Below are 49,476 nucleotides of genomic sequence, written 5' to 3'. Positions count from 1 at the left end.
ACCTTTGGGTGCGTAATAAACTCATGTACAATTGTAATATCATCATCAGGATGAAACGCACAAAAACAGTACACGTTATCATGTTCATTGAGAACTTTTAGATTCCATTCATTCAGTTGCTTTGCAACACCAGCTTTATGAGCATAATTTGAATATACAATTTTTTCAACATCATGCTCTTTAAGATATTCAATACATTCATTATAGTATAAGCGATAAATAACATCCCATCCATAATCTTTTACAAACGATTTCCATAGCGCTTCAAACATTTTATCAGGAAATAAGTGCACATGGAAATCAATGATTTTGTAACTGATCATTTTTTAGGTGTTCCTTACGGTATTGTTTTGGCGACATGCCAACCATCTTGGAAAACACTGTACAAAACGTAGTGTAGGAATTAAACCCTAATGCAACACCATTAGACAATGCATGTCATTAAATCGTTTTACAATTATACTGTAAGCAACGCTATTACAGAAAAATATAGCATGAAACATTATAATAAATGTCAATATATGAAAATATTTTTAAGAATATCCAAATAAGAAAAATCACTTTACTCTAATGCTGTATCCTAAAATAATGAGAAACCCCACTTGACATTTATGATTTAACATATTATATTTAAGTATATTCTTAATATCTTAAAAAGGAGTAACATTATGTACAATGTAAAAACAATTTTAACATTAAGTTTTATTTTTGTATCTACTTTAGTATTTGCTCAGCATCATCATGGCAAAGGAATGATGTATCATATGTATAATGCAAAAACCGAGGCAACTGTTTCTGGTGTTGTCGATGACATTATAAATGAATCACACCCCTGCTGCGGTTCAACTATGAACCATTTTTATATAAAAGTAAAAAGTAATAACGAAACAGTAAAAGTTTTTTTAGGACCCACTGATTATGTTAATCAAAATATCAAAGTTAAAAAAGGAGATAGTGTTACAATTTTTGGATCTAAGACAACAATGAATAATGAAACTGTTATTATAGCAAAAACTATTAAAACTAAGGAAAAAGAATTTGCATTACGCAATGACGATGGAACTCCTAAATGGGCCGGTCAGATGAAATATAAAAAACAGCAGTAAATAATATCATTTTGTTTTAAGCCTGTAAACTCCATCCCATTTCTTTGGGGGTGGAGTTTTGGCAAATTCTTTACAACGCTCTATATAAGTTTTGCAAGGACCATCATCAGGTACAATTTTAACTCCTGCCTTAAAAGCTGACAGAGCTTCATCCCATTGGCGTTCCCTGAATAGAGCTAAACCTTCATTATATTTTTTTAGCATTTCATACATATAATCCGGTAAAGTGCCCTTCTTGCCTAGTAGTTCATACACTTTAATGGGCTGTTCTTTGCCCACCACTCGTATCAGATCAAGTTCTCTTGCCTCAATTATATCTTTTACTCGTTCGTATGTTGTTTCGCTTATCATAGTATACGTACCATAATATTTATTAGCACCTTCCAACCGTGAAGCAAGATTCACTGCATCGCCCATCATCGTATAATCCATCCGTTGTCTTGAGCCCATATTACCAACAACCGCATCTCCGGTATTTATACCCATTCGTACCTTTAGCTCAAAAGTGCCTTTTTTCCGCCATTCTTCTCTTAATTCTGCCAGCCTGCGTTTCATATCAATAGCAGCTAGACACACCCTTTCTGGATGATCCTCAAATGCAAGGGGGGCACCAAAAAATGCTATAATTGCATCACCCTCATATTTATCCACAGTTCCTTCATAACGTAAAATTATATCGGTCATTTCGGATAAATATTCGTTTAATAATGCAACAAGCTGTGGTGGTGTTAATTTTTCTGAAATAGATGAAAACCCCGCAACATCTGAGAAAAATATACTTATATTTCGCAATTCTCCGCCTAATTGTAATTTTCCTGGATCCTTTATTAATTCTTCTACTACTCTAGGTGCCATATATTTTGAAAAGACTTCTTTAATGTAACGCTTTTGGCTTTCCTCACTCATAAATTTCACACTACTGATAATTGCAGAAGGTAAAAGAATTGCCAGCGATACCCCTAATTGGTCCATATAAAGATTTTTAAATGAAAATAGAACTATATTAACAATATTATACACAACCAGAGTTCCAACTATTGCAATGATTGTTCCAGTTGCACTTAACCTTTGTACCGCTAGTACCAGTACAATTGCAAAAAATAAAATTAGGGAATAATCTATCCATTGAGGAATCTGATGAATATAGGCCTGCTGTAAAACTGTATTAATAAAATTATGATATGTCCCAACCATCAAATATTCTGACGAAAGTGGCGTTACACCAATATCATGGGATGCAGTTGCAGTTAATCCAATTATACATGAATGATCTTTTAGCCGATCAACTTCTAGTACTAATCGTGCAGCATTAATAAAATTAATTAAATTTGTTTTTGCCTCCTGTAACTTGGTATCATTACTTTCTTTTGATTGTTTTTGTATCTCCATTAATTGATTTTCCAGGTTCTTAATATACCCTCTTTCTATTTCATATAATCGTTGGCGGGTATTGGTAATTTTTTTCCATAGTTCCTGTTTTGCCTTAAGGTCTTTTGTTTTTTCTAATATTTCATTCATTGTTGCCAGCTCACCATATAGTCTGCTGCGCTCAGTGTTTTTTGATTGAACTTCCTGTTCATCAAAAAACTCATGGACAGTATCTTTTAGCTGACTATATTCTAGCAATGCGTAAAAGGACACATGATTGAAAGTCTCTGTAAATTCTCCACTCCAGTGAACATACGCCATGCCAGCATCATCAATGGGGATTACATAATCCCTTTTATTCAATGTTATGGGATCGGTTGCATTATGCAGTATAATATGCTTACCATGAACTATCTCCACATCCGACTTCTTCACTTTCATCAAATCCATGAGCATGACCATTGCCATGTGGAAATAAATTCTATCTTTAAATACACGTATAAGTCTGATACGCCGGGCAATACCATCCATATCAAAGTCGCTATCGACATACCCAAAATCCTTTGCACTCATGGCAATCTCAGGTATTGGATACTGGATAATTACTCTGGTAGGGTCAATGTAACGTGCAAATTCGTTCTGCTTATCCTTGGGAACAGGGATTGAAGCTATTTTTTCAAATCGCTGAATGGACTCATTACGTTTTTTTTGTTCTTCTGGAGATAATTTTGCTTCTGTTAAAGTACGATTTAAAAATGAATAAGCCAAAATAACATTATTTTTGCTGATAGCTTCTGAAAAGAGTTTGTCACTATCTAGTATTGCCTGATTTAACTCTTCATATGTAATTCTTTTGCCGGCTTTTACCTTTTCTTCAACTATTTTTAATATTTCAGGCTGCGCATAACGTGGTGATTTATCCATAAACTGGATATCAAATGCAATCTGCTTTGGTCCAATATCCTTTATCACCTCCAGACCTTGTGCGTAGATATATCGTGGCCAAGGGAATTGTCCTACATTAGTAATGCTGTTGTCATCAATATCAAGAAAGGTAAGATATTCCCATTGTGGAAGCTGTGGTTTTATTTTAAAACGGACATCAAACAGTTTATATTCAAAAAGTCTGTAGACATCAGTGAATACAAAAGCAATAATAAGCAAACCAAGTACACATCCAATAACAATACCATATAACGGATTTGATTCAATATTTTTTCGTAAATTTTCAAATTTATTTATTGGCATAAACCACCTGAATATATTTATTTTTTCTGCATTATATCAGATGGTTACAAAATATTACAAGTATAATAATATGTTGTTCTTTAATTTTTAAGCAATTTTATTATAATTTGAATCATTCACTGTTAAACTTATTTTCAACACCACATACTCCATCGCTTTAACAAAAGCCTCATTTATTGGGTATCTATCACTTCTTACTGTGTCTATCATTATTGACTGCAATGAAAAAGAGCTCATCATGGGTAAAGAATCTTTGGCAATTGCAATAAAATTACTCTTATCTTTATATTGTTTTTGTAGAATAGAGCATGCCACAGGAACTATCGCCCCATATTTATTTTTTGTAAAACTAAAGCCAAATAAACGGCATACTAGTGGTCTGTAAGTATATACCATACAGCATCCTGAACTTTTTTTGAGAGGGCTTGTATCATAAAAAATGCATTGCTTTTCATTTGCTTTATCCAGCCACAACTGGTAATTGTGTTGTTCATAGATATGTATGCAAAGCGGCAACATTTCTACTATTGAAGCTTCAATATTTTCAATGGATGTATCACAACAGGTACCACAGCCATGTGGACAGAAAATTGAAAATGAAGATTTAATGTTATTGATTATTGCTTCTACTTCCTGATACAAAATGACAATATCATTCAACTGTGGAAAAAGCTCATAATAATTTTCTTTAATATCCATACTAACACCATTGTAATAACGCTGTGTAGAAAATTATTATTGTTATGCAATACTGTCTTTATAGAATTTCTAATCAATAATATAAATTATAATCTACTGCCCTACTATAAACTATTTAATTGAGTGCATTTTTAGCGCCAACTTATTTATATGAATGATGCATTGATTCTTTAAATTTTTTGACTTTAATAGACCACAATGATGACTTTTTTCTTTCAAGCTTTGAATAAATACATCCACAATACTTTTGTCTGTACATTCCATATTTTTTAGATAATTCAATGGACTGCTGGTATCCGCCATCAGACTTAAAATCTTTTGATATAAACTTTATTTCGTACAATTTTGACAGGTTGATGCCTATTTCATTAATTCTCTCTGCATCCTTATAAGGGCTTACTGTTAATGTGGTGCATACAGCATCAAATTTATTTTCCTTTGCTACTTTAAAAGTTTCCCTCAATCGAAAATCATAGCAAGCAAAACATCTCTGCGACATCTCACCATACATGCGGTATGGTTTTACCGTATTAAACCAATCTTTTTGATTATAGTTACCGATAGTTACTGGTATTGAATTGTAGCTGGAAAATTGTTCAACTTCACGCAATCGTAGTTGGTATTCTGACCGTGGTGCTATATTTGGATTGTAATAGAAAACATGAACATTAAATTGTTGTGATAATACTTCATATACATGCGTGAGACACGGTCCACAGCATGTATGGAGTAACAATTTTGGGAACCGTTTGCTGTTCACTTAAGATACTTATCTATGAAATTATTCAGCTTTTTTAACTTTGCAGGATTTACCTTGCCATCAAGCCATAACAGAAGATCTGCATTCACACCACGGGTGCAATTGTATTCGTGGTGGATAACAAAGTTTGCAATTTCAAATTTTAGCTTTTCAAAAATTTCTTCTGCAATACAAAGATTTGAAGGTTCTGGACCAATACATTCAGCAATTTTCACAATAATTTCGTGCTTGTTAATCTCTTTAATTTCTTCACGGTAAGGTTCATCAAAAATACATTTAGCCAAACAAATATTGTCAGAAGGGGATAAATACCAACCATTTACTCCAAAAGAAGCCTTGTTTTTCTTCTTCATTGTTATTCCTCTTGTACCATGGCAAGATGTAATAATTATAATTAAAATTTAATAAAGTTATAATATTTCTATTAAATATATAAAAATATTATTAAAATGTCAATTATTAAAGAACAAAATATATGCATTCAATTTAAATTTTTTTATTTTTATACGATTATTAAAAATGATACAATAATTTAATTATTAAAAAAACTATAATTTTTTTCTTGACATGATTAACATTATTTAATTATTGATTTATAACAATTAAAGCATGAATTTGTTTGATATGAAAACATCACTCAATAACATCATCAGCAAAAGCTATTTTTGGTTTTATTATTTTTATAGCAAGGCTCGTCTGTAGCTTTTGCTGATGTTGTTATTTGCAAGGGCCGCAGGCGGGTAGCCGGCGGCCTTTGATTTTCTAAGGATACTTGGATAAGGCCGCCACCCTCCGGGCTCAAAAGGTACTTTAACATTTAACGGAGGAATATATGGCCACATGTAATGCAGATCCATCTCAAATATCGTGCAACAGTTCTCACATTGCAACTCCTTCCCTTCCGCTTTACAGTAAGTCTCATTGTGATGAAACTGTAATTAACCTACCTTATAATGTTCAAATTGCAAGCTCAACATGTACAATCATTGCAGGTCCTTGCTCAATTGAATCCGAAGATCAGATAATGGCAACTGCTGAATTTGTTAAACGTGCTGGAGCAACAATACTTAGAGGAGGAGCATTCAAACCACGAACATCACCATATGCCTTCCAGGGTATGGGTGTAGAAGGACTAAAGTTGCTTCGTAAAGCTGGTGATACATATTCTATGCCAATTATTACCGAGGTACTTGACAGTGAAGACATTTACATAGTAAGCGAATATGCCGATATCCTGCAAGTTGGTGCACGTAATTGCCAAAATTTTTCATTACTACGCAAACTAGGAAGGATTCAAAAACCTGTTCTTTTAAAACGCGGCATGATGGTTACTATAAAAGAATTTTTAATGGCAGCTGAATATATCCTTGCTGAAGGGAATAAAAATGTTATTCTATGCGAAAGGGGAATTCGTACATTTGAAACCGAAACACGCAACACACTAGATATATCAGCTGTACCAGTATTAAAACAAAAAACACATTTACCAGTTATTGTAGACCCTTCACATGCTGCCGGAAATTGGAAACTTATTCACCCGCTAGCACTGGCTGCACTTGCTGCAGGTGCTGATGGTTTGATGATTGAATGTCACATAAATCCAGAAATTGCACTGTGTGACGGCGAACAATCATTGCGTCCTGATAAGTTTGCGTTGCTCATGGAGGATGTTAAAAAAATTATTTCTATCCTAAAATCTAAAACTGAAAGTAGCTAAACAACTACAAATTGGATAGGAATGCCAGTTGAAACCTTTAATGCACCTTCTGAATTATAAAGATCACCATCCATGGTGTACATGAAAGGTTTTTTTGATTGTATATCTATGGTTTTAACAATTTTTTCAATATAATCCTTATGTTTAATAGGAGTACCATTTTTTAGTTTAATAACATTCTTTGCAAGATCCCTTGGCTTCATTGCACATACTATAATATGAAATGCATCCTTTGATTCATTAGCCCTGTATAAAGGATAAAACCCCATTCCAATTGTTTCAATAGTTCCCCCAAGTACACCCAATACATTTGTATATGGTAATACTTCAGAATCACACGTGATATTGCCATCAAACCCTTTGAACAGATTTGAATTCTGGTTAGTGAATGCCTCATAAATACTGCTACATATTAATCCTATCAATTTAGTATAACTTTTGCCAATTGAATAATATGTATCAAGGAAATCTGATACTAGCCCATTCCCAAACAAAAAACAATGATTATCCTCAATCTTCATTGTTTTACGTTGTACTATTTTTATGTCTTTTTCATTGTTTATAGCTACAACAGCTCTTTGTAATATGGATTCTGCATCACCTTTTAGATTGATGCTATTAGCTACATTATTCATTGTACCTCCCTTTAATATTATAAATGGAGGTAAATTTGCTCCATAAATTTTTGCAAATTGCGTTACAACATGATGTAATGTTCCATCCCCGCCTGAAGGTGCTACATAATCAATTCCCATTTTTTTGAAATCCACAGCAACGTCATACAGTTCATCAATTGACTTTGTATATTTGACAACAATGCTATCGCCCCCAATATTTTCAAAAATTCCTTCGGGATGTTTATTTGATAGTTTATATTTTCTTGAATTAAGATTAACAATAACACCAATTTTCTTCATAATGATAACCTTTGTTTTATTTTAATAAACTCAGAGCAAATATCACATCTTCTAAATTTTTATTGTATTAGTGTCAAATTGTTTTTTATATCTGTAAAAATATATTGACCACCATTATATATTAATGTATTTGTTTCTCACCACATCATGTGATATTAAAAAGTTGGAAACTAATTATGGCTATTATATGTGTACGTGGAGGTTCAATATCTGCCGGGTATAGGGTTAAAACTTCGTATATAGATATGCTTTCAAATGATGAAGTAATCAAACAGCATAAAATTATCAACATATCAAAAATTGGCGATAGCTCCTTTGAGGGAGTATGGCAGTTTGATAATGTAATATTGCATAAACCAGATATTCTTATATTGCACTTTGGAATGGACGATATTTATAGGCCAGTGTACCGTTCAGAATTTAAAGAAAACCTTGTACGCATGGTACAGAAAGCACGCGCTGTTAGTATACCACATATCATCCTGCCAACATTGCATCTGGTAAAAAACCAGTATGATATGGACGCAGTTGATGTATTTACACGTACAGCGCGTGAAGTTGCTCTGGATATGAATTGCTTGCTTGCAACCGTACACATAGAATGGATTAACTATCTCTATGAAACCGGTAACAGTATTGATTCATTATTAACTATTGATGATCGCTACCCTAATGAACAGGGCCATTTTTTAATAGCTGAAGCCATCAAGAAAAAGCTGTTACCTTTACTAACATAGAAAGGTTGTCATAAAAATAGTTGTTATCAATGATTATACAATATTGCCTGCAAGTTTTTTAATTTGGTCTTCAGCCTCTCTATTCATTCTTTCAAGTAACTCAGCACAACTGGGGATATCATCAATAAGGCCTATGGATTGACCAACCATCAGAGGCGCAGCATCCACATCACCCTGCTCCCATGCTTTGCTCATTCGCTCGCCTGATATCAGTGGAAATAGTTCCTCAAAACCACCACCACGTTGTTCAATTTCTAAAATTTTATTGACCACCTCATTTTTTAATGCTCTACCCTGAAGATGAAGGCTTTTCATAATTAACGTTGTTTCATACTCTTGCCGCTTTACAAGTTCCTGCTTTATATTATCATGCACTTCACACTCTTTTGTTGCAATAAAACGACTTGCCATCATTACACCTTCGGCACCTAACATCAACGCCGCTGCCATAGTTTTACCATTTGCTATGCCTCCAACAGCTATAACCGGAATTTTAACGGTTTGTGCAATTTTTGTTGTAAGCACCATAGTAGTAACATCATCGCTTAATGGATGCCCACCTTCTTCAATCCCGGCAGCATAAATTCCATCATAGCCAACATGCTCTGCATGGATAGCATGACGCACAGCACCAACTTTATGAAATAGCTTCACACCAGCCTTTTTAAGCATATCGATATATTCCATACCACATGCTTTGTCAATTGGTGCACCTGACACTTCTATTCCTGCAACTTTTTCTTCTGCACATACTTTAAGATACATTTTATGATGTTCACCAGTAATTCGCACAGATGGCAGAATGGTAACATTGACAAAAAAAGGCTTGTCGGTTAGCTTGCGCGTTTCACGAATTGCATTTCTGAATTCTTCTTCACTGTTGTAATTACCAGCTGTTAAGTTTCCAATCCCACCAGCGTTGGATATTGCCGCACACAGTTTAGGTTTACATAACCACATCATTGCGCCACATATAATGGGATATTTTACACCAAACATCTCAGTAATTTTTGTTTTGATCATATAACCACTCCCTCTATAGTTAAATTTTATAAATGTTATTCACAACTTTATTCAAAATCTATTCCTAATAATAATTGAATTTTATAGATATCTTTGGTGCTATTACATAAATAGATTGCATCGCTGCTAGTATCCTGGCAATGGCATTTTAATAACGTTATTAGGCATTCTAAATTATTATCTCACAATCACTGATAGGGAATGCTGCACAGGAATGAATATATCCAAACCGTCTGTCGGCCTGCCTTAGTTTAACACCTTCGGGCTGATATACTTTACCGCTGACTAATTTTATCCGGCACAGGCTGCATTCGCCGCTTCGGCACAACGATGGTACTATAACACCATTTTTTTCAAGTGACTGTAATAAAGTTTCCCCTGCCAAAACAGTAAAAGTGATTCTGCCTCTTACTGTAATAGTAAATGAAGCATCTTTTTTAATTTCTTTTGGCCATCCAGGCTGCGAAAAAACATCAGTTGGAACTCCATACATTTCCATCCGTATCTGCTTTGGTTTTAAGTTCATCGGCTGTAATTCATTCAGTATATGTGCATACATTGCCTGAGGGCCACAAACAAAGAATGTTTTATCGGAGCTATCGCCCACAACTTCCGTAATGATTTTTGAGGTTATTAAACCTTTGTAAACGCTTTTACCTTCTTCCAGCACTGGGATATAGTGAAAAAATGAATACTTTGAAGCAACTTTTGAAAAATAATCATTAAAAATGAGCTCATCGTTGTTTTTGCTTCCATATATAAGCCATATTTCCCTTTCAGTACCAGTATTTATGACATGTTGTATCATGGACTTAAACGGTGTTACACCACTGCCACCAGCAATATATACCACCTTGTTGCTGTGAATAATTGGATTATGATAAAAATTGCCGGCAGGGGCTGATATTTGCAAACTATCGCCAATTTTTATTGTGTCAAGCAAGTACGACGATACTAAACCCCCATCCACTCGGCGCACTGTGATATCGTAATATGCAATCTCATCGGGTGACGATGATATACTGTATGGCCGCGTTGTTCTAATTCCTCCAACTTCAACTATCACCGAAATATATTGACCTGCCTGAAATGGTGGTAAATACTTTTGTTTTGACGCAAGACGCAGAGTTTTTGTTGATTTAGTTTCATCTATAACATCAATCACTTTAACATCTATTATCTGAGGATGCAATCGGTCTACAAATTTTTTAACAAGGCCTCTGTCTAATCTATAATCATAGCCATAACGCTTAAGAACTTCTATATCAGTTATAACTTTTTCATATCCTTCAAGCTGCTGTAATATCTGTTTATCCATCTGCTTCCTCCTATTTGTTTCGCATTTCTTTGATGATAGCACGAGCTGCTGAATGCCCAGAAGTCAGCGTTGGCTGATACCCTGCTGAACCATACCAGCTGCCCGCACAATACAGTCCTTCAATTGGTGGTTTTGGTGAAACAAACAAAGTTGAATCTTTCACATACTGGTCAAATCCGTATGCTCCACCACCTGGATGACCTAAATAACGCATATGCGTGATGGGGGTGGCAATTTCCATTTCTTCAATGTGATGTATAAGTCCCGGAAACACTTTTTGGGCATTCTTCAGCATTGCTTCAGCACATCTGTATTTTTCATCATTATACTGATGGGGAGAAACTTTAAGCCATGGGTCTGCATATTTCATTGTAACCAGGACAATTTGAGATGTCCCTTTGGGGACCATTTCATTATCAAAAACATTATAACAAGTTAAAATGAATGAACTCCTATCAGTATCAATTGTTTTCGATAGCTCATAATCCAATTCTAAATCTATAGTATTGCAGATAAAATTTGTTTCTTCGTTAATACCAACTTCGTGATATTCACAATCCAATCCACAATAAATAGTAAAAAACGATGTTCCCACACTGCTTCCCTTGTACTGTTCAATCACCTGTTGATTTGCTGTGTCATCCATCATGTCAACAAACGTTGTGATAGCAGAAGCATTTGAGAGCACATATTTTGATTCAAATTCCTTTCCTGAGGATGTGCGAACACCATATACCTTGTTATTTTTTACTAATATTTTTTCAACTTCAGTGTTAAATAACACCTCGCCACCATTTTCATATACTACCTCAAGCATTGCATTTGATAGCATCTGCGAGCCACCCTTAATATGGTATGGCTTAAATTCCACATACGAAAACAGCAAAGCGGCCATATCACTGAATGATAACTTTGAAGGAGGCAAGCCCATGTATGTCCAATATGGGCTTATAACTGCTTTAAGTACTGGATCAGTAAAATATTCATCAAGCACTGACTGTGTATCTTTTAATGCATATTTATAATATAGTGGGTATTTGTTTGGATTTACATCAGGATCATTTAAATAAAATGCACCAATTACTTCTGTAAAAAATTGCCATACAAAATCAAAAAACTTATGTATAGATTCTTTTTCCTTAGGGAATTTTGATTGTAAAACCTTTATAAGTTCTTCCTTATTGGTTGGGAGTGTAACATCAATAACGCCTGGCAATACCACCCTGTAGAGTTTTTCCATTTCAACAAAGTCTAATTTTTGCAGTACACCAATGCTATCAAGCACACTCCTGAGTGGTCCGGGGCGATCAGGTGTTCCCATCCCACTTAACTGGTGAAGTGATACCTCAAATTCAAACCTGCCACGGCAAAAGCTTGTGGCACACCCGCCAGGAATATTATGTTTTTCAATTAAAAGGATTTTTACTCCTTTTCTGGCTAGTGTTGCTGCAGCCGATAAACCTGCATTTCCTGCACCAATAATAATTACATCATACATTACAAAACCTCCTTATAACATAACAATGTTATGTTATACGGTATATTGTTTTCGTCAACAACTTTATACAAAAAAAAGAGGAGCTGTTTGCTCCTCTTTTAATTCAACTAATATAAATTATTAACGTTGATTAAGTGGCACATATTCTTTATATTCATCAAGTGATGAGGCATATGCAGGGCGTATAATCTTATTATGTATTATCTGCTCTATCCTGTGAGCAGACCAACCGGTGAACCGTGCCATTGCAAAAATAGGTGTAAATAGCTCCATGGGAATGCCCATCATTTTATATATGAGCCCTGAGTAAAAGTCAACGTTTGGTGAAACCACTGTGCCTTTATACTGCTGAACCAGCTTGGTACCAATATCTGCTACTTTTGCAAATAACTTAAATTCATCTAGATTCTTTTTCATCTTTGCAAACTCTTCAGCCTTTTGTCTTAATATTACTGCCCGTGGGTCAGATTTTGTATAAACTGCATGTCCAATTCCATAAATTTTACCACTCCGGTCATATGCTTTCTTTTCCAGAATAAGCTTAAGGTAATGCTCTATTTCTTCATCATCTTCCCAATCTTTAACATTTTGTTTAATATCCTTCATCATTTTCATTACTGCTTCATTTGCTCCTCCATGTAAATGACCACTCAAGGAAGCAATACCGGCACACAATGCCATGTAGGTGTTAGCCCCACTAGATGTAACAGTCCTAACTGCAAATGTAGAGTTATTTCCGCCTCCATGTTCAGCGTGAAGTATAAGTGCTAAATCAAAAAGCTTTGCTTCATATTCATCAGGTCTTTGGCCTCGCAACATATATAAAAAGTTTTCTGCTGTACTCCATTCTGGATTGGGTTTGGTTATAAACAGGTCACCACCTTTTCTAAATTTCATGACATTGTAGTTATATGCAATAATTACAGGGGCTTTGGCAATAATATTTATGCATTGCCTGCTTACATCCTTAATGTCGTTAGAATCAGGGTCGGGATCACACCGGCTGAGATGTGATATAACAGAATGAAGCGCATACATCTGGTTATTATTAACATCTTCCTGCATAATAATGCTACGCTCTAACTTTGTTAATGGACGTCTATCAGCTATCACTTCTTCAAATCGTTCCAAATCCTTTTTATTTGGTAATTCTCCTGTAAGGAGCAAATAGGTTACTTCATCAAATCCATACCTGCCTTCTTCTTGAATGCGTTGCGCTAATTCACAAGCATCATAACCACAATAGTACAATTTACCTTCAACTGGCTTTACAGTAAAGGTTCCATCAGGGTTTGGAATTTTTTCATATCCAATTACTGTCCCTTTTGAAGTGATACCGGCAACAACTCCAGTGCCATCAGGATTCCTAAGACCTAATTTGATATCTTTTTTCTTGATTAGTTCCGGAGATATTGCATCATGCTCTAGCATCAGCTTTTCAATCTTTTTTAAGATGTTTTCCATCCATGCCTCCGTATGGTTCAGAATAATTGTTTCTGCAGTTTTTGCCAGTATCATAGTCATTTTTATTACCTCTTATCTAACTTTTTTGACTATGATACTCAGTATAGTTTATTGTACAAGAACATCTACATATAATAATTACATTTTCTATTTATTTAACATTATTGCAACAAAAGAATATAAATTTTGTGGGATTTTAACGCAGCTATATAGTAGAATTTTGGTAAAATCATTAACCACTAAAAATTTAATAGTACAAAATCTTTAGTAGTAGTTTTGTCAAGTATTAATAAATTACTTAACTATTTTACATAAAACTGATTCATGCTCATTTAACTCACCTAAATCTATATGATCACTATATACGTAAATATCCCTCTTTCCCCAAACGTCTATCAATTTAATATTTGGTGTAATAACTTTTTTTAATAATCCATTAAGCTGAACTATACTTTTTCTTGATTTATTTGAAAAATTAAAAAATGCAATATATCCAGCTGAATTATATATAATTTCTGGTAGTTCATGTTCCATTATATCAACCGGATATGGTTTTCCAGTATAACATACCTGAACCAATTCATCAATGATATCAATGAGCTTCCAATCCTCACTTCGTAGTAATGCTAAATTATCCGAAATAAAATACATGCCTCCAGTAATAATAACAGCATTGATCAGTGTCATCCGTTCTTCTTTGGTGAGTTTAGTTTCGGTTTGGCGTAACATTACACAATCAGGATCATTTACCCACAAATTTCTATGCATCTGCGAACGGTTTAGAATACTTCTAATTGCAAACTTAGTACATAACGCATGCGGATCTCGTGTCAGGTAATAACGATATTTTGCCATCCAGTATGGTGCAACATCCGGTCCAATACGCATACCATCAACATACCCGATAGAAGCTGATAAAGGTGCACCACACCCTAATATAAATACCTTATCACCAGCAATATCACGTATGAGTGAATACCCCAATTTTAATCGTTGAGCTGAACTTATACTCATATCAAACGCTTTACCACATAACGATGCGGCATAGACAAAATCCAATTTTAAATACCCAAACCCCCACTCATTGACAAACGTGTTTATTACTCCTTTAATATACTCCTGAAATTCAGGATGAGTAGTGTCTAAGGCATAAAAATAACCAAATAAATCCCAATTAGGATTCCATCCTGCTACTACCGGTTTACCATCTTCATTATGAAGAAACCACTCTGGATGGTGTTGATACAGCTTTGATTTCCTGGAAGCTACAAAGGGAGCAAGCCATATACCAGGAACCATCCCCATTGTTCGTATTTTCTGAGCTATAGGAGCCAATCCACCGGGAAATGAATTATTTATTGATAACCAGTCACCAACTGCAGTTTGATAGCCATCATCAATTTGAAAAACATCAAAGCGCTTACCTTTGCTCATCAATGAATCAAGATTTTGGTAAATACTTTTCTCGTCTATTTTAGTGTAATAGTAATACCAGGAACACCATCCCCTTGGTATTTTTTTTCGCATAGTAATTTGAGGTTTTATTAGCATGAAAAACCGTTCAAATGCGTCATGAATGCTTTTATGAGTAATAATATATAGTAAATCGGCCCTCAGTTTTGAGGCAGGGCTTACCATCATATTGCAAAAATCATGTATTATATCAATCTTTATTATTTTATCCTTAGAATATGTATTAATATATACATACTGATTAAATGATTTCCCCTGACCAATTACACAAAATGATGTGGTATCAGAACCAATTGCTGTAAACATTGTACTATGAAAAGAACCCGTTTTCCCTTGAGGGAGATTTCTTGTATTATCTTGTAATATGTTCATGCAGGTTAACCAGCTTGATATTTCTTTTTCTTTGAGTGAATATGATCGGGTCAGGCTCCATGATTGGTACCCATTTTTAAATAACCTATAGTTTTCAGTTTTAGGAATTGTAAATTTTCCAATTGTGGTAATTATTTTATCTAAAACTATATCCCTTTCAGATAGATTATCTATCGTATATTTTATTGATATATAATCTCCTTCATCTGAAAACACAACTGTTAATCGTAGATTATCATCGCTGCTGATACACGTGATTTTTTTCTTTCCTAAAGCAGTAACTGGTAATGATTGAATTGTGTGAATAGTGTCATCGTTCACACTATATATGTACTGAATTTTCCAACTTTCAAAAAGTACGTCCGGTTTTTTTAGTTGAATTTTTAATTCTTTTTTTCCTTTCGATACAATCCATTCCATAATTATCTCCTATTTAGATGTACAATCAAGAATGTGAGTATCAAATACTGAGCCAATTAATAGTGATGAATTGTATCGTACTGCAACTGTTGAAGATTGTATCAAATTACCATCATCCAATAATTCCGTTACTTTTTTGTATTTATTACCATCAAAGCTAATTTTAATTATTTCTGAAGGAGCCATAGCATGTTCATTTTTTGAATGTTTAACAAAAGTCAATAACTTTGGATGGCAACCACCCCATAATGCACCCTCACTATCAAAAGTTATATTATCAACTCCTGTATTACAATCTATGTCATATAAAAATGTTAAATTATAAGCTTTTTCAATCGTATATACTTTAATGCATTTACCAACAGGTGATGCAACAAATAGCTTTGATTTGTCAGGGCTAAATGTTATACCGTTAGCATATTTAATATTTCTGGCTTTTATGTCAAAATTTTTTCCATCATAAAAAAGTACATACGAATTGGCTAGCTGGAGATACTCTTCAATAGTTTTTCCCAGGGATGATCTATTCCCATGATCATTAGTGACATAGAAAATATCTTCATTAATGAGGGCAAGATCATTAGGTGAAAACATTAGGTCCTGATTCTCAATTGAACGGACGTATGTAAGATTATTTTCACGGATATAAAACTTTTCTATAAAATGACCAGATGTTCTATGATTAACAACATAAAGTAGTTTTTTGTTTTTTGCGATAGTTATCAGATCTATTCCATGAGGATGGAATTCGTATGGGAAATCAGAATTTAACTTAGTTAATTTTTTGGATTTTAAATTATAAGAAAATATGGAACCATTTATATTTTGTCCCTTTGCAAAAGCTCTTCTATCATCAGAAGATATATATGCAATTCCTAATTCATAATCGATTACTATATCTTCAGGTCCAGGTATTGAAGTTACCGTTGTACAATAATAATTAGAATATGGAACTATTTTTTTAAATTCACCTGCATCATATAAGGTCTTAATAATAAATGCAATAACCAAAATAGCACATACAACTATGACTATAATCTTTTTTTTCATAGAATGAACCTCCCCTCACAAAATAGAAAGATTGTTTATTTTTTTAGTCAGTACTATTGATTCACTTAATATTATAAACAAAAAAATATGTTATAAAAATTTGGCTCATACTACATGGATTATATTAATGCAGTCAAGTATTATTACAATAAAATTTTTATGAATATGTTTAAATTTTATTTATATCCTCACTCATAGAATACCATATCCATTTAAGCGCTTTTTTCCACTTGTTATTTTCCAATACCTTGCTACGCCACTGTCTTCCATTTATTACATTACGTTCTAGGATTTTCCATCCATTTGCGTAATCAAACCATTTCCACTGAGCTCCTGCTTTGTATATAAACTCACAACTTTCTGTTTTTATAAGCACGTCGGAGGCTTTTTCATAATCAAAATAAACCCAGTGCATTCCTGAATAAAAGATGTATTCAGGATCAGCTATATGTAACAAAGCATTAAATCCTTTTTTGTGGTCAAAACTCTTCCAGTCAAGTCCTGCATGATAGATATACTTTGAGGAACGCAATTCTATTAGCCTATTTAATCCTTGCTCAAAATCAAACTGCTTCCAAAACCTCCCTGCTCTAAAAATATATTCGTCATTATTCCAACTCAAAATTTGATTGATACCACGTTGATAATCAAAATTTTTCCAGTAAATACCGGCATGATATAGTCCATCAATATCGTTTTTGCTGATAAAATAATCCATTGCCTTTGAAACATCAAATTCTATCCAGTCTTTACCGGCTTTGATTATATATTCTGATACATTGCAGGTTAAAAGTTCTTCTAAAAGAACTTTTGAATGTTCATTATTCTCTAAACCCGCACGGTATATTTCCTGTGCCTTTTTTACACTATTAGTATTCATAGGATGCTTATTGCCTTACCAAATGGAGCTACAAAATATTCATTTCTGCTCTTTGTTATGAGCCATAATGTATTGGGGTATGGCTTTAATTTATCTATATCATATATATATCCATCGGTAATAACAATTACCATTTCTTTATGCCCTCTTAAATATTCATTAAAAAAAGAAGAAAAAAATGTTGCACCTCCATACCCTGATTTTATTAACTTCCAATCGCCTCTTTTGTATTCATAAGGTTTTGCTGACATATTTGACCGTATAAAAACATCCCCCTCCTTGACCGGGATAAAATATTCTTCATCTACACACACCAGATATATTTTATATTTATCAGTTAAGTCCTCTATGATTCCAAATGCAATCTCAAGATCTTCTCTCTGAGCCATCATTGATGCTGAAATATCAATAGCTACTGTTATGATTTCACTCTGCTTGTATGCTCTTCCCGCTATATATATACCGTTTGCAACATATCTTCTATTAAAACGAGAATGTGTGTAATACCACTCATTTGAATGTGACATATAATCAACAATACTTTTAATGTGTTGGGCATAATATGAGCTATCGCATAGATTAATTTTTTCAAGTAGTGCAACTATATCCATGTATGAGCGTTCTACAGTACACCATTCATCTTTTTTTGCATGGGAAATAATTTTATTTTTGATTGAACGCCGTGCTGCTTCGTCCTGGGTAAAGTAATGAACACCTGTTGGTAAATATGAATTTTCATCCTGTACTATTAACTTTTCATCATCTACGGAAGAATGTGAAAGATAATTTTTGTAATTGAATTCATTTTCAGACTGCTCGTTATTATTATGAGCTATCGCATACATATCATCATGAAACAATGACTTTTGTTTTTCTATTTGGCCATGATAGTTAATAACTGTTATTTCACTCTGCTTTTTCATAAGCCATCTGTATACATCTTCCCATACTGGATCCTGTATGCCAGTGGCATTATAAAATTCAAGTGGAATGACAGGTAATCCCTGCGGAAGAGTGAGTACAGGCACATCCCATTGATATTGGCCCTTACGGGAAAAAAATATTTTTTTATGATTGTGGATAAATGTATTCACCACCATATCCTGCGCTATATTTTGCAAAACCACATCTCCCGATTTTGCCCTATGGTCATGTTCAAGAATTACATGCAACATTTCATGCACAAGAAGGCCCAGGAATTCATCTTCAGTAACTGTATGTAAAAAGACAGGATTATAGTATAACACCATTCTATGTGAGGCTACCAATGATAAGGTAGGTATTGAATTTGTTGTTACAAACTCAACTGCATGATAAAAGTATGATGTGAATCTGCTTTGTTTCCATAGTTTAAGGAGTATAGTATTTATATATGCATTGTCCATCGCTGTTATACATCAAGAAAAACCTGGACTTTTTCCAAAATATCATGTTTATCGTGAGGATCATCAATAAATTTCAGAGCATCTGGAATTTGACTCAACAACCCACACTCTCTTACCAGCGCATACATGAATGACACACGAGCATCTGCACGGGTGCAAGATACAAATTTAAGAAAATTGGCAAGTTTTTTAAGAAGATGACTATCAGGATTACCATTTGTGTTTAAGTGATCATTGTACATTATTTGAATGGCACCATTGACGGCCCACATGATATCCTCTACAGGGATTTTTCCATCTTTGAGTTCCTGCAATTTTTGTTCTTCACCATTAAGGATATCGTTGCTTGTAATGGCTCGTGGTGATACATACTGCAAAATAAAATCAGTTCCCGCAACTTCACCAATTAACGATACTATAATTTTTTGTAAAACCTTATAGTCATTATGTGCCAGATAGCTCCTGAATTGTTCCTCAGAATGCAAATTATATGCTTTGTAAAGTGTATCAGATACCTGGTGCCATCCGCGTGGATTTGGATTGACTGCTGAACTATCCCATAGCCTATCAGGATATATGGATATGTATTGTATTACTGCAGGATGAATACCTTCTTCAATTGCCCATTGCAACCAGTTGGTAGCATCAGGAATAAGATGGAATACCGCCAATCTGCCATCAAGTGCTGAATCATCAAAATCAGTGATTACTGTGTTATCCAAATCACCAAGATTTCCGGCAAGTACTATAGCTGTTTTACGTGGCAAAGCATGTTCCCCACACATACGCTCAGTTATAATCTGGAATAACGTCTGTATAACGGTTGGGTGTGCCCTATTAGCTTCATCCAGAAACCACAAAATCCCATTATAGCCTTCTGGTACAGTTTCAGGTGGGATAAATCGTGGTCTGAAATAAATCATTCTTTTTAAATTTGAATCTGGTACTGGATAGCCACCCAAATCTACATTTTCTTTAAAAGCTAAACGTGTATCAATGAAAAAATAATTATGCTTTTTGGCAACTTGCTCAACAATGGCAGATTTACCCACACCAGGATATCCAACTATCTTAATTGCATAGTGAATATCTCCTTCAGTTTGAAGGTATCTATCCAGAATCTCAACTAATTCAACTGTTGATACTTCTACAGGACGTTTCATACTATTCATTTTATCTTGAGCAATCTGCTTATTCAATAATTTATTTATATTGCTTCGCCAATTGTCACATATACACCGTAAAAGTTTTTACTAAATCCTACATCAAGACGTATATTGAGACTCTGTTCCTTCTTAATTTTGAACCGTAAACCACCACCCCATGTATACACTATATGCTTTTTATTAAAATCCCGTAATGTTGGAGCAACCTGACCTGCACCACCAAAACCGCAACCACTAAACCTCCAGAACAGGGGAACACGGTATTCCGCTTGAACAACTACGACATTACGATCCCTGAACCTCCCTTCATATAGTCCTCGCATCAGTTTAGCCCCACCCATTTGAGACAGCAAATAAAATGGAGCTTGCCCATGAATATAACCTGAAAAGAATTGCACAGCAAGAACATGTGAAAACCAAAAAGGCTCAAAGAATCGATAGTCAAAGGTCACATCAATGTAATCAAAGTCGCTTTTAATATATTTAGAATATTGAGTAATTGTGAGATTGGCATAGCTTCCATCACGAGTGAACAATATATCATCCCTATTGTCAAAATTAACTGTGATCCCAAGCCCAGATACACGACCTTTATCTGATCCTGGTACCTGATTTGTATCAATTACCCCCCCTTCCTCAGCTTGAGTTGTTTTACGGACATCAATATGATACAGTAATCCGATATAAAATCCGGGAATAAGTGCGCGCTCAATAATATTCTTAAATGAAAATATCCTTGAGGTATACGACTCTTTATTGTCATCCGTGGTTTCCTGACCTATCCCATAAAATTTATCAGGATAATTCATATACTGGAACTCATTTTTTATATGATATCTATCTCTTAAAAAATAGAACTCAGGAAAAACCTGAAATATAAACTGGTCATTTTGTGTATGGGTAAATGTTACCGCTAATGTTGTTGGCCGTAATTTTATTGGTGGAATACTCATTATTATATCCTGAAAATATGTCAAAAACACCACTCCATAAGCAAATTGTGTTTCAGGTTTATAGTAAAGATGTGGTATTATAAGCCAGTCATTTTGACTGATTACAACTATATCCTGTAATGGCTCACCACCCACACTGTCTTTATGTTCTGTATTTGCATACAGTAATGTTAAATGTAATAGCGATAGTAAAACAATAAGAAAGAAAACTTTACGCACAATACATCTCCTGATTAGAAAATCTGTTAAAAATAGTATATTGCTAATATATTCACTAGTTATGGTATATTAAACAATATTGCTGTATAAGCTATTCATTTAATCTTTAACCAATAATAGAGTAATCCAGTTGATGTCAATAGTATACCCAATAAAGAAGGAATAAATGCGGTAATAAGTGTGACAATTAAATATATAATATAAAAAACTACCACAATAAGTACAGTAAATGGATAACCCCATGTTTTAAAAGGCCTTGTAGCGTCAGGATATTTTTTACGCAGGATAATAACACTGGCTAATGTTAAAATATTGAAAATAGTTCCAGTTGCAGAAAAATAATCAATTACTGCCTCATAGGAATTTTTATACATGGAAGCAAATAGAACCAATACACACGCCCATAGTCCTTGTATGATCATTGCATTATTAGGAGTTTTATATTTTTTATGAACTATCGAACACCACGAAAAAAATAAATTATCCTGTGCCATTGCATGCCAAGTCCGCGCTTTAACCATAACCTGAGTACCCACATTACCAAAGGTATTTATCATTACTGCATATGCCACAAGCAAGGCACCTGCAGTTCCTAAAGCTTGCTTAAGAGCATCAACTGCTATCCATTTTGAAAGAGCAAATTCCTTCACCGGAACCTGATAAAGATAAGCAGCATTGGCACTCATATAAAGAATAAGGACACACAGTATTCCAATTAACAGAGATAATGGCAGATTTTTTCTGGGATTTTTTACTTCTTCAGCCACATACGTTGCACCCTCCCACCCACTGAATGCAAAGAAGGCATACCGTAGTGCTGCACCAATTCCTAGAATATGCGTAACAGTAAATTGTTCAGGAAAAAGAGGAGTATAAAAATTACTAAAATTACCATTTTTTGTAAAACTAGCTATTATAATAAATCCCAGCGCTATTATTTTGGTTGAAGTTAAAATAATCTGTACAACCCCACTGAGTTTAACACCAAAACAATTGATGAAAGTATGAAAAGCAATCACCAGTAATGCGATAATGACCACAACTGTATGAGTAAGATTAATACCTAACGCTATACTAATTGATGCCTGCGAATATTCAGCAAAAACTAATGCAACTGCGGCGATAGCTCCTGTTTCAGAAACAAAGAACATGGCCCACCCACGTAAAAAAGCAATCAATGGTCCATACGCTTCTTTTAGATATATATAGGGGCCTCCTGATCGAGGCATCATTGCCACTAGCTCTGCATAGCATACTGCAGCAAAAATTGTGATAACTGCTCCTATAATCCACACGCTGCCAAATAGAAATGTAGATCCAACAAGCGCCATGATAGGGCCTGGAGTCCTAAAAATTCCTGAACCAATTATACGGCTTATTACAATAGAAATTGCTGCGGGTAATCCCAAACCTCTTTCAAGGTAAGTGTCTTCAGTAAAGTTCTTATTTTGAATATTATGCATGGATATTAATGGACAGAATGGTAAGTATATTTATGCTTAATATATATATCTTCAACTTTGAAATTATTATTGCGCAGTAACTCAAATAATTCTTTTGCCTGTGTTAGCGTTGGCAATCCCATAACTACGCCACAATGGCTTGTTATATCATTTGGAACAGGCAATAAAACATAGTCCCAATCAGGATGGGTACTCTGAAGCCAATAATGTGCACGCATCCCTTCAGCAACAGACACAAATGTTATCAAACATCTTGTAGTATCTTTTTTAAACAATGATACAAACAATTTACGTATATGTAATTGCACACCTAAAAGAAAAAAAGTAATAAAATCATATAATGATTGAGGTTTATACCCTTTGCCCTTAATGACTTCAATGCGAATAGTTTCATTGTTAATTATTACAGAATTCATTATATTACCAGTTTCAAAACACCATTGTTCCAATTCCTTTTTCATTAATACATCATCTGAAATAATTTCAACCGATGATCCATCAGCTACAGAATTCATTGTTTTGGCTATCATAGCAACAGAAATTGGGCAACTATAGCCACGAGTATCAACAACCGCTTTTCCCTCTTGTTTTTTAGTCATTACACTATATCCTACAGATAATTTTAATTATGGTATGCGTACTGTACCATGGCTTTATATTTATTATATGTATAATACCTGAATTTTAGAATGTAATAACGGTTAGTAATGAGTTTTGAATTTTTAAAATTATAAGGTGAAAACAGAATTGGATTGGCTAAGATTGCAAGCATTCGTGATTTTTCATCAGTATTTAAGTGATAAATATCTTTCCCAAAATAATAATACGATGCATTTTTAAAACCAAAAACACCTTTGCCCATCTCACAATAATTGCAATATAACTCCAGTATTCTATCCTTATCAAGGATCATTTCCATTTCCAATGCAATGATAAGCTCAATATATTTTCTTATTATTGATTTATATGGAAGCAGAAAAAGTGTGCGTGCAAGTTGCTGTGTAATAGTACTTGCACCATACATCCTATAACCAACCTTGTGATTAATAACTATCGCCCGCTTAACTGCTTCTAAATCAACACCATTGTGCGTATAAAATTTGTAATCTTCTATTGAAACAACCATCTTCTTAATGTCATCTGGTATATGCTTAAAAGGAATTACTGTAACAGGTTTCACGTCATACCTATCAATATATTTTCTATATACCATCAATGGCGTAATGGCAGGATTATGATCAGCATAATAATATATCAAAGAACCAATCCCAAGCACAACGACAATATGAAGAGCTATCGCCACCTTAATAATTTTTTTTATAAAAACCCACCTGGTATTATATGAATTTAAATAAAAATCAGTTGTATCACTCCAGTGTTTTAAATGCCCATACATCGTTTTTAAATCCTGTACCATCAAAACCACCTATAATAATAATTTTATCTTTAAATACCGTACAGCTATGACTAACCCGCTCGCCCATTGGGGTAAAGCTATTGAAAAGTTCCCAGTCTTTTCCATTGTCCGAGCGATAAACAGTGCCACCTTTTCTAAACCCCCCAATAACCCATAATGATTTTTTATAGACTACAGCTCCGTGCCCACCACCTGCAAAAAACGGCATATTGCTTGCCACCTTTTTCCAGTGCACACCATCTGAAGAATTCCATACGTCACTAAAACTGGTAAAATTGTTGTTCCCATCCACCCGGATGCCACCAATAACCCACAACTTGTTGTTAAATGAAGTTAATATATGTCCACCACGTGAGCCAAATGGGAGATTGTTTGCTACTTTCTCCCAAGTTATTCCATCACTGGATCTATACGCTTCGGCACCGCATGCAATGCCTCCAACCAGCATTATGGTATTTTTAAATACTGTACATGCATGTCCACCCCTAGGCATAAATTCTGCTGTTTCCTTTATACATTGCCAATTAATCCCATCCTCAGTTGCCCAAACATCATTCAAATCTATTATATTTCGCTTTTCATCAAATGATAGTCCACCAACCACATACAATTTTTGGTTATATACAAATGCAGTATGTCCTGCTCTTGGTTTAAATGGCATCGGCCCTGCATTGTACCAGTGTAATCCTTCTTTTGAATACCACACATCATTATAAGGGTTATTACCATCCCATCCACCAATGAGCCACAATTTGCCTTTGAAAGCAGTGCACGTGTGCCCTGCTCTGCCAGAAAAAGGAGCATGTAAAAGATAGCGGGTAAAGCTAGATTCTTTTTCATTGAAACCAATCAACGATGAAGCAAAGACAAGAACACCCGCAATTAAAGCTATTAAAACAAAATACTTATAATAATATTTACAACTCATTGAAATCTCTTATTCTATTACTATCACTTACTCTTCTGTATTTAATTCTCTGTTACAGTCTTTTTTATCGCTATATTGTATTTTTTCAATTTATTATGCATTGTTTTGCGCGACACATTGATTGCCTTTGCTGTTACTGAAATGTTATAATCAAAATGTTTCAGCATTTTTTCAATGTATTCCTTTTCAACTTCATCAAGTGTCTTAATGTGATTGTTACCTGCATCTATACTTTCTTCAGTTTTAATTTTTTTTATACCTCCATCATCAATTGTTGTGGTTGTATTCTCAACAGCAATTTTATTTGTAGGCATCTTTGGCTTATTATATTCTTCAAATTCAAGAACACTTTTGACAATATCAAGTTTAACTACACTTTCAGTTGATAGCAACACCAGGCGTTTGATAACATTTTCCAGTTGTCGCACATTCCCAGGCCAGTGATAATCTGTAAGGTATAATCGTGACTGCAAATCCAATGAAATATTCCGGCCATATTCTGTTGTAAATTTCTGCAAGAAATAATCAATAAAAAGTGGAATATCTTCCCTTCTTTCTTTCAACGGCGGCAAATAAATTGGTACAACATTGAGACGGTAATATAAATCTTCCCTGAATGTTCCCTGTTTAACCATTTCACGAATATCCCTATTACTTGCTGCGACAATCCGTGTATCAACTTTTATGATTTCATTACCACCAATGCGTTCAAATTCCTTTTCCTGCAATACCCGCAATAGCTTAGCCTGCATATCAAAGGAAAGGTTGCTAATCTCATCCAGAAAAAGAGTCCCTTTACTTGCAACTTCAAACTTACCAATTTTTCTGGCGATAGCTCCTGTAAATGCTCCTTTCTCATGGCCAAACAGTTCGCTACCTATAAGGTCCTGAGGAATTGTGCTACAATCTATGGATTTAAATGGATACTGTTTGCGATTACTATTATAATGAATAGCCTTTGCAATGATTTCCTTGCCGGTACCACTTTCGCCTATAATTAATATAGTACTGTCGGTATCAATAACTCTTTCCAACGTTGCAAAGATACGCTGCATTTTTGGTGATTTGCCAATGATATTTTTGAACCTGAAACTTTCACCTACTTTTTCGCGAAGCTCATTGACTTCATTTTCAAGATCTAATTTTTCAACTATATTCTTTAAGATTACTAAAAGCTTATCTGTATCAAACGGCTTTACCAGATAATCATAAGCACCTAATTTCATTGATGTTATTGCTAGCTGTACATCATTAGAAGCCGTAATTACTACTACCACAACATCTATCTTTAAATCACGTATTGCCTGCAACACTTCAATGCCATTTTTTCCTGGCATCTGCAAATCGAGGATTAATATATCATATTTATTTTTTGTTAATTCTTCAATTATTGTATCACCACGATCAATTGTATTAACATAAAAAGAACCTTCAAGTAAATCCTTCAAAAGGTCACGAATTCCTTTTTCATCATCAGCAATTAGCACCCTGTAATATTTTTCAAGTAATGTGCTCATACTTTCAATGTTAAAAAAACTTTTTATTGTATAGGAATAATAAAAGTAAATTCACTACTATCTTTTGAAAATGTGAATTTCCATCCGCATCGCTGGGCAATACAATACACCTTATACAGCTCTGTCCCCCTTGCAAAAAACTGCTTACACTGGAATGGATAGAAGAACATTTCTTCAGGGATACTTTCAAATACAACACCCCAAAAACGAATGTTAACATAACAATTCATTTCTTTTTTTGCACTAAGATGTACAGTCATACTATCAAAATATTTCCAGTTAAAACCATTTATAAGAGTTGTTATGCAACTCTGAAATCTATGCCTATATAATGATATTGTGAACTGGTCTGTGCTATCAATTACAATATATTTATTATACGGTGATTCTTCAACCACTACCTGAAAAAGTTCAGGGAAAGAACACTTTGATATCTCATCGTCCGGTACAGTAAATGCATCATAGAGCTCAGTGAAAATTGAATCTATACGCTCGGTTTGTTCAATGATCATACGCTGTGATTTATTAATCAAGGAAGGATCGCTTTTGTGCGATAGTAACTGTGCATACCCTTTTATAGTAGTCAAAGGATTGCGGACTTCATGAGCAATATTGCGTATTACTCTTTCTATAATATCAACTTCACGCATACTATATTTTAATCTATATCAATCTGACGTGCATCAGCCCACAAACGTTCTAATTGGTAAAACTCACGAGTTTCTTTGGTAAAAATGTGAATTATTATATCGTTATAATCCAGAACTATCCATGGTGAATTAGTGGTAGTCCGCGAACGTTCTTTTCTGCCCATATCAACAAAATAGTTGTGAACTTCTCGAGCCAACGCTTTACAATGCAATATTGAATTACCGGTACAAATTACAAAATAATCAAGATATGAATTAACCTCTCTTAAATCCAGGAAAATAATATCGCTGGCCTTTTTATCATCCAGTATTTTTTTACACCCTTTCATTAAGGTTAAAATTTCAGGCTCAATGCTTAATTTTGTTTTAGTTCGTTTGTTTCTATTTGTCACTGTGAATAATCCTTCCCTACAATTACTAAGACATCAGCTAATTGTGATGAATCAACAACATGATACAATACATCAATTCCCAATATTGATGAAACTTTAAGCGCAGCATTTAAATTGCCTTTTTGATTAATAATAACTGTTGTATCAGTTATTTCATATGGTGATGTGCCAAATTCAACAACAGTGAGCCCTTCTCGAGTCAATACATTTCGCATTTTTCGGGCAAGCCCTGGTATATCAGACCCATTTAATATTCGTACTTTAATTGATTCGGAATCTTTTATATCAAGGACTAGTGGACGTAAAAACTTTTGTTCATACAATTTTCTTGTAATATCATCCACTGTATAATTATTTTCTTTATCCATTTTACCTGGCATAACAGTTGTATACACAGTTTTTGCATCATAGACAAGATCAACCAGTGATATCATTTCCTGTATTAATAAATTTGTATTGATGGAACTCACCATTTCCCCAATATACTTTTTATTTGCATATTTTTTATATAAATCTTTATTTGTAAATAATGTAAGCACAACATCCATTATTCTATCATATTTTAAATAAATTGAATTTTGCTCAACTTTATTAATATACCACAGTGCTTTATGTCCATCGCAGTAATTGATCCCTGTTGTAAACCCCAAATCTGCTTTAACCTGATCTAATACATACAAATTCACTCCTTCAATTAAATCAATAATTTTTACCACATCGGAAGCATATAATTCAATGTAAAAAGGGATCGTTATATGAAGGTCATATTCAAGTGAGTCTACAATATCATTATGATCTGAAAATGAAAGTGTTGCAAGCCTTCTTGCTTTGCCAGTCCTTTTATTAAGAGTCACCAGATAATTTGGCGGAATAAACGTAACACCTATACTTTTCTTCTCAGGATTGAAGTGTAAAATTGCATAGAATGAGTGCCTACGTTCATTATATTCGTTACTTGCCGCAACCAGTATATTAATTAATTCTTTGTTTGAAGCTAATGTGTCTATTGCATTACGTGTCAACCTACGGTAAACATAAAATATACCAAGCACTACAATACAAAGCAATGTTATAGAGACAATTAATCGTATTTTATCTTTCACTTCTATATAACCCATTCTTATAAATATATTTTTCAACTTTAACAGGTAATAAATATCGTATAGATTTGCCGTTCTTCACTCTCTCTCGTATTAACGAGGAACTTATATCAATAACAGGATTATTTGCACAATGTATCCGCGACATATACTTGTGAAAACGCTTATGTAAAATATCACCAGGTCGTTTCATTATAATAAAATCAATAGTCATTAACAATCGCTTCCAATCTTTCCAAGTATTAATTTCATTAAATGCATCATACCCAATGATAAAAAATAATTTCCAATCGGGATGCTTTTGTAAAATTTCTTCAACAGTATATATCGTATACGAAGGCTTTTCCCTATCAATCTCAATACGAGACACTTTAAAATAATCTACATCTTCAATTGCCAATTTTATCATTTTATAACGATGTTCTGCATTTACATTATCTTCCAACTCTTTATGCACCGGATATTTTGCTGGAATAAAGATAATAAAATCTAAGTTAAATTCTTCCCTTATGAACTGAGCATTTATCAAATGCCCGGTATGAATGGGATTAAATGTACCACCAAATAAACCAACCTTCAAATGCCCCTCACATGTATATTACCAATTGTAATCATCGTCATGGAATCAGCATAACAGTCAAGAAGTTTTCCTAATCACTATGGATCCATTGCACATCCACATTATGCTTTTGTGCAAATTCATCTAATTTATCATGGAAATGTTTTTTCACAATTTTTACTATTTGCATCTTCAAATCTTTATCCGATAGCTCATATACTTCATCCAAAAAGTGGTAAAGTTGCTTCTGCGGTTTTAATGATAAAATATTCAAAACCATTCGCTTATTTGGTACAGTATCTTCCTGCTTATATCTCTCATACAAAAAAGTATTATCTACTATATTTAAATCATATAAGGTACAGTATCCAGTTAATCTCTCTATGGGATTGTTACTATATAATCTGTTATTAATTACAGAATATGAATATAAAGGACGTGCTATAAAGAAGGATATAGCAGTGCTTCCAGATATAGTTTTTGCTAAAAGCAATTTTCCTAATACAAATCCTGTCACTATGCTAATAAAAAATAGAAATAGAATTGTAATACTTACAAACTTCCGCATTTCAACCATTACATAAAAGCCTTATAGTATTGAGCAATATTATTACTTCAAGTGAAGTATACAGTAAAAATATTTGAAACGGATTGATTTGTCAATATTTTATCCTTCTTAGAAAATATAGTGCATAAAACCTTAACTGTAATACTTCTTTATTTTTTGTAGTTAAAAGTTATTTATGCATTATATCTACAACGATGTTCAAATGACACATTCAATTCAAAATAAAATCATTATTTATAATGATAAACTACTGCACTTATCATTAACCTTGTTATATATGCACTTCTCTCAATTTAATTTTTTAATTTCAATTGATGTAATTTCCATAGATAATATATAGCAGGGTATACCAGCAATTCCATAATAAAAGATGTAGTTAATCCTCCAACCATAGGAGCTGCTATCCGTTTCATCATATCAGCACCAGTACCCGTTGACCACATAATTGGAAAAAGCCCAACCATAGTGGTAATTACTGTCATCATTTTGGGGCGTATTCTCTGAACTGCACCATGTAGAATCGCATTCTTTAAATCATTAATGGTTTGTAATCTGTTATTTTTTTTGGCTTCTTCATACGATAGATCTAAAAATAACAACATGAAAACACCTGTTTCTGCATCCAGACCCATCAGTGCAATCATACCAACCCATGTAGCAATCGATACATTATAATCAAGAATATACAATAACCACACAGCACCAATCAATGAAAAAGGAACAGCCAACAATATCACAAAAGTCTTAAAAATACTTTTTGTATTAATATATAAAATTAATAGTATTAATATCAATGTAACAGGTAATATAATTAATAATCGTTGCTTTACTCGTAACATGTTTTCATATTGTCCACTAAATGTTATCGTATAACCTGCAGGAATGCTGATTGATGAATAGACTATTTGTTTTGCTCTTTCAACATATTTTCCTACATCTGTATCATTAATATCAACAAATACATACCCTGCTATCATGCCATTTTCATTTCTTATCATAGAAGGGCCATATGACAGTTTTATGTCAGCAACTTCCTGCAACAGTACATTATATCCATTAGGTGTTGGTATTACTACTCTCTTCAATACATCAATATTATCCCTGAAATCTCTGTGATATCGTATATTAATTGTATACCGTTCACGTGAATTAACTATCGTTTCAGTTATTGTTTGTCCACCTATGGCTGTTGCCACTATCATTTGCACATCTTCAAGCTTTAAGCCATATCGCGCCATTTTTTCTCTATCAGGTTCAATGGTAACATAATATCCTCCCGAAGCTCGTTCAGCATACACACTTCGTGTTCCTTCAAGTTTTTGCAAAATCTCTTCAATCTTTTTGCCAATTTGTTCTATAGTATTAACATCAGAACCAAGTATTTTTATTCCAATAGGCGTTCTTATACCAGTTGTCAACATATCAATACGCCCCTTTATTGGCATTGTCCAGGCATTGGTCACTCCGGGAATTTTCAAGGCAGCATCCATTTCCTTAATCAATTGTTCATAACTGATCCTATCATCCCAAAGTATCCGTAAAAGATTCTTTAACCATTCTGGAGCCCAACTTGAATACCATCTATTTACTTGCCTCCATTGCTCCTTTGGTTTTAATACAATAGTTGTTTCTATCATTGAGAGGGGTGCAGGATCTGTAGAGGTTTCAGCCCTTCCCGCTTTTCCAAAAACTGCATCAACCTCAGGAAATGATAGGAGTATTTTATCCTGATATGTTAACAGTTTTTTTGCCTGAGTAAGTGATATCCCAGGTAACGTAGTTGGCATATAAAGAATAGTACCTTCATTTAGAGGCGGCATAAATTCAGAACCTAATAAAACAAATACCGGGACCGACAATATAAACAGAAGCACCGAGCCTACAATTACCTGTTTTGGGTATTGCAGTACAAACCTGCAGGCGGGAGTATAGAATTTGAAAAGGAACTTGCTTATTGGATGTTTTTCTTCAGAGTAATATGTGCCAACAAATAATGTAGTAAAAATGTACGACAAAATTGTAGATTTAAGTTTGAATGGTTCCAAACGTGTAAAAAGCATCCTGATTACCGGGTCTAATGTTATTGCCAGTATCGCTGCAAGTGCCATTGTCAACGTTTTTGTCCATGCTAACGGTGTAAAAAGACGACCTTCCTGATCTACTAATGTAAAAATGGGTAAAAATGCCACTGTAATTACTAATAAAGAAAAAAACACTGAAGGTCCAACTTCTAGCAGAGCTTCTTTTCGAACATCATGGTAATTGCCCTGTTTACCGTTGGCAATCCAGTGCTCAATTTTTTTATATGCATTTTCTACCTCTATAATTGCACCATCAACCAGAACACCAATTGAAATCGCAATTCCTGTTAAACTCATTATATTGGAGGTTATTTTCATAAAGTACATGGGGATAAATGCAAGTACAACCGAAATAGGAATGGTGATGATTGGCACAAAAGCTGAGGGAATATGCCATAGAAAAATGAGTATCACTAAGCTGACAACGATTACTTCTTTAATCAATGCGTCGGTTAATGTTGCAATGGATTGCTTAATTAAGCCAGACCTGTCATATACAGGAACTATCGCCACCCCTTCTGGAAGACCGTGTTCTACTTCTTTTAACTTTTCTTTGACTGCATTGATGACATTCAAAGCATTTTCTTTATGCCGCATGACAATAATGCCACCAACTACCTCACCCTGCCCATTATAATCAGCAATTCCTCTCCGCAACATTGGTCCAATTGAAACATCAGCTACATTTTCAAGAAATACAGGTGTGGAACCAGTAGTTTTAACTACAACCTTTTTCAGAGCACTAATGTTTTGAATATACCCTTCGGCACGCACCATATATTCTTTGCCCGATAATTCCAAAAACCTGCCACTGATTTCATTGGTGCTTCTTCTTATTGCTTCAATCACATCAAATAAAGTAACATTGTAGAGGTACAATTTATTTGGATCAATGGAAATCTGAAATTGTTTTTCAAACCCACCAATGGTGGCAACTTCGGCAACGCCATTAACCGACTGTAATGAATATTTAATATACCAATCTTGAAGAGTTCTTAGTTGTGAAAGGTCATAGGCACCACTTTTGTCAATTAACACATACTGAAATATCCATCCAACACCCGTAGCATCAGGTCCAATTTCCATTTTTATATCCTTGGGCAATGTCCCCTGTAATTTGGAAAGGTATTCCACAACCCTGCTGCGTGCCCAATATATATCAGTGCCATCTTCAAAAATGACATATATATATGAAAATCCATAATCGCTGAAGCCACGAATTGTCTTAACCTTTGGTGCACCTAACAGCGCTGAAATTATTGGATACGTTACTTGAGCTTCAACTATCTGTGGGCTCTGATCCCACTTTGTATAAATTATCACCTGGGTATCTGACAAATCTGGAATAGCATCAAGTGGGATGTTATTGATTGCGTATATTGCATATACTATTAATAATAAAAAGAAAATCAACACCAGTAATTTGTTGTGGATAGAAAATGTAATAATTTTGTTTATCATATGCGATAGTTACCGTTGACGTGCCTCAATGTGTATGACCATCCTTAACCTTATTGAATACAGCCTTTAACTGGGATTCAGAATCAATAAGAAACATTGCCGAGGATACAATTACATCACCTTTTTTAAGGCCCTTTTCCACAACATAATAGCCGTTGTTGCCTAATATGCCTGTTATAATTTCATGTGGCATTAATGTTCCATCTTTCATCTTTACAAACACATAGCTTTGAGTACCTGTTCTGAACACTGACTGTTGGGGTATAGCAATATGTTTACCTACAGAAAATCGCAAAGCAAGCTCTCCATATAAGCCTGGCTTTAATTCTAGTCTGTTATTATGAATTACTACTCTAACCTTTAGTGTGCGGCTTTTTTCGTTCACAAAAGGATATATAAATTCTACATGCCCTTTGTATTCTTTATTGTTCCATGATTGAATTCTGTACACTGCAGGCATACCAATTGTAATATAAGGAACGTCAGGCTGATAGATATCACCAATAGCCCAGACAGTTGTAAGATCTGTTATTGTAAAAAGGTTTTCATCAGATGAAACTTTCTGACCTTCATATACATTTTTTTCAGTAACGTATCCTGAATATGGTGATACCAATTGAATAACACGTGGTGCTTTTTTTGATTTTGCAATTTCATCTATTTGACGCTGTGTTAAACCAAATATTTTTAACTTTTCTTGGGACGCATGTTTCAAATTAAGAATAACTTCCTTAATGCTGTTATCAAGGCTTGCATCAATAGTGTTCAATATTGCAACATATTCATCCATCGCAGCATACAATTCGGGACTGTATAGTGAAAACAAGGGGGTACCCTTTGCAACATATTGCCCGGTCTGATTTATATACAGCTTTTCAACCCATCCCGATACTCGCACTGTAATTTTATATACATTCTCTTCATTTGGCTCAATAGTTGCTGAAGTAATGATATCTTTTACAATTTCTTTTACCCCAACAGTTTCATATGTAATCCCAAGGATTTCTTCTTGATTTTGAGTGAGATGAATTGGTGCTTTTTCTTGTATCATTCCATGATCTGCATGATCACTTTTTTCTTGGATTGCATTTACCGGCACAAGGTCCATTCCACATATAGGACAACTCCCCGGAGAATTCATAATTATTTGTGGATGCATTGGGCAGGTATACATAACTTCAGTGATTTTTTTTTCAGGAGCATTGTGGAGATAGTTATAAACAATAAAACTTATTGCAGCAACTACAATTGCAACAAAAAGTATTACCAATACTCGTTTCATTGCATACCTTCCCAATCCATTACAGAGATATCACCTTGCATAAAATGCAAAAAAGAAATCGCCTTACAATATTCTTTGATAGTATTCAGCAATTGAAGTTTGTAGTTCAAACGCATACGTATTGTATCTACAAGCTTCATGAATTCAATATTCCCTGCTCTATAATAGGCAATATCAGCTTGGAGCATGGCATTCAGCTGTGGAATGATTTGATTGGAATATAGTTGGTGTAGTTGCCCCCACTTTTTTATATTCTGTGATAATGTGTTAAGTGCAAACGTTAATTCATTTTGTTTATCCTTATGTAACGCTTCTGATTCTCCTTTTTTTATTTTCATCTCTTGAATAGAAGGTATGTTTTTACTGGTAAACCAGGCAGGTATGTTAAACGTTGCCATAACAGTGAACATATCATCACGGCTTGTTCCTTGTGGAGTTTTATCTCGCTGCATATAGGCAATTCCTACTTCCACATCTGGGTACAGGTCTTTCTGTTTTAGTTTTACTCCTTCTTCATCAATTAGAATCTGGAGCGATAGTAACTGTAATTCAGGATTATTGGCTAAAACTTGATCACTTTCAATTTGGTTCTGGATTTTTACCAGATAAAAATTAATATTTTTTATATTGTATTCAATATTACGGTTACTATCTGTTCCTAAAAGATATGCGATATTGTTTTGCATTTCAGCAATAGAAGCATTGACAGTTATTATCTCTTCATCCAATTTTGATGATTCGACACTTATTTTAAGAATATCCGATAATGAGGAAATCCCTGTTGTACTTCTTGATTTCTGAATATCTATCAGCAGAGCAAGATACTGCTTTGTTTCTTCTATAATTTTGAGGTATTCTTTAAAATATACAATTTCAAAAAAATATGAGCGCATTAAATGTAGATAATATGCCTGATATAGCCTGTAAGTCTCCAGAGCTTTTTTATATTCAAGGTATGCAATTCGTTCTTTTGTGGATAACTTCCCAAATAAAGGAATCATTTGATATACACCAATTTCTTTGCTTGTCATATCTGATTCATTGAAAGATGGTGTATCAACTGGAACATTGTTTATACCCAGCTTTATTGCGGGATCAGGCAATGATGATTCTATAGATATCTTTTTTTTACTTTGTTCAACCTGAAGCTGCATTGCCTTTAATTTCATATTATGCACCAAAAGTATATTTTGAGCTTTGATGAAATCTATAGTTTCAGATCCAGCCTGGGTGGGTAGAATACCAAATATTATTAAAACCAAAAAATTGAAAACAATTGAATTTACTGTCTTTATGTTATATATACATTTCATGATTTAAATGTGCTATTGTTATATACTACTATTATGGTAGTATATAACAATTAATGAATAAAATCAATAAATATTTTCTTAAAGTAAGAATTTAACATGCCTAAAATGCACGTACACCTTGAATAAAAACTTCCAATGACAAAAAAAGAAAGGTTCCACATTAAAATATTGCCAAAAACTATATTTTTATACAATAATCAGTTAATAGTTTTTATACATGTTCATTACTAATAAAACTTCAATGGCGATACTATCCGTTAAATAAACTGTTAACTTGAATTTTATTAAAATTTTTAATCATTTAAAAGTAGAGCCACCGTTTTTTGTTGACAAATATGCAATACCCTGGCTAATCAAAGCTATACTTTACAATATATCATTGATGGTGTCTTTATGGAATTTGATGCAGTAATTGGCTTAGAAGTACATGTTCAGCTAAATACTAAATCAAAAATATTCTGTTCATGTTCAACTCAATTTGGTTCACCAGCAAATACACAAGTGTGCCCGGTATGCCTTGGCCTGCCAGGTGTATTGCCTGTTTTAAATAAGGAAGTGTTAAAAAAAGCTATACAAGCCGGGTTGGCATTGCATTGTAAGATAGCTACATACAGTAAATTTGACCGCAAAAATTATTTTTATCCTGACCTTCCTAAAGCTTACCAAATTTCACAGTATGACAAGCCAATATGTTATGATGGATATATTGAGATAGCAACTAAGGAAGGCATCAAAAAGATTGGTATCACACGCCTGCACATGGAAGAAGATGCTGGAAAAAATATACATAGTGAAGATTCTGATAATAAAATTTCGTACGTCGATTTCAACCGAACTGGTGTCCCATTGGTTGAAATTGTTTCTGAACCGGATATTTCTTCGCCTGATGAAGCATATCAATATCTTCAAAATTTACGTTCCATACTTAAATATATAGAAGTTTCCGACTGTAATATGGAAGAAGGAAGTTTGCGGTGTGATGTAAACGTTTCCTTGAAACCTAAAGGTTCTACAACATTTGGGCAGAAAGTTGAGATAAAGAATCTAAATAGTTTCCGTTCAGTAAAATTGGCTCTTGAGTATGAAATTGAACGCCAGAAAAAGATGTTGCTTCAGAATGAAAGGATAGTTCAAGAAACGCGATTATGGGATGCCGATCGCAATATAACATTTTCAATGCGCTCAAAAGAAGAAGCACATGATTACCGATATTTCCCCGAACCGGATTTGCCACCAATTGAAATTTCAAAAGAATACATTGAACAACTAAAACATGAATTACCCGAATTGCCGCATGAAAAACGTGCTAGGTTTATGCAGCAATATGGATTGCCCGAATACGATGCTCAAGTATTAACATCTACAAGACAACTTGCAGAATATTATGAAGCTGTAGTTGCAAATGGTGCACAACCAAAAAAAGCATCTAACTGGATAATGAGTGAGGTTCTTGCAAAGATTGATGATCCTGAATTCATCGACTCTTTTATTGTCTCACCCCAGAGCTTAGCTACATTGTTGAAGCGAATTGATGATGCAACTATTAGTGGCAAAATTGCTAAAGCCGTTTTTGAAGAAATGCTTGAAACTGGTAAAAATCCTGATACAATTATTAATGAAAAGGGATTGCGTCAGGTAACTGATACCAAAGCTATAGAATCTATTATAGATGAAGTCATTAAAAATAATCCAAAATCGGTTGAAGATTATAGAAATGGAAAGGATAAGGCACTGAAATTTCTCATTGGCCAGGTTATGAAGGAATCAAAGGGCAAAGCAAATCCGCAGATTGTTAACGATATACTTATCAAAAAATTATCAAGCTGATAGTCATTATAATGAGCTATCGCCAAATATAAATTTAGAAAGGAAAAATTATGGAAGCTGTAACCACAACAAAAGTTCCAGGAGCAAAAAAACTATTTTCAGGTAAAGTACGAGATGTATATAAAGTTGATGATGAACATCTCATTATTGTTTCAACAGATAGAATTTCTGCATTTGATTGGGTATTCCCTAATGGTATCCCCGGTAAAGGCATTATTTTAAATACAATATCAAATCTATGGTTTAAAAATATACGCCTTATTAATAATCATATCGTTGAAACAGATTATAAAAATTTCCCAAAGCCGTTTTGCGATTACCCTGAATTTTTTAAAGACAGGGCTGTGCTGGTCAAAAAAGCAAAGCGAATTGATTTTGAATGTGTTGCACGTGGGTACATTATTGGAAGTGGTTGGAAAGATTACCAGAAGACAGGAAAAGTGTGTGGTATAGAATTGCCTAAAGGATTGCAACTAGCTGATGAATTACCCTACCCTATATTTACTCCTGCTACAAAGGCCGATTCCGGTCATGACGAAAATATCACTATCGAAGAAATGAAAAAGTCACTGAGTACTGATATCGCTGAAAAGCTAGCTCAGGTCACTTTAGATTTATATGATTTTGCACGTGAAAAATTAAAAAAAGTTGGAATAATATTAGCTGATACAAAATTTGAATTTGGATTTTCGGATAAAGAGATAATTCTTATAGATGAGGTATTAACACCTGACAGTTCCAGGTTCTGGGATGCTGCGTTATATAAACCAGGTATTTCTCCTGTAAGCCTAGACAAACAATTTATACGTGATTATCTGGAAACAACCACATGGGATAAAAATTCACCTCCCCCCCCTCTCCCCGACGAAATTATCCAGAAAACCAAGGAAAAATACGAGGAGATTTTACATAGAATTAAGCAGATTTTAAGTTAAATTTTTAGGTTTATATTGCATTATTCAATAAAGATTTGTATATTTTTATCCGATAATTTTAATGCCAATGCGTTTATAATCGAGGGGGGATTACATGGCTTTACCAAATAGAAATCCTTACGACCAATATAAACACACAGAGATAAATACCGCCAACCAGGGTAAATTAATAGTAATGTTATATGATGGTGCCATTAAATTTTGCAATATTGCAATAGAAAACATGCACCCTAAAACATATGACATTGCCAATAATAACATCATTAAAGCCCAGGATATTATCAATGAATTGATTTTAGCATTGAATATGAATGAAGGTGGCGATGTAGCACGAAACCTTTTCAATTTATATATTTTCTTCAAAAAGCAGCTGTTAGAAGCAAATATACAGAAAAACCCTGAAATATTAAAAAATACTGTAAAACTATTAAAAGAGTTAAGGGATGCATGGGATAAAATATCTACTAAAGAAACTCCTTCGGATAGAGTTGCAACAGCATCCAAAGGTTCATTTTCAATTGAGGGATGATATAGTAACACTTCTTCATACGTTGTATAATTTACTTTCAACCAAGCAAATGCTTTTAAAAAAGTTTGAGGTAAACCTTCAAACTATACAGCTAAATTTAATAAACGGAAATGAAGAAGCGATAGTTACTATCATATCAGTCAATAATGCAATTATTGAAGACATCTCTTTATGTAATTACTCTATTGCCAGTTGTATTACTGAAATCACGTCAAAAATTGGTATTGAATACACACAATTTGAAGACATGATTCTAAAAATCAATAATCCCGCCTGCACATTGATCTCTGACCTTTTAAGGGAAATACATTCATCTATATCACGTATTTACAATCTTAATCAAACACTTATTATTTTGCTGACAAATCATGAAGAATCACTTATAAAAAATATAAATGAAATTAATAAAATAATTGAACTGCAAACACACAGGGCATACTAATAAGTTAATTTCTTTACTAACAAAATTAATCTAAAAGACACTTCATTATAATTATACTTTTGTTTTAATATTTATATACAATATTTAATAATATGAATATAATTATTTTTGTGTAATTTATTTTTTTTATTTTTTGATATTTATGGTCATTCATTAATTTTTTTCTTGACTTTTTTCCGTAAATCAAATAATGTCTTTTCAATAATACTAATCTTAAAATTTTATTATGGAGGTTTTCTATGGCTAAATTAGACAAAAATAGGCTAATGTTTGGGGTTTTTCTAATAATTCTCATCGCAATTGGCGAAATTGTGTTCCACATTCTCCATGTACCTGCCTGGCCAGCATTTTTAATTATGATCTTTTTCTTCATGGCTCATATGGATAAAAAGATGGCACCAAATATGCTTGTAGGGGGCGCATTTGGGATATTGATGATAATAGTTGCTAAAATAGTGGTCACATCCCTTGTTACTGCCGGCTTAGATCAGTTTGTAGCTTTCCTAATTTTTGTATTATTGTTTGTGTACTGTATAGTAGCCCTGGGGGAAATTATTCCAATTTTGTTTAATAATTATGCTTTTATGGCATTGCTTTTTACTGCTACATATATGCAAACACCAAACCCCCAAAACCCATTTGTCTTAACTGCCATATTATTAATTGGAGGAGGAATCTTTATCGTTGGTATTCTTGGAATCGTAAAGCTACTAATGAAGTTAGCATCTCCCAAATGAGTTATTTAATGAATTGTTTTATGTAATTTAAAATCCTATTTAAACAGGAGGGCATACATTTACTTAAAAATTCCATGCCCTCCCAACTTCAATACATTTAATTTTTCTTACTTATTAAACTAAAATAAATTCTAAAATGTATAAGGAGGAAAGTGTATGAGTAAAAAATCTATCTCATATAAAGACAAACCATGGCTAAAATTTTACGATAAAGGAGTACCTGCCACAATTGATTTTATTGATTGCACTCTCAATGATTATTTTGAAGAAGCTATCACAAAATATCCTAATAGGGTAGCTTTTGTTTCCCAGGGTTATGAAATGACCTATAGTGAACTTGGGGATGCAGTGAATAGATTTGCAACATGCCTGGCAGATTTTGGAATAAATAAAGGCGACCGTGTTGCGATACATTTGCCAAATATACTTCATTGCGTAGCAGCTTACTATGCGATCATTAAAATTGGCGGCATAGTAGTTATGCATAATCCTTTATATTCCCCTGCTGAATTAGAATATCAATTTAACGATTCCGGTGCTAAAGTTGTTGTAACGCTAGATCTTTTTGGGAATACAATCATTGATTTAAGGCCAAAGACTCATGTGAAACAGATTGTTTGTGTATCTCTGCGAGATTATCTTCCTTCATCAGTAGACCCTAACACCGTTTTATCCGCTGAACCAAAACAAGCAGACAATGTATTCAAATGGAAAGATATTATGAGTAACTATCCCCCCAATCCTCCAAAAGTAATAGTTACTACTGATGATATTGCCCAATTACAATATACAGGCGGCACAACAGGGGTTTCAAAAGGTGCCATGTTAACTCATAGTAATCTGACAAAACAATTACAACAAATAGATGCATGGGATACAACCATTCATAGAGGTGACGAGATGACAATGGTTGGGGCATTACCATTTTTCCATGTATATGGTTTATCAACTGTTATGAATTTAAATATTTATGATGGATTTAAGACAATTCTTACTGGCAGACCTACACCTGAAGCTTTGATGGATATAATCCAAAAATACCGTCCCCAAATTGCATGCCTTGTCCCAACAATGTATATAGGAATGCTTAATCACCCTGATTTTGAAAAATTGGATCTTACATGTATTAAACGTCTTATGAGTGGTAGCGCACCACTTCCACTGGAAGTTATAAAAGCATATGAAGAAAAAGCTGGTGTACATATCAATGAAGGTTACGGATTAACAGAAGCATCACCTGTTACTCACTCAAATCCTTATGGAACTGTACAAAAATCTGGAAGCATTGGTATTCCTTATCCTAGCACAGAAGTAAGAATAGTTGATCTTGAAACGGGAGAAAAAGATATGCCTGTGGGCCAGCCAGGAGAAATGATTATCAAAGGCCCTCAGATTATGAAAGGATATTGGAATAGACCCGATGAAACAGCTAAAACAATTAGAAATGGTTGGCTTTACACTGGTGATATCGCAATCATGGACGAGGATGGTTACTTCTTCATTGTAGACAGAAAAAAAGATATGGTAATATCAGGTGGATATAATGTCTATCCTCGTGAGATTGATGAAGTTCTATATACACATCCAAAGGTGCTGGAAGCGTGTTGTATAGGGATTCCCCACCCCACACGGGGAGAACAGATCAAAGCATTTGTAGTACTTAAAGAAGGTGAAACAGCCACTGAAAAGGAAATAATCGATTACTGTGCTACAAAGCTGGCTAAATATAAATTACCTACTATAGTTGAATTCAGAACTGAATTACCCAAGAGTAATGTAGGGAAAATATTGCGAAAAGTCCTTAGAGAAGAGGAGATGCAAAAGATTAAGTGATAATTTTTACACCTATTACCATGGTGTAAATGATCTTTATTATTATCCGGATTATACGCGTGCTGGCATCTTTACTAAAGTAGCGATGCCAGCACGCGTTATTTTATTACATTACCTTCACTTATTGTTGCAACGTACGGAGGTGGTACAGGGTTTCCAACTCAAAGAGAATCCCTTAAAATACAACATTTATAGCTCATCTGGTTTAACTTCTTGTAACATCTTTTCCCTTATCCGACACATTTTTTCATAATCAAAATAATATTTTTTAGATTCATAAATTTTTTTAAATTTCTCTTTGTATTTTTTAGAATCAAAATAATCTTTCATACGTTTGGATACAGGAAACACCTGTTCTGAAGGGTCGTACACCTGTGGGGTATTGGTATTTTTATCAATTATTGTCCCTGTAATCATGCCCCATGACATATCAGATAGTGAATAACCCTTAATATCCCGTAAGATAGCTCTTAAAATTGCTTCATGACTTGGATTGAAAAATTTAAATTTTCTTGAATACATAACAGCACCATGAAAATGGTCTGGTACATCCATAAAACCATCTTTAACTACCTGTTCTCCCACAATATACATTAATTCCATCATATAATTTAAGCTCCCCAACCCAGGTTTAGATTGACCTGGAAGTTGTGGTTTATTAGCATCAAATGTAGCTTTTGGATTTTGTGCAGATAGCCATTCAATAACGACCATATCTAATGACCTGGGGGCATCATACTCTTCGCAAAACCTTTTTTGTGGAATAAAACGTGATTCAGATACTCTTAAATCAATTAAAAGATGATTAGGATCTATTTTTTCATAATATATTTTTAAATAATGAATTTGCGCATCATCCTTATCAACATCAATCAATATATTACTAAATCCTATTTTCATCAAGTGATCAACCAAGCCAACTTTTTTAATCATTTTGTAGAGTGTGTCTACATTCAATCTATTTAAAAACAAATTTTTATTCTGGTTACTCAAAGCAAAATACCCAAAACTTCCCTCTAGATCAAGAGAACCAAAATTTTCTGATAATGTCTTTTCTGAATCTATTGGCTCAAAATATTTTAATATAGATTTTTTTTTAGGTTTTTTCACTCAAACATTCTCCTTTCACTCTGTCCACCTATCTGCATTATATACCATTTTTACTTGTAATAAAAAATGGTCAATATTTCTCAAATCAAGATTGGGTACCACCATCATTCTTGCAAATTTATCATATTCCTTTACCTGCAATAATGCTTTTCTATAATCATCATTTAATGTTTCGCCAATAATTATTAGTCGTGCATTAGATTGCTGATAAAATTTTAAAAGGTCTTTTGGATCATTTATAGTGTAGACATCTTCAGTTGGTATAAAATCAGGTGATATTTCTATTTTACAATCTTTTTTACGAGCAACTATCGCACTTACTAGATCAGTATTTTTTTTAAATCGCTCAATATAACTTGATTCCGCATGTGGTTGGAGATTAACAAAAATAATAATACCATTTTCTGAATTCCTGTAGTATATGCGCTTATTCTTGTCAAGAAGACGTTTCACTTGATTCCACCGTTTATAATCTATTGCATCGTTATGTCTGAAAATAGTAACTCTTTTACCAGTATGTTGATCGTAAGAGTAAATATCACCTACACAGATTAAATAACGTTTTCGTTTTGTCAATGTACTAACCCTTTCTAAGGTCTCCAATTTACGGTCAAAGGTAATAAAATCAGCCCAGGCGTACGGTATACGGTATTCAACAGGATATAGTGTAGACAATAAACTATAAACTATCTCATCATATTTTATATCAACTGTTTCTATGCCAGCTTGCTCAAACCTATATAAATCATCAACAAATATTTGGTCTAATTCATGATAGGTTTTCCCTTTTACAGTATAGTTTTGTAAATATTTCAACACACAACCTGGATTATTCTCTAAAACTTTTTTTATTTGCTCTATTTTTACCAACATTTTCTTAAAATAATTTCAAATCATATTTAAAAAATCGTTTTAAAAAATTGATAAAAATATGTCTTAAAATAATAATGATAATAATAAATTATTTTTATTCAAGTATATTTTATTTATTAATAAAAAATTTAATATAGATTTATTTTATAAATCAACAATATATTTATATAATGAAACCGGGTTATTAATCTTTGATTTATCTACAATTCCTATTTTAATTGAATCAATGAATATTGAAGACAGTGTTCTAATTTCATCTTCTATATCTTTGTTTTCTTCATATATAAACAATAAAATCAATCCTATCATTGGCCTGTAATTTATACAGGAAACAGATTTTAACTCTTTAAATTTTTGTGATAAATATCTGAAAAGGCAATATATATTCTGATCTTCAAATTTTGACTTGATAATTACATATTTTGTACAATCGCTTGCTTTTGAAATATAATAATAATTTTCAAAAACCTTAAATACTTCATGGAAATAATTTGAACCATAAAAAAGGGAACTTTTACTTATTGCTGAATATAATTCCACTAATGAAAATATTATAGAAATGCAATTACAGTATAACTCATTCATTATGTTGTCATTAATTGTAAATTTCTCATGTACTTTAACAAATATTATAGGGCAAAAAATCTCTATAGCTGCAGGGCACGGAATGTTAAAAAAAGATAAAATCTTTTTTACAAGATGATATGTTGAAAATGCCCAGATCAAAAAGCTTTGTTCGTCAAATAATACTATTCTTTTTTTATATAATTCATCATTTTTAATTGAATTAAAATCAATTACTACTCCATCAGGCTCATGTAAAATTTTTTTATAAATATCATCTGATAATGTAATAAAAAAATCTCTAAAAATATTTTCACTGAATGAATTAGTTAAAATTCCAAAATAATTTTGTTTAAAATCATAAAGAAAAATTACAGACTCAACAAAGCCTAATGATTTCAGTTTGCCACTTAATTCTTCTCCAATGAATTGTAATCTGTTTTCATAATTAATTTCAGGATTTATAAACGATGCAGAATCATTAAATGATCTGCTCAGAAAAGTATAGTATAGCTCATGCAATGAGTAAAGCAACATGTTTGGGTTATCTATTGTAACATCGGGCTTATTAATAACTTTTGCAATTAGTTCTTTAAATTCAGGGTTAAATGTTCTTTCACGTATTTTTTGAATTTCATCACTTAATTCAATATTTTCCAAAATATGCCTCACCACAAATCAGGATAGATCTAACATTCGCTGTAATGCTGTCAAAGCCTTTATCCTGATATTTTCTTCAACTGTGACTATAGGCTGTTCTTCTGATAAAGCTTTGAAAATTTTTTCCAAAGTAATCTTTTTCATATTTGGGCATATAAAACTTTTTGAAGCAAGAATAAATTCTTTCTGAGGAGCAATTTTTTTTAATTTATGAAGCATGCCTTCTTCTGTACCAATTATTATTTCATTATTTTTTATCGTATTCACATTTTTGACCATCTGTCCGGTTGACAAAGTCATATCTGCCATATCAATTATTTCTGGCCTGCATTCAGGATGAACAATTACAAAAGCATCAGGATATCTTTGCTTAACTGCAATCAATTCTTCTTTTGTAAAACGATCGTGAGTTGGACAAAATCCCTTCCATGGGATTATTTTTTTTGATGTGAATCGTTGAACATACTGTGCCAAGTTCCTATCGGGTATAAAAATTATTGTTTCACTCCTGAGTTTATTGACGATATTAACTGCATTTGAAGATGTAACACATATATCCGACATTGCTTTCACATCTGCTGAAGAATTAATATATGTTACAACTGCTGCTTCAGGATACCTATTTTTCATTTCAATAACATCTTCAACTTGTGCCATATCAGCCATGGGGCATCCAGCTGTTATATCAGGCAAAATAACTTTTTTTTGGGGCGATAGTATATATGCTGATTCTGCCATAAAATGAACACCGCAGAAAATAATAATCTCTGCATCGTTGTTTGCTGCTATCTTTGACAGCTCTAAAGAATCACCGGTGTAATCAGCAATATCCTGAACTTGGGGATTTTGATAATTATGGGCAAGTATAATTGCTTTTTTTTGCTTTTTTAATTTTTCGATTTTCTGCTCAAGCACCGATAGCTCCTGAATACTAAATATTTCTTATTTCTATATATATTTATTACTATTTATTACTATCGCAAAAATTATTTTTAAAACATCAAGTATATTTTGTTAAAAAGAATATGAAAATGAAACACTTAATGAGTGAGAAAAAAATGACTTTCCAATAAGATTAGACCGTAAATATGGATTCATCCCCTTGTGCCCGGCATTGTTATTTCCACCATGTCCACCTCCAGAAACTGTGACAACTGTAGGAGCGTTATAATAATCTAAAGCATATAATATCATTATTTTTAACTTCTGATATATTTTTTTACTGACCGCAAGATCAGAACCGTAAATCATATAATCTCCAGAATCTTTGCCAACATTAATACCAGCCATATAAATCGTGGTATCTCTATATAGCGACAGTCCTGTTCGTATAATGTTTTTGGTATATGTATAGTCCAAGTTTGAAAAATTATTGGACAAATAGTGATACTCTAATTCGTATCCTAATGAATCATTAGCATCATAATCCAATGAACCAATAAATGTTTTGCTCTTGCTCTCTACATCAGTAGTGAAGTAATATTCAATATGTTCATTTGAATAATCCATATCTAATGTGATATCCCCAATATACAAACACCCATTTATCTTATACATGCTGCTATTATACGATCTATCACCTTTCGTTAATGAGTATCCTCCGCCTACTTCAAAAACATCTGCGATATTGATGAGTGATTGAATCAAAATCTGGCTTGTATTAATTTCAGCAAAATTACCCAAACCATCAGTTATCTGTTGATGAATTGTATATGTACCTGTTATATTAATCTCTAAAAAATCAATATCATACCCTATCTTACCATAAGGCTTATATACGATATTAGAATCAGAAATACCCGAAGTGTATTTGCTTTTAAACCCAATTGTTGCTTCTAATCCTTTCGAATGTACTAATGTTATATGTATTACTATCAAATAAAAAATTATTAAGATAAAAATAACATTTTTATTAAGCAGAGTTTTCATATATATTCCTTATTTGTAATAAATAATGCATTTTGACTATACTAAAATATTATGATTACCCTATAGTAATCCAATTTGTGAAAAATTTTTATTTTTAAATTAATTATATTTTTTTACACTATTAAAAAATAAGCCATGCTTTTATAGCATGGCTTATTATTATGATTTAAATTAATGGGGTTGTTACTTTGCAGCACCCTTCTGTTCCTTTACTTCTTTCTTTTCTTCTTTCTTTACTTCTTTTGCTTCTTTCTTCTGAGCTTTTACTTCTTTCTTTTCTTCTTTCTTTGCTTCAACTTTTTTTGGCTGCTCAGCAGCTTTTGGAGCTTCCTTCTGTGCTGGAGCCTGAGCAAATACAGCTGCAGCAAAAAGCAGTGATACTAATGTAGCTAACAACTTTTTCATACAACCCTCCTAATAGAGTTATTTAAAAATTTTTTGTTGATAAAATTTATTTATTATCAACTCTTTGAAGTATAATACAATCCATAATATAAAAAACGGACATTTTTTTATAAAAAAAATATGATTTCAAAAGAAGAACTTATTTCATTATATACAACATATTACAAAGAAATTTTCAATTATATTTATCACCTTATTGGTTCATATGAATCGGCGGAAGATATTTTGCAGGATACATTTATTAATTTAATTGAATACTCAAAAAAAACTGATATTAATCCCAATACAGTAAAATCATTATTATATACATCTGCTCATAATTTATCTATTAACTATCTTAAAAAAAATGTAAGAACAGATAGTTTTGAAGAAGATAGCCCTTATGTAATATCAAATGATACTGTCGAAAATGACTTATTATTTCAGGAAATACAGCAAGAAGTTGCAAATGCCCTGAAAGAACTTGATCCAATCAGCCGCTCAATTTTTATTTTAAAAAGAGAGAACAACTATTCAAATGAAGAAATTGCAAAATTACTTCAAATATCTGAACGGACAGTTCGTCGTAAATTACAATCTACAGTAATCCATATAGTTTCATATTTAAAAAATAAGGGATTTTACGAAAATTTATAGCTTTTAATGACCAATTTTTATGATATAATTGTAATATAATTAAGGGGTAAATATATGCTATGAAGCATCTCAATGAACTCACATTACTAGCCCTGGTAAAAAACAGTCTTGATAAAGATGAGGCAAGAAAAGCCTTGCTTCATATTGAAAAGTGCGATATTTGTTTAAAAAAATTAAGACTAATTAAGGTTGCTATCGCCCCCCAAAAACCCGTTGAACCCTCCAAGGATGTATTATCATCCATTTTGCATTATTATTCAAGTCAACTGCAATATTACGATAAAAAAACATTTAAGAATACTATTTCCAACTTTGTCCAAACATACCGGCGCAGTATTGCTTTTACCTTCTCCATCCTTATTGTAGGAATACTCATTACAATTTTTATTTTAAAACCCGGATACAAATCCATACCTCATATTTTGTACGTAGCTGATATCAAAGGAAAAAATGTACTAACTCAAACCCTTATAGAAGGCCAAAGAATAAAAT

47 protein-coding genes and 1 pseudogene are annotated in these 49,476 nt (G+C 33.3%); 12 read left to right on the top strand and 36 right to left on the bottom strand.

All coding sequences use genetic code 11. The features are described from left to right. Together N3F66_05325 and N3F66_05320 are read right to left on the bottom strand one after the other, a co-directional pair. Positions 1 to 323, bottom strand: a 323-nt coding sequence (locus N3F66_05325) for a hypothetical protein (GenBank protein MCX8123569.1), incomplete at its 3' end; no start/stop codon positions are given. Then, positions 301 to 432, bottom strand: a complete 132-nt coding sequence (locus N3F66_05320; GenBank protein ID MCX8123568.1) for an AraC family transcriptional regulator — start codon at positions 430 to 432, stop codon at positions 301 to 303. The genes N3F66_05325 and N3F66_05320, both read right to left, overlap by 23 nt. Positions 433 to 668: 236 nt before the next feature. On the opposite strand from N3F66_05320, the gene N3F66_05315 reads away from it, so the two are divergent. Then, positions 669 to 1,106, top strand: a complete 438-nt coding sequence (locus N3F66_05315; protein MCX8123567.1) for a hypothetical protein — start codon at positions 669 to 671, stop codon at positions 1,104 to 1,106. A 6-nt stretch (positions 1,107 to 1,112) separates the two neighbouring features. Here N3F66_05315 and N3F66_05310 read toward each other — a convergent pair whose 3' ends face one another. From N3F66_05310 to N3F66_05295, 4 genes are all read right to left on the bottom strand, one after another. Beyond that, positions 1,113 to 3,722: an adenylate/guanylate cyclase domain-containing protein gene (locus tag N3F66_05310; GenBank protein ID MCX8123566.1), complete on the bottom strand. Its 2,610-nt coding sequence runs from the start codon at positions 3,720 to 3,722 to the stop codon at positions 1,113 to 1,115. A gap of 87 nt (positions 3,723 to 3,809) precedes the next feature. After that, complete coding sequence (locus tag N3F66_05305; GenBank protein MCX8123565.1) at positions 3,810 to 4,421, bottom strand: YkgJ family cysteine cluster protein; 612 nt, start codon at positions 4,419 to 4,421, stop codon at positions 3,810 to 3,812. A 142-nt stretch (positions 4,422 to 4,563) separates the two neighbouring features. Further along, the gene (locus N3F66_05300) at positions 4,564 to 5,181 is read right to left on the bottom strand and encodes an epoxyqueuosine reductase QueH (protein MCX8123564.1); all 618 of its coding nucleotides are present in this window, start codon (positions 5,179 to 5,181) and stop codon (positions 4,564 to 4,566) included. Further along, positions 5,178 to 5,534: a hypothetical protein gene (locus N3F66_05295; protein ID MCX8123563.1), complete on the bottom strand. Its 357-nt coding sequence runs from the start codon at positions 5,532 to 5,534 to the stop codon at positions 5,178 to 5,180. Before N3F66_05295 ends, N3F66_05300 begins: the two co-directional genes overlap by 4 nt. Positions 5,535 to 6,013: 479 nt before the next feature. Between N3F66_05295 and aroF the strand changes: the two genes are divergently transcribed. Beyond that, entirely contained in the window at positions 6,014 to 6,898 is an 885-nt protein-coding gene (gene aroF / locus N3F66_05290; GenBank protein MCX8123562.1) for a 3-deoxy-7-phosphoheptulonate synthase, read from the top strand. Here aroF and N3F66_05285 read toward each other — a convergent pair. Beyond that, complete coding sequence (locus N3F66_05285) at positions 6,895 to 7,815, bottom strand: diacylglycerol kinase family protein (protein MCX8123561.1); 921 nt, start codon at positions 7,813 to 7,815, stop codon at positions 6,895 to 6,897. The two genes, aroF and N3F66_05285, sit on opposite strands and share 4 nt — an antisense overlap. Before the next feature lie 176 nt (positions 7,816 to 7,991). Here N3F66_05285 and N3F66_05280 point away from each other — a divergent pair, with 176 nt between their 5' ends. Beyond that, positions 7,992 to 8,552, top strand: a complete 561-nt coding sequence (locus N3F66_05280) for an SGNH/GDSL hydrolase family protein (GenBank protein ID MCX8123560.1) — start codon at positions 7,992 to 7,994, stop codon at positions 8,550 to 8,552. 33 nt (positions 8,553 to 8,585) lie between these two features. Here the strand turns inward: N3F66_05280 and N3F66_05275 are convergent, their stop codons facing one another. The 23 genes from N3F66_05275 to N3F66_05165 all read right to left on the bottom strand — a co-directional run bounded on the left by N3F66_05275 (position 8,586) and on the right by N3F66_05165 (position 36,504). Continuing rightward, positions 8,586 to 9,575 (bottom strand): nitronate monooxygenase family protein, encoded by a 990-nt coding sequence (locus N3F66_05275; protein ID MCX8123559.1) that lies wholly within the window; start codon positions 9,573 to 9,575, stop codon positions 8,586 to 8,588. 169 nt (positions 9,576 to 9,744) lie between these two features. Further along, positions 9,745 to 10,893 carry an iron-sulfur cluster-binding domain-containing protein gene (locus tag N3F66_05270; protein MCX8123558.1) on the bottom strand — a complete coding sequence of 383 codons (1,149 nt, stop codon included), beginning with the start codon at positions 10,891 to 10,893 and terminating at the stop codon, positions 9,745 to 9,747. A gap of 10 nt (positions 10,894 to 10,903) precedes the next feature. Then, a complete protein-coding gene (locus N3F66_05265; protein ID MCX8123557.1) occupies positions 10,904 to 12,391 on the bottom strand; it encodes an NAD(P)/FAD-dependent oxidoreductase in 1,488 nt (495 codons plus the stop codon). Between the two features lie 120 nt (positions 12,392 to 12,511). Next, the gene (locus N3F66_05260) at positions 12,512 to 13,915 is read right to left on the bottom strand and encodes a citrate synthase (GenBank protein ID MCX8123556.1); all 1,404 of its coding nucleotides are present in this window, start codon (positions 13,913 to 13,915) and stop codon (positions 12,512 to 12,514) included. Positions 13,916 to 14,149: 234 nt separating this feature from the next. Beyond that, positions 14,150 to 16,120: an alpha-galactosidase gene (locus tag N3F66_05255; GenBank protein ID MCX8123555.1), complete on the bottom strand. Its 1,971-nt coding sequence runs from the start codon at positions 16,118 to 16,120 to the stop codon at positions 14,150 to 14,152. A gap of 9 nt (positions 16,121 to 16,129) precedes the next feature. Continuing rightward, on the bottom strand, positions 16,130 to 17,170 hold the full coding sequence (locus tag N3F66_05250) for an SMP-30/gluconolactonase/LRE family protein (protein MCX8123554.1): 1,041 nt from the start codon (positions 17,168 to 17,170) through the stop codon (positions 16,130 to 16,132). A 169-nt stretch (positions 17,171 to 17,339) separates the two neighbouring features. Continuing rightward, on the bottom strand, positions 17,340 to 18,050 hold the full coding sequence (locus tag N3F66_05245) for a hypothetical protein (GenBank protein ID MCX8123553.1): 711 nt from the start codon (positions 18,048 to 18,050) through the stop codon (positions 17,340 to 17,342). Beyond that, complete coding sequence (locus N3F66_05240) at positions 18,047 to 19,435, bottom strand: hypothetical protein (GenBank protein ID MCX8123552.1); 1,389 nt, start codon at positions 19,433 to 19,435, stop codon at positions 18,047 to 18,049. Before N3F66_05240 ends, N3F66_05245 begins: the two co-directional genes overlap by 4 nt. 5 nt (positions 19,436 to 19,440) lie before the next feature. Then, on the bottom strand, positions 19,441 to 20,598 hold the full coding sequence (locus tag N3F66_05235) for a hypothetical protein (protein MCX8123551.1): 1,158 nt from the start codon (positions 20,596 to 20,598) through the stop codon (positions 19,441 to 19,443). 44 nt (positions 20,599 to 20,642) lie between these two features. Then, positions 20,643 to 21,773, bottom strand: a complete 1,131-nt coding sequence (locus tag N3F66_05230; protein MCX8123550.1) for an outer membrane protein assembly factor — start codon at positions 21,771 to 21,773, stop codon at positions 20,643 to 20,645. A gap of 95 nt (positions 21,774 to 21,868) precedes the next feature. Next, positions 21,869 to 23,236 (bottom strand): amino acid permease, encoded by a 1,368-nt coding sequence (locus N3F66_05225; protein MCX8123549.1) that lies wholly within the window; start codon positions 23,234 to 23,236, stop codon positions 21,869 to 21,871. Positions 23,237 to 23,241: 5 nt separating this feature from the next. Further along, a complete protein-coding gene (locus N3F66_05220; GenBank protein ID MCX8123548.1) occupies positions 23,242 to 23,835 on the bottom strand; it encodes a sulfurtransferase TusA family protein in 594 nt (197 codons plus the stop codon). A gap of 23 nt (positions 23,836 to 23,858) precedes the next feature. Continuing rightward, entirely contained in the window at positions 23,859 to 24,653 is a 795-nt protein-coding gene (locus N3F66_05215; protein ID MCX8123547.1) for a transglycosylase domain-containing protein, read from the bottom strand. After that, a complete protein-coding gene (locus tag N3F66_05210) occupies positions 24,604 to 25,581 on the bottom strand; it encodes a hypothetical protein (GenBank protein ID MCX8123546.1) in 978 nt (325 codons plus the stop codon). The genes N3F66_05215 and N3F66_05210 overlap by 50 nt, the downstream gene beginning before the upstream one ends. 41 nt (positions 25,582 to 25,622) lie before the next feature. Then, complete coding sequence (locus tag N3F66_05205; GenBank protein MCX8123545.1) at positions 25,623 to 27,098, bottom strand: sigma-54 dependent transcriptional regulator; 1,476 nt, start codon at positions 27,096 to 27,098, stop codon at positions 25,623 to 25,625. Positions 27,099 to 27,121: 23 nt separating this feature from the next. Beyond that, positions 27,122 to 27,748, bottom strand: coding sequence for a hypothetical protein (locus N3F66_05200; GenBank protein ID MCX8123544.1), 627 nt, complete (start codon positions 27,746 to 27,748; stop codon positions 27,122 to 27,124). Between the two features lie 8 nt (positions 27,749 to 27,756). After that, the gene (gene rsfS / locus N3F66_05195; GenBank protein ID MCX8123543.1) at positions 27,757 to 28,140 is read right to left on the bottom strand and encodes a ribosome silencing factor; all 384 of its coding nucleotides are present in this window, start codon (positions 28,138 to 28,140) and stop codon (positions 27,757 to 27,759) included. Then, positions 28,137 to 29,243, bottom strand: a complete 1,107-nt coding sequence (locus tag N3F66_05190) for an LCP family protein (GenBank protein ID MCX8123542.1) — start codon at positions 29,241 to 29,243, stop codon at positions 28,137 to 28,139. Before N3F66_05190 ends, rsfS begins: the two co-directional genes overlap by 4 nt. Next, positions 29,233 to 29,820 (bottom strand): nicotinate-nucleotide adenylyltransferase, encoded by a 588-nt coding sequence (gene nadD / locus N3F66_05185; protein ID MCX8123541.1) that lies wholly within the window; start codon positions 29,818 to 29,820, stop codon positions 29,233 to 29,235. Before nadD ends, N3F66_05190 begins: the two co-directional genes overlap by 11 nt. Positions 29,821 to 29,890: 70 nt before the next feature. Beyond that, complete coding sequence (locus N3F66_05180; protein MCX8123540.1) at positions 29,891 to 30,376, bottom strand: hypothetical protein; 486 nt, start codon at positions 30,374 to 30,376, stop codon at positions 29,891 to 29,893. Positions 30,377 to 30,660: 284 nt separating this feature from the next. Beyond that, entirely contained in the window at positions 30,661 to 33,909 is a 3,249-nt protein-coding gene (locus tag N3F66_05175) for a CusA/CzcA family heavy metal efflux RND transporter (GenBank protein MCX8123539.1), read from the bottom strand. Between the two features lie 25 nt (positions 33,910 to 33,934). Continuing rightward, complete coding sequence (locus N3F66_05170) at positions 33,935 to 35,191, bottom strand: efflux RND transporter periplasmic adaptor subunit (GenBank protein ID MCX8123538.1); 1,257 nt, start codon at positions 35,189 to 35,191, stop codon at positions 33,935 to 33,937. Further along, the gene (locus tag N3F66_05165) at positions 35,188 to 36,504 is read right to left on the bottom strand and encodes a TolC family protein (protein ID MCX8123537.1); all 1,317 of its coding nucleotides are present in this window, start codon (positions 36,502 to 36,504) and stop codon (positions 35,188 to 35,190) included. The genes N3F66_05170 and N3F66_05165 overlap by 4 nt, the downstream gene beginning before the upstream one ends. A 378-nt stretch (positions 36,505 to 36,882) precedes the next feature. On the opposite strand from N3F66_05165, the gene gatB reads away from it, so the two are divergent. The 7 genes and pseudogenes from gatB to N3F66_05130 all read left to right on the top strand — a co-directional run bounded on the left by gatB (position 36,883) and on the right by N3F66_05130 (position 42,990). Further along, a complete protein-coding gene (gene gatB, locus N3F66_05160) occupies positions 36,883 to 38,331 on the top strand; it encodes an Asp-tRNA(Asn)/Glu-tRNA(Gln) amidotransferase subunit GatB (GenBank protein MCX8123536.1) in 1,449 nt (482 codons plus the stop codon). 50 nt (positions 38,332 to 38,381) lie between these two features. Then, positions 38,382 to 39,266 carry a phosphoribosylaminoimidazolesuccinocarboxamide synthase gene (locus N3F66_05155; protein ID MCX8123535.1) on the top strand — a complete coding sequence of 295 codons (885 nt, stop codon included), beginning with the start codon at positions 38,382 to 38,384 and terminating at the stop codon, positions 39,264 to 39,266. Positions 39,267 to 39,360: 94 nt separating this feature from the next. Beyond that, complete coding sequence (gene fliS, locus N3F66_05150; GenBank protein MCX8123534.1) at positions 39,361 to 39,795, top strand: flagellar export chaperone FliS; 435 nt, start codon at positions 39,361 to 39,363, stop codon at positions 39,793 to 39,795. Next, positions 39,785 to 40,237 (top strand): hypothetical protein, encoded by a 453-nt coding sequence (locus N3F66_05145; GenBank protein ID MCX8123533.1) that lies wholly within the window; start codon positions 39,785 to 39,787, stop codon positions 40,235 to 40,237. The genes fliS and N3F66_05145 overlap by 11 nt, the downstream gene beginning before the upstream one ends. Before the next feature lie 239 nt (positions 40,238 to 40,476). Next, positions 40,477 to 40,974, top strand: coding sequence for a hypothetical protein (locus N3F66_05140; protein ID MCX8123532.1), 498 nt, complete (start codon positions 40,477 to 40,479; stop codon positions 40,972 to 40,974). A gap of 156 nt (positions 40,975 to 41,130) precedes the next feature. Then, on the top strand, positions 41,131 to 42,807 hold the full coding sequence (locus tag N3F66_05135; protein MCX8123531.1) for a long-chain fatty acid--CoA ligase: 1,677 nt from the start codon (positions 41,131 to 41,133) through the stop codon (positions 42,805 to 42,807). A gap of 105 nt (positions 42,808 to 42,912) precedes the next feature. Then, a pseudogene (locus N3F66_05130) lies at positions 42,913 to 42,990 on the top strand (hypothetical protein). A gap of 6 nt (positions 42,991 to 42,996) precedes the next feature. Here the strand turns inward: N3F66_05130 and N3F66_05125 are convergent. From N3F66_05125 to N3F66_05100, 6 genes are all read right to left on the bottom strand, one after another. Beyond that, entirely contained in the window at positions 42,997 to 43,917 is a 921-nt protein-coding gene (locus tag N3F66_05125; protein MCX8123530.1) for a hypothetical protein, read from the bottom strand. Positions 43,918 to 43,932: 15 nt separating this feature from the next. Then, a complete protein-coding gene (locus tag N3F66_05120) occupies positions 43,933 to 44,733 on the bottom strand; it encodes a hypothetical protein (GenBank protein ID MCX8123529.1) in 801 nt (266 codons plus the stop codon). Between the two features lie 201 nt (positions 44,734 to 44,934). Next, positions 44,935 to 46,014: a hypothetical protein gene (locus N3F66_05115; protein ID MCX8123528.1), complete on the bottom strand. Its 1,080-nt coding sequence runs from the start codon at positions 46,012 to 46,014 to the stop codon at positions 44,935 to 44,937. 18 nt (positions 46,015 to 46,032) lie between these two features. After that, positions 46,033 to 46,929 (bottom strand): quinolinate synthase NadA, encoded by an 897-nt coding sequence (gene nadA, locus N3F66_05110; GenBank protein ID MCX8123527.1) that lies wholly within the window; start codon positions 46,927 to 46,929, stop codon positions 46,033 to 46,035. 99 nt (positions 46,930 to 47,028) lie between these two features. Continuing rightward, positions 47,029 to 47,943, bottom strand: a complete 915-nt coding sequence (locus tag N3F66_05105) for a hypothetical protein (protein ID MCX8123526.1) — start codon at positions 47,941 to 47,943, stop codon at positions 47,029 to 47,031. A gap of 183 nt (positions 47,944 to 48,126) precedes the next feature. Beyond that, positions 48,127 to 48,348, bottom strand: coding sequence for a hypothetical protein (locus tag N3F66_05100; GenBank protein MCX8123525.1), 222 nt, complete (start codon positions 48,346 to 48,348; stop codon positions 48,127 to 48,129). A gap of 120 nt (positions 48,349 to 48,468) precedes the next feature. On the opposite strand from N3F66_05100, the gene N3F66_05095 reads away from it, so the two are divergent. After that, positions 48,469 to 48,984, top strand: a complete 516-nt coding sequence (locus tag N3F66_05095) for an RNA polymerase sigma factor (protein MCX8123524.1) — start codon at positions 48,469 to 48,471, stop codon at positions 48,982 to 48,984. 59 nt (positions 48,985 to 49,043) lie between these two features. Then, positions 49,044 to 49,476 (top strand): hypothetical protein (locus N3F66_05090; GenBank protein MCX8123523.1); only part of this gene is annotated, 433 nt, incomplete at its 3' end.

This window comes from Spirochaetota bacterium (assembly GCA_026414805.1).
Taxonomy (GTDB): domain Bacteria; phylum Spirochaetota; class UBA4802; order UBA4802; family UB4802; genus UBA4802.
The sequence above is the reverse complement of the archived record's forward strand: the minus strand, read 5'-3'. Positions and strand labels throughout refer to the sequence as shown.

What these genes read in the sequence shown, in the direction of transcription:
- N3F66_05315 (MCX8123567.1), top strand. Translation starts at nt 669, where the DNA reads ATGTACAATGTAAAAACAATTTTAACATTAAGTTTTATTTTTGTATCT.
- N3F66_05310 (MCX8123566.1), bottom strand. Translation starts at nt 3,722, where the DNA reads ATGCCAATAAATAAATTTGAAAATTTACGAAAAAATATTGAATCAAAT.
- N3F66_05305 (MCX8123565.1), bottom strand. Translation starts at nt 4,421, where the DNA reads ATGGATATTAAAGAAAATTATTATGAGCTTTTTCCACAGTTGAATGAT.
- N3F66_05295 (MCX8123563.1), bottom strand. Translation starts at nt 5,534, where the DNA reads ATGAAGAAGAAAAACAAGGCTTCTTTTGGAGTAAATGGTTGGTATTTA.
- aroF (MCX8123562.1), top strand. Translation starts at nt 6,014, where the DNA reads ATGGCCACATGTAATGCAGATCCATCTCAAATATCGTGCAACAGTTCT.
- N3F66_05285 (MCX8123561.1), bottom strand. Translation starts at nt 7,815, where the DNA reads ATGAAGAAAATTGGTGTTATTGTTAATCTTAATTCAAGAAAATATAAA.
- N3F66_05280 (MCX8123560.1), top strand. Translation starts at nt 7,992, where the DNA reads ATGGCTATTATATGTGTACGTGGAGGTTCAATATCTGCCGGGTATAGG.
- N3F66_05275 (MCX8123559.1), bottom strand. Translation starts at nt 9,575, where the DNA reads ATGATCAAAACAAAAATTACTGAGATGTTTGGTGTAAAATATCCCATT.
- N3F66_05270 (MCX8123558.1), bottom strand. Translation starts at nt 10,893, where the DNA reads ATGGATAAACAGATATTACAGCAGCTTGAAGGATATGAAAAAGTTATA.
- N3F66_05265 (MCX8123557.1), bottom strand. Translation starts at nt 12,391, where the DNA reads ATGTATGATGTAATTATTATTGGTGCAGGAAATGCAGGTTTATCGGCT.
- N3F66_05260 (MCX8123556.1), bottom strand. Translation starts at nt 13,915, where the DNA reads ATGACTATGATACTGGCAAAAACTGCAGAAACAATTATTCTGAACCAT.
- N3F66_05255 (MCX8123555.1), bottom strand. Translation starts at nt 16,120, where the DNA reads ATGGAATGGATTGTATCGAAAGGAAAAAAAGAATTAAAAATTCAACTA.
- N3F66_05250 (MCX8123554.1), bottom strand. Translation starts at nt 17,170, where the DNA reads ATGAAAAAAAAGATTATAGTCATAGTTGTATGTGCTATTTTGGTTATT.
- N3F66_05245 (MCX8123553.1), bottom strand. Translation starts at nt 18,050, where the DNA reads ATGAATACTAATAGTGTAAAAAAGGCACAGGAAATATACCGTGCGGGT.
- N3F66_05240 (MCX8123552.1), bottom strand. Translation starts at nt 19,435, where the DNA reads ATGGACAATGCATATATAAATACTATACTCCTTAAACTATGGAAACAA.
- N3F66_05235 (MCX8123551.1), bottom strand. Translation starts at nt 20,598, where the DNA reads ATGAAACGTCCTGTAGAAGTATCAACAGTTGAATTAGTTGAGATTCTG.
- N3F66_05225 (MCX8123549.1), bottom strand. Translation starts at nt 23,236, where the DNA reads ATGCATAATATTCAAAATAAGAACTTTACTGAAGACACTTACCTTGAA.
- N3F66_05220 (MCX8123548.1), bottom strand. Translation starts at nt 23,835, where the DNA reads ATGACTAAAAAACAAGAGGGAAAAGCGGTTGTTGATACTCGTGGCTAT.
- N3F66_05215 (MCX8123547.1), bottom strand. Translation starts at nt 24,653, where the DNA reads ATGGTACAGGATTTAAAAACGATGTATGGGCATTTAAAACACTGGAGT.
- N3F66_05210 (MCX8123546.1), bottom strand. Translation starts at nt 25,581, where the DNA reads ATGAGTTGTAAATATTATTATAAGTATTTTGTTTTAATAGCTTTAATT.
- N3F66_05205 (MCX8123545.1), bottom strand. Translation starts at nt 27,098, where the DNA reads ATGAGCACATTACTTGAAAAATATTACAGGGTGCTAATTGCTGATGAT.
- N3F66_05200 (MCX8123544.1), bottom strand. Translation starts at nt 27,748, where the DNA reads ATGCGTGAAGTTGATATTATAGAAAGAGTAATACGCAATATTGCTCAT.
- N3F66_05180 (MCX8123540.1), bottom strand. Translation starts at nt 30,376, where the DNA reads ATGGTTGAAATGCGGAAGTTTGTAAGTATTACAATTCTATTTCTATTT.
- N3F66_05175 (MCX8123539.1), bottom strand. Translation starts at nt 33,909, where the DNA reads ATGATAAACAAAATTATTACATTTTCTATCCACAACAAATTACTGGTG.
- N3F66_05170 (MCX8123538.1), bottom strand. Translation starts at nt 35,191, where the DNA reads ATGAAACGAGTATTGGTAATACTTTTTGTTGCAATTGTAGTTGCTGCA.
- N3F66_05165 (MCX8123537.1), bottom strand. Translation starts at nt 36,504, where the DNA reads ATGAAATGTATATATAACATAAAGACAGTAAATTCAATTGTTTTCAAT.
- N3F66_05155 (MCX8123535.1), top strand. Translation starts at nt 38,382, where the DNA reads ATGGAAGCTGTAACCACAACAAAAGTTCCAGGAGCAAAAAAACTATTT.
- fliS (MCX8123534.1), top strand. Translation starts at nt 39,361, where the DNA reads ATGGCTTTACCAAATAGAAATCCTTACGACCAATATAAACACACAGAG.
- N3F66_05140 (MCX8123532.1), top strand. Translation starts at nt 40,477, where the DNA reads ATGGCTAAATTAGACAAAAATAGGCTAATGTTTGGGGTTTTTCTAATA.
- N3F66_05135 (MCX8123531.1), top strand. Translation starts at nt 41,131, where the DNA reads ATGAGTAAAAAATCTATCTCATATAAAGACAAACCATGGCTAAAATTT.
- N3F66_05105 (MCX8123526.1), bottom strand. Translation starts at nt 47,943, where the DNA reads ATGAAAACTCTGCTTAATAAAAATGTTATTTTTATCTTAATAATTTTT.
- N3F66_05100 (MCX8123525.1), bottom strand. Translation starts at nt 48,348, where the DNA reads ATGAAAAAGTTGTTAGCTACATTAGTATCACTGCTTTTTGCTGCAGCT.
- N3F66_05095 (MCX8123524.1), top strand. Translation starts at nt 48,469, where the DNA reads ATGATTTCAAAAGAAGAACTTATTTCATTATATACAACATATTACAAA.